50 protein-coding genes (1 of these 50 only partly in view) are annotated in these 57,141 nt (G+C 69.9%); 22 read left to right on the forward strand and 28 right to left on the reverse strand.

The features are described 5' to 3' along the window. Positions 1–75: 75 nt before the first annotated feature. From KV106_RS36410 to KV106_RS36430, 5 genes are read right to left on the reverse strand one after another with little or no spacing between them, the layout of a single operon-like run. The gene (locus KV106_RS36410; RefSeq protein ID WP_261216729.1) at positions 76–993 is read right to left on the reverse strand and encodes a LysR substrate-binding domain-containing protein; all 918 of its coding nucleotides are present in this window, start codon (positions 991–993) and stop codon (positions 76–78) included. Between the two features lie 46 nt (positions 994–1,039). Beyond that, complete coding sequence (locus tag KV106_RS36415) at positions 1,040–2,416, reverse strand: MmgE/PrpD family protein (protein WP_261216730.1); 1,377 nt, start codon at positions 2,414–2,416, stop codon at positions 1,040–1,042. A gap of 13 nt (positions 2,417–2,429) precedes the next feature. After that, positions 2,430–3,626 carry a CaiB/BaiF CoA transferase family protein gene (locus KV106_RS36420; RefSeq protein ID WP_261216732.1) on the reverse strand — a complete coding sequence of 399 codons (1,197 nt, stop codon included), beginning with the start codon at positions 3,624–3,626 and terminating at the stop codon, positions 2,430–2,432. A gap of 5 nt (positions 3,627–3,631) precedes the next feature. Then, complete coding sequence (locus KV106_RS36425; RefSeq protein ID WP_057590129.1) at positions 3,632–4,795, reverse strand: acyl-CoA dehydrogenase family protein; 1,164 nt, start codon at positions 4,793–4,795, stop codon at positions 3,632–3,634. A gap of 22 nt (positions 4,796–4,817) precedes the next feature. Then, complete coding sequence (locus tag KV106_RS36430) at positions 4,818–5,672, reverse strand: HTD2 family dehydratase (protein WP_261216735.1); 855 nt, start codon at positions 5,670–5,672, stop codon at positions 4,818–4,820. Positions 5,673–5,895: 223 nt separating this feature from the next. On the opposite strand from KV106_RS36430, the gene KV106_RS36435 reads away from it, so the two are divergent. After that, positions 5,896–9,408: a pyruvate carboxylase gene (locus KV106_RS36435; RefSeq protein ID WP_261216737.1), complete on the forward strand. Its 3,513-nt coding sequence runs from the start codon at positions 5,896–5,898 to the stop codon at positions 9,406–9,408. Positions 9,409–9,435: 27 nt separating this feature from the next. On the opposite strand, the gene KV106_RS36440 is transcribed toward KV106_RS36435, so the two are convergent. Continuing rightward, positions 9,436–10,614, reverse strand: coding sequence for an epoxide hydrolase family protein (locus tag KV106_RS36440; protein WP_261216738.1), 1,179 nt, complete (start codon positions 10,612–10,614; stop codon positions 9,436–9,438). 112 nt (positions 10,615–10,726) lie between these two features. Between KV106_RS36440 and KV106_RS36445 the strand changes: the two genes are divergently transcribed. Continuing rightward, positions 10,727–11,638: a LysR family transcriptional regulator gene (locus KV106_RS36445; RefSeq protein WP_261216820.1), complete on the forward strand. Its 912-nt coding sequence runs from the start codon at positions 10,727–10,729 to the stop codon at positions 11,636–11,638. A gap of 4 nt (positions 11,639–11,642) precedes the next feature. Here the strand turns inward: KV106_RS36445 and KV106_RS36450 are convergent, their stop codons facing one another. The 9 genes from KV106_RS36450 to KV106_RS36490 all read right to left on the reverse strand — a co-directional run bounded on the left by KV106_RS36450 (position 11,643) and on the right by KV106_RS36490 (position 20,892). Continuing rightward, positions 11,643–13,400, reverse strand: a complete 1,758-nt coding sequence (locus KV106_RS36450; RefSeq protein ID WP_261216741.1) for a sigma-54 interaction domain-containing protein — start codon at positions 13,398–13,400, stop codon at positions 11,643–11,645. A 124-nt stretch (positions 13,401–13,524) separates the two neighbouring features. Beyond that, on the reverse strand, positions 13,525–14,655 hold the full coding sequence (locus tag KV106_RS36455) for a branched-chain amino acid ABC transporter substrate-binding protein (protein ID WP_261216742.1): 1,131 nt from the start codon (positions 14,653–14,655) through the stop codon (positions 13,525–13,527). A gap of 42 nt (positions 14,656–14,697) precedes the next feature. Next, positions 14,698–15,384 (reverse strand): HAD family hydrolase, encoded by a 687-nt coding sequence (locus KV106_RS36460; protein WP_203207648.1) that lies wholly within the window; start codon positions 15,382–15,384, stop codon positions 14,698–14,700. A 14-nt stretch (positions 15,385–15,398) separates the two neighbouring features. Next, a complete protein-coding gene (locus KV106_RS36465; protein ID WP_261216744.1) occupies positions 15,399–16,157 on the reverse strand; it encodes an enoyl-CoA hydratase/isomerase family protein in 759 nt (252 codons plus the stop codon). Positions 16,158–16,207: 50 nt separating this feature from the next. Next, on the reverse strand, positions 16,208–17,530 hold the full coding sequence (locus KV106_RS36470) for a phenylacetate--CoA ligase family protein (RefSeq protein WP_261216746.1): 1,323 nt from the start codon (positions 17,528–17,530) through the stop codon (positions 16,208–16,210). Further along, a complete protein-coding gene (locus tag KV106_RS36475) occupies positions 17,527–18,012 on the reverse strand; it encodes a thioesterase family protein (RefSeq protein ID WP_261216747.1) in 486 nt (161 codons plus the stop codon). The genes KV106_RS36470 and KV106_RS36475 overlap by 4 nt, the downstream gene beginning before the upstream one ends. Before the next feature lie 199 nt (positions 18,013–18,211). Beyond that, positions 18,212–18,664: a PaaI family thioesterase gene (locus KV106_RS36480; protein WP_261216749.1), complete on the reverse strand. Its 453-nt coding sequence runs from the start codon at positions 18,662–18,664 to the stop codon at positions 18,212–18,214. Positions 18,665–18,779: 115 nt separating this feature from the next. After that, a complete protein-coding gene (locus KV106_RS36485) occupies positions 18,780–19,775 on the reverse strand; it encodes a LysR substrate-binding domain-containing protein (RefSeq protein ID WP_261216762.1) in 996 nt (331 codons plus the stop codon). A gap of 76 nt (positions 19,776–19,851) precedes the next feature. After that, positions 19,852–20,892: a VWA domain-containing protein gene (locus KV106_RS36490; RefSeq protein ID WP_261216763.1), complete on the reverse strand. Its 1,041-nt coding sequence runs from the start codon at positions 20,890–20,892 to the stop codon at positions 19,852–19,854. A 227-nt stretch (positions 20,893–21,119) separates the two neighbouring features. Here KV106_RS36490 and KV106_RS36495 point away from each other — a divergent pair, with 227 nt between their 5' ends. The 19 genes from KV106_RS36495 to KV106_RS36585 all read left to right on the forward strand — a co-directional run bounded on the left by KV106_RS36495 (position 21,120) and on the right by KV106_RS36585 (position 39,085). Continuing rightward, positions 21,120–21,629, forward strand: coding sequence for a DinB family protein (locus KV106_RS36495; protein WP_261216765.1), 510 nt, complete (start codon positions 21,120–21,122; stop codon positions 21,627–21,629). A 175-nt stretch (positions 21,630–21,804) separates the two neighbouring features. Beyond that, on the forward strand, positions 21,805–22,845 hold the full coding sequence (locus KV106_RS36500; protein ID WP_057590187.1) for an ABC transporter substrate-binding protein: 1,041 nt from the start codon (positions 21,805–21,807) through the stop codon (positions 22,843–22,845). A gap of 10 nt (positions 22,846–22,855) precedes the next feature. Further along, the gene (locus tag KV106_RS36505) at positions 22,856–23,947 is read left to right on the forward strand and encodes an ABC transporter ATP-binding protein (protein ID WP_261216768.1); all 1,092 of its coding nucleotides are present in this window, start codon (positions 22,856–22,858) and stop codon (positions 23,945–23,947) included. Then, positions 23,944–24,810, forward strand: coding sequence for an ABC transporter permease (locus KV106_RS36510; RefSeq protein WP_261216770.1), 867 nt, complete (start codon positions 23,944–23,946; stop codon positions 24,808–24,810). Before KV106_RS36505 ends, KV106_RS36510 begins: the two co-directional genes overlap by 4 nt. After that, complete coding sequence (locus KV106_RS36515) at positions 24,807–25,601, forward strand: ABC transporter permease (RefSeq protein WP_057590137.1); 795 nt, start codon at positions 24,807–24,809, stop codon at positions 25,599–25,601. The genes KV106_RS36510 and KV106_RS36515 overlap by 4 nt, the downstream gene beginning before the upstream one ends. Before the next feature lie 2 nt (positions 25,602–25,603). Beyond that, positions 25,604–26,530 (forward strand): polysaccharide deacetylase family protein, encoded by a 927-nt coding sequence (locus tag KV106_RS36520; RefSeq protein ID WP_261216773.1) that lies wholly within the window; start codon positions 25,604–25,606, stop codon positions 26,528–26,530. Next, a complete protein-coding gene (locus KV106_RS36525; protein WP_208508723.1) occupies positions 26,527–27,246 on the forward strand; it encodes a GntR family transcriptional regulator in 720 nt (239 codons plus the stop codon). Before KV106_RS36520 ends, KV106_RS36525 begins: the two co-directional genes overlap by 4 nt. Continuing rightward, the gene (locus KV106_RS36530) at positions 27,243–27,896 is read left to right on the forward strand and encodes an aspartate/glutamate racemase family protein (RefSeq protein WP_261216776.1); all 654 of its coding nucleotides are present in this window, start codon (positions 27,243–27,245) and stop codon (positions 27,894–27,896) included. Before KV106_RS36525 ends, KV106_RS36530 begins: the two co-directional genes overlap by 4 nt. 167 nt (positions 27,897–28,063) lie before the next feature. After that, positions 28,064–28,789 (forward strand): DUF3348 domain-containing protein, encoded by a 726-nt coding sequence (locus tag KV106_RS36535; protein WP_261216778.1) that lies wholly within the window; start codon positions 28,064–28,066, stop codon positions 28,787–28,789. A gap of 10 nt (positions 28,790–28,799) precedes the next feature. Beyond that, complete coding sequence (locus tag KV106_RS36540; RefSeq protein WP_261216780.1) at positions 28,800–31,316, forward strand: DUF802 domain-containing protein; 2,517 nt, start codon at positions 28,800–28,802, stop codon at positions 31,314–31,316. Beyond that, positions 31,316–31,990 carry an OmpA family protein gene (locus KV106_RS36545; RefSeq protein WP_261216782.1) on the forward strand — a complete coding sequence of 225 codons (675 nt, stop codon included), beginning with the start codon at positions 31,316–31,318 and terminating at the stop codon, positions 31,988–31,990. Before KV106_RS36540 ends, KV106_RS36545 begins: the two co-directional genes overlap by 1 nt. Next, a complete protein-coding gene (locus KV106_RS36550; RefSeq protein ID WP_261216784.1) occupies positions 31,983–32,669 on the forward strand; it encodes a DUF2894 domain-containing protein in 687 nt (228 codons plus the stop codon). The genes KV106_RS36545 and KV106_RS36550 overlap by 8 nt, the downstream gene beginning before the upstream one ends. A 130-nt stretch (positions 32,670–32,799) precedes the next feature. Next, on the forward strand, positions 32,800–33,789 hold the full coding sequence (locus tag KV106_RS36555) for an SMP-30/gluconolactonase/LRE family protein (protein WP_261216786.1): 990 nt from the start codon (positions 32,800–32,802) through the stop codon (positions 33,787–33,789). After that, positions 33,786–34,481 carry a GntR family transcriptional regulator gene (locus KV106_RS36560; RefSeq protein ID WP_261216788.1) on the forward strand — a complete coding sequence of 232 codons (696 nt, stop codon included), beginning with the start codon at positions 33,786–33,788 and terminating at the stop codon, positions 34,479–34,481. Before KV106_RS36555 ends, KV106_RS36560 begins: the two co-directional genes overlap by 4 nt. Before the next feature lie 54 nt (positions 34,482–34,535). Next, positions 34,536–35,519 (forward strand): Bug family tripartite tricarboxylate transporter substrate binding protein, encoded by a 984-nt coding sequence (locus KV106_RS36565; RefSeq protein ID WP_261216790.1) that lies wholly within the window; start codon positions 34,536–34,538, stop codon positions 35,517–35,519. A gap of 8 nt (positions 35,520–35,527) precedes the next feature. Then, positions 35,528–36,595, forward strand: a complete 1,068-nt coding sequence (locus KV106_RS36570; RefSeq protein ID WP_261216791.1) for a hypothetical protein — start codon at positions 35,528–35,530, stop codon at positions 36,593–36,595. Next, positions 36,592–37,698: an isocitrate/isopropylmalate dehydrogenase family protein gene (locus KV106_RS36575; RefSeq protein WP_261216793.1), complete on the forward strand. Its 1,107-nt coding sequence runs from the start codon at positions 36,592–36,594 to the stop codon at positions 37,696–37,698. Before KV106_RS36570 ends, KV106_RS36575 begins: the two co-directional genes overlap by 4 nt. Continuing rightward, on the forward strand, positions 37,691–38,779 hold the full coding sequence (locus tag KV106_RS36580) for a Gfo/Idh/MocA family protein (RefSeq protein ID WP_261216794.1): 1,089 nt from the start codon (positions 37,691–37,693) through the stop codon (positions 38,777–38,779). The genes KV106_RS36575 and KV106_RS36580 overlap by 8 nt, the downstream gene beginning before the upstream one ends. Positions 38,780–38,800: 21 nt before the next feature. Beyond that, entirely contained in the window at positions 38,801–39,085 is a 285-nt protein-coding gene (locus KV106_RS36585) for a putative quinol monooxygenase (RefSeq protein WP_261216795.1), read from the forward strand. 10 nt (positions 39,086–39,095) lie between these two features. Here the strand turns inward: KV106_RS36585 and KV106_RS36590 are convergent, their stop codons facing one another. After that, a complete protein-coding gene (locus KV106_RS36590; RefSeq protein ID WP_093345369.1) occupies positions 39,096–39,416 on the reverse strand; it encodes an ArsR/SmtB family transcription factor in 321 nt (106 codons plus the stop codon). 100 nt (positions 39,417–39,516) lie between these two features. On the opposite strand from KV106_RS36590, the gene KV106_RS36595 reads away from it, so the two are divergent. After that, positions 39,517–40,608, forward strand: coding sequence for an NADH:flavin oxidoreductase/NADH oxidase (locus KV106_RS36595; RefSeq protein ID WP_261216799.1), 1,092 nt, complete (start codon positions 39,517–39,519; stop codon positions 40,606–40,608). Positions 40,609–40,659: 51 nt separating this feature from the next. Here the strand turns inward: KV106_RS36595 and KV106_RS36600 are convergent, their stop codons facing one another. The 12 genes from KV106_RS36600 to KV106_RS36655 form a co-directional block, all read right to left on the reverse strand. Further along, on the reverse strand, positions 40,660–42,792 hold the full coding sequence (locus KV106_RS36600) for a tripartite tricarboxylate transporter substrate-binding protein (RefSeq protein WP_261216800.1): 2,133 nt from the start codon (positions 42,790–42,792) through the stop codon (positions 40,660–40,662). Between the two features lie 191 nt (positions 42,793–42,983). Then, positions 42,984–43,730, reverse strand: a complete 747-nt coding sequence (locus KV106_RS36605; RefSeq protein ID WP_261216804.1) for an ABC transporter permease — start codon at positions 43,728–43,730, stop codon at positions 42,984–42,986. A 1-nt stretch (position 43,731) separates the two neighbouring features. Further along, positions 43,732–44,988 carry an ABC transporter substrate-binding protein gene (locus KV106_RS36610; RefSeq protein ID WP_261216806.1) on the reverse strand — a complete coding sequence of 419 codons (1,257 nt, stop codon included), beginning with the start codon at positions 44,986–44,988 and terminating at the stop codon, positions 43,732–43,734. After that, positions 44,985–45,848: an ABC transporter ATP-binding protein gene (locus KV106_RS36615; RefSeq protein WP_261216808.1), complete on the reverse strand. Its 864-nt coding sequence runs from the start codon at positions 45,846–45,848 to the stop codon at positions 44,985–44,987. The genes KV106_RS36610 and KV106_RS36615 overlap by 4 nt, the downstream gene beginning before the upstream one ends. Further along, the gene (locus KV106_RS36620; RefSeq protein ID WP_261216809.1) at positions 45,845–46,921 is read right to left on the reverse strand and encodes an acyl-CoA dehydrogenase family protein; all 1,077 of its coding nucleotides are present in this window, start codon (positions 46,919–46,921) and stop codon (positions 45,845–45,847) included. Before KV106_RS36620 ends, KV106_RS36615 begins: the two co-directional genes overlap by 4 nt. Next, a complete protein-coding gene (locus KV106_RS36625) occupies positions 46,911–47,495 on the reverse strand; it encodes a carboxymuconolactone decarboxylase family protein (protein ID WP_093345342.1) in 585 nt (194 codons plus the stop codon). Before KV106_RS36625 ends, KV106_RS36620 begins: the two co-directional genes overlap by 11 nt. 61 nt (positions 47,496–47,556) lie before the next feature. Then, entirely contained in the window at positions 47,557–48,573 is a 1,017-nt protein-coding gene (locus tag KV106_RS36630) for an AraC family transcriptional regulator (protein ID WP_261216811.1), read from the reverse strand. Between the two features lie 57 nt (positions 48,574–48,630). Further along, a complete protein-coding gene (locus tag KV106_RS36635; RefSeq protein WP_261216813.1) occupies positions 48,631–50,346 on the reverse strand; it encodes a response regulator in 1,716 nt (571 codons plus the stop codon). Positions 50,347–50,356: 10 nt separating this feature from the next. Continuing rightward, positions 50,357–51,847 (reverse strand): ATPase domain-containing protein, encoded by a 1,491-nt coding sequence (locus tag KV106_RS36640; protein ID WP_261216814.1) that lies wholly within the window; start codon positions 51,845–51,847, stop codon positions 50,357–50,359. Between the two features lie 165 nt (positions 51,848–52,012). Then, positions 52,013–52,792, reverse strand: a complete 780-nt coding sequence (locus KV106_RS36645) for a sulfite exporter TauE/SafE family protein (RefSeq protein WP_082321650.1) — start codon at positions 52,790–52,792, stop codon at positions 52,013–52,015. 291 nt (positions 52,793–53,083) lie between these two features. Further along, a complete protein-coding gene (locus tag KV106_RS36650) occupies positions 53,084–53,413 on the reverse strand; it encodes a hypothetical protein (RefSeq protein WP_261216816.1) in 330 nt (109 codons plus the stop codon). Positions 53,414–53,435: 22 nt separating this feature from the next. Beyond that, positions 53,436–57,141, reverse strand: partial view of a LysM peptidoglycan-binding domain-containing protein gene (locus KV106_RS36655; protein ID WP_261216818.1) — the end only. Its footprint extends 4,658 nt past the window's final position; the window shows 3,706 of its 8,364 coding nt (coding positions 4,659–8,364); its start codon lies off the right edge, out of view; it ends in the stop codon at positions 53,436–53,438.

Here is a 57,141-nt window from a genome sequence, read left to right on the forward strand (position 1 = left end):
GCCGATCTTCTCGGTGGCCGACTACGGCCTCGTGGCCGACCTGTTCACGGCTGTGCCGGAACTCGCGAACGAAATCTAGGAGTCCGACGCGCGCCTGGCCGACAGCGCGTCGGCCTTCAGCAGCTCGACCAGATCGCGCGCGAAGCCCGGCAAGGCTTCGAGGCTGCGAAAGCAGATCTGCAGGTTGCGCAGGGCCCAGTCGTCCTCGAGCTGGACGACCTGGACGGCCATGTACTGCCGGTAACGCTCGGCCGAGGTGCCCGGCATGATGCTGATGCCGACGTTCGATTCGGTCATCTTGCAGCAGGCCTCGAAGTTGCCGACCTGGATGCGCGGCTTGAGCACGCGGTTCATGTCGCGGGCGATCTGGTTCAGGAACGAATGGATCGCCGTGCCCTCGTTGAGCACGACGTGCTCGTATTCGAGGGTCTCGGCGAAGGGCACCGCCGGGCGGGCCGCCAGCGCATGGCCGTCGGGCACCACCAGCACCAGCCGGTCCTCGCGATAGGGCACGACCTCGAGCCCCTCGGTGCGCACGCGCCCCGAGACGATGCCGATGTCGGTGTGGCCGTCGGACACCGCGCGCACGATGTCGCCGCTGCCGCGCTCGCGCAGGTCGACGTTCACGTCGGGATGGGTGATGAGGTAGCGGCTCATCACGGCCGGCAGGAAGTCGGTGATGGCCGTCGTGCTCGCGAACACGCGCAGATGGCCCTTGATGCCGCTCGCGTACTCCTGCAGGTCGTTGCGCAGGTGCTCGAGCTGGCCGACCACCAGGCGCGCGTGATAGGCCAGCGCCTGGCCCGGCGGCGAGAGGGTCACGCCCTGGCTGCTGCGGTACAGCAGCTTGGTGCCCACGCTCTCCTCGAGGTTCTTGACGCGGATGCTCGCCGCCGAGACCGACATGAACGTGGCCTCGGCGCCTCGCGTGAGGCTGTTGGCCTCGGCGATGGCCAGGAACAGCCGCAGGTCTACCAGATCGAAGTGGATCATCTTGCTTTCCGACTTTGCCGCTCGCCCGCCGCCCCGGCCCGCGAGCTCATCGGGAAGCGACCGGCTCCAGCAGGATGCCGACGCGCGCCACCGACATCAGCGACCAGGCCCAGCCGATGACGCTCTGCATCTCGGCGGCCGTGGCGCCGTCGCGGTAGAGGGCCAGGCGCGTCGCCTTCTCTTCCAGTTCATGGCGCTCGAGGGTGTTGCCGGGATCGCCCTTGGGTTCGTCGACGCGGCCCTCGAGGCGACGGCCGTCGATGGTATCAACATGCACCTTGCCGATCCATCGCGCCGGATAGGCCCGGTCCACCTCGGCATCGAGGACCATGCTCACCTTGTCGTGGAAGGCCGAGACCGCGGCGTCCTTGAAGTGCCCGTCGAATTCCGACAGGCCCGCGCGGCCATGCACAGCCACCAGGCCGAGCACGGTGCCCATCGAGAACTTCGACTGGTGCACGGTCTGCGGATCGGTGACCGGGCCGAGGACATCGATGGCCGCCTGGTGCACCTGCGCCGTCACCGCCTTCACGTCGCCGGCCGCGAGCTGGTGGCGCTGCAGGATCTGCTGCAGCGCATCGGCCGCGGGATGCGTGTGGCGACACGAAGCGTGGAACTTGAACGAGGTCTCGGCCAGCGCCCAGCGCGTGCCGAGGCCGTCCGTGAGCCGGGCCGGATCGGCATCGCTCGACATGCCCGCGGCCATGCCCTGCGCGCCGGTCAGGATGCGCCGCGCGCCCGTGAAGTCGTCCTTGGCCAGGTAGGCCGCCGTGAGGCCGGCGCCGGCCGCATGCGCCGTGTGCAGCTGCTTCGAATCGGCGGCGTCGCGCAGGAACTCCCACAGGCCCGAGGCCTGGGTGCCCGCGGAACCGATCGCATGCAGCATCTGGTCGGGCGTGAGCGCCAGCAGGTGGCCGGCCGTCACCGCGGCGGCCACGGCACCCGCGGTGCCGGTGGTGTGGAAGATCTTGTAGTGCGAGCGGCCCAGGAACTCGCCGACGCGGATGCCGACCTCGTAGCCGGCAACCGCCGCGGTCAGCAACTGCGCGCCGCTGAGGCCATGCGCCTGGGAGATCGCGAGCGCCACCGGGAACACCACGGCGGCCGGATGGAACACGGAGCCGTTGTGCACGTCGTCCTGCTCGGCGAAATGCGAGGCCGCAGCATTCGCCATCGCGGCCATCAGGGGGCTGGAACGCGTGCGGTGGATCAGGATCTCGCTGCGGCCGTCGCCCGCGCCCATGGCGGACGCGAAGCGCGTGATGCTCTCGACCGGGCGCGCGCCCTTGCCGGCCAGCGCCGAGCCGACCCAGTCGAGGAGCAGGTCCTCGGCGCGGCGCAGCACCGCCGGCGGAATGTCTTCGGCCTTCAGGTCGGCGGCAAAGCTCGCCAGGATGGACTCGGGGGTGCTCGAGGTGGTCATGTCGAATGTTCTTTCAGAGGATCTGGCTGTCGCGCAGGCGCGCGATGTCTTCGGGGCCGTAGCCCAGCGCTTGCAGGATGGCGTCGGTGTGCTCGCCCAGCGCGGGAACCGGGTCCATGCGCGGCGCGAAGCGGTCGTTGTCGGCCGGCGGCTTCAGCGCCGGGATCGGCCCGACGGGCGAACCCACCTCGAGCCAGCGCTCCCGGGCGCGCAGCTGGGGATGGGCCCACACGTCCGCGATGCCGTTGACGCTGGCGTTGCCGATGTTGGCGGCGTCGAGGCGCTCGATGCACTGGGCCGCCGTCAGCGGCTGCAGCAGCGACTCGATGAGTTGCTTGAGTTCCACCCGGTGGGCGCTGCGCTTGGCGTTGGCGTCGAAGCGTTCGTCGGTGGCCAGCTCCGGGTGCGCGAGCACCTGTTCGCAGAAGGCCTTCCACTCGCGCTCGTTCTGCAGTCCGAACAGCACGGTCTTGCCGTCGCCCGCCGTGAAGGGGCCGTAGGGATAGATGCTCGGATGGCTGGCGCCCGCGCGCGCGGCCTGCGCCTGGCCCTCGAAGCCGTAGTAGAGCGGGTTGCCCATCCATTCGGCGAGGCACTCGAGCATCGACACGTCGATGTGGCTGCCCTCGCCGGTGATGCCGCGCTGGATCAGCGCGGCCAGCACCGAGCTGTAGGCATACATGCCGGCGGCGATGTCGGCCACCGAGATGCCGGCGCGCGCCATCTCCTCGGGCGAGCCGGTCACCGACAGCAGGCCCGCCTCGGCCTGGATCAGCAGGTCGTAGGCCTTCTTGTCGCGGAACGGTCCCGCGCTGCCGTAGCCCGAGATGTCGCAGACGATCAGGCGCTTGTGCGTCGGACGCAGCGCTTCCTCTGACAGGCCGAGCCGCGCCGCGGCGCCGGGCGCCAGGTTCTGCACCAGCACGTCGGCCTGGCCCAGCAGCCTGGCGAGCACCTGCCGCGCCTCGGGATGCTTGACGTCGAGGGTGATGCTTTCCTTGGACCGGTTGATCCAGACGAAGTAGGAGGCCTCGCCCCGCACGCGCCGGTCGTAGGCGCGCGCGAAGTCGCCGGCGCCCGGGCGCTCGATCTTGATGACCCGCGCACCCATGTCCGCGAGCTGGCGCGTGGCGAAGGGCGCCGCCACCGCGTGCTCGAGCGTGACGACGGTGATGCCTTCGAGCGGGCGCCTGCTGGAGCTGCGTGCCATGGCGCTCAGAAGGAACGCGGCAGGCCGAGCAGATGCTCCGCCACGTACGCGTAGATCAGGTTGGTGGAGATCGGCGCGACCTGGTAGAGGCGCGTCTCGCGGAACTTGCGCTCGATGTCGTATTCGTTCGCGAAGCCGAAGCCGCCATGGAACTGCAGGCAGGTGTTGGCCGCTTCCCAGCTCGCCTTGGCCGCCAGGTACTTCGCCATGTTGGCCTGCGCGCCGCAGGGCTGGTGCGCATCGAACAGCTCGCAGGCCTTGAAGCGCATGAGGTTGGCGGCCTCGACCTCGATGTAGGCGTCGGCGATCGGGAACTGCACGCCCTGGTTCTGGCCGATCGGGCGGCCGAACACCACGCGCTCGTTGACGTACTTCGTCACGCGGTCGATGAACCAGTAGCCGTCGCCGATGCACTCGGCCGCGATCAGCGTGCGCTCGGCATTCAGGCCGTCGAGGATGTACTTGAAGCCCTGGCCTTCCTCGCCGATCAGGTTCTCGGCCGGGATCTCGAGGTTCTCGAAGAACAGCTCGTTGGTCTCGTGGTTCACCATGTTCGGGATCGGCCGCACCGTCATCCCGCTCTTCTCGGCCGCGCGCAGGTCGACCAGGAAGATCGACATGCCCTCGGACTTCTTCTTGACCTCGGCCAGCGGCGTGGTGCGCGCGAGCAGGATCATCCAGTCCGAATGCTGCACGCGCGAAATCCAGACCTTCTGGCCGTTGACGACGTAGCGATCGCCCTTCTTCACGGCCGTGGTCTTGATCTTGGTGGTGTCGGTGCCGGTCGTGGGCTCGGTCACGCCCATGGACTGCAGGCGCCATTCGCCCGAGGCGATCTTGGGCAGGTAGAGCTGCTTCTGCTGCTCGGAGCCGTGGCGCAGCAGCGTGCCCATGTTGTACATCTGGCCGTGGCAGGCGCCGGAGTTGCCGCCCGAGCGGTTGATCTCCTCCATGATCACCGAGGCCTCGGTCAGGCCCAGGCCCGAGCCGCCGTACTCGGCGGGGATCAGCGCCGCGAGCCAGCCCGCCTTGGTCAGCGCATCGACGAAGGCCTCGGGATAGGCACGCTGCTCGTCGATCTTGCGGTGGTATTCGTCGGGAAACTCGGCGCAGAGTGCGCGCACGGCATCGCGGATGTCTTGGTACTTGTCGACGGCGTTCTTCGTCATTGGATCGCTGCTTGCTTGCTGGTTAGAAAAAACTGGCGCGGGCTTCCATCGCCAGCGCGCCGTCATGGTTGCGTGCCCACAGTTTCTGCGAACCGTCGGCCTCGGCCTTGCCGCACAGCTCGAAGGCGGCGGTGTCGAACAGGGGATGCACGGCGCGGAAGGCGAAGCCGCGCACGCGGCGCCGCGGCAGCTGGCGGCTCGCGAGCCCCAGCAGCAGCGTGGCCACCATCGGGCCATGGACCACCAGGCCCGGATAGCCCTCCACCTCGGTGGCGTAGGGCCGGTCGTAGTGGATGCGGTGGCCATTGAAGGTCAGCGCGGAATAGCGGAACAGCAGCACCGGATCGGGCACGACGGTCTCGCGGTAGTCCTCATCCGTGGCCGCCTGCTTTCCCGCCGGGGCAGGCGCGCCCGCGGCCGGCATGTCGCGGTAGACGATGTCCTGCTCCTCGGTGATGGCCAGGCCCCTGGCATTCGAGATCTCGTGGCGGACCTTGACGAAGACCAGCGGCCCGCTCTTGCCCTGCTTGGCATCCACGTCGAGGATGCGAGACTGGCGCGTGATCTCGTCGCCCACCTGCAGCGGATGGTGGAACTGCAGCTCGCCGCCGGCCCACATGCGGCGCGGCAGCGCGATCGGCGGCAGGAAGCCGCCGCGCAGCGGGTGGCCGTCGGCGCCGATCTGGTCCTGGCGCGCCAGCGGGATGAAATGCAGCCAGTGCCACAGCGGGGGCACGTCGCTGCCCAGGTTGAAGGCGAGGTCGTCCCGGTTGAACGTGGCGGCCAGCGCCGACAGGGGCGCGGCGCCCACGTCGTCGCCCCTGCGCTCGGTGCGGCCGATCCAGGCCCGGAGGTCGACGGAGGTCTCGGTAGTCATGCCCGCAGCATGCCGGATCCCCGAAAACACGCAATTTGGTATTCGCAAAGTGCGCCTTGTTGAGCATTCAACGCGCACCTCGGGAGGCGTCGGCACAATCCGCCCCCAGCTCGGCCCCGGCCCTGCCTGCGCCCTCTTCAAGGCCTGCCGCCGCTCGAAGAATTCGTGAACCTGTCCTGGTGGCGTGCCACGGCGCGCGCCGGGCTTCCCTCGGTGATTCCGCATGTCCGCCCCTCCCCACGCTTCCCTGCCCCCGATCCGATCGATCCTCGTCGCCAACCGCTCGGAGATCGCCATCCGGATCCTGCGCGCCGCTTCCGAGATGAACATGCGCACGGTGGCGATCTACTCGCGCGAGGACCGCCTCGCGCTGCACCGCTTCAAGGCCGACGAGAGCTACCTCGTCGGCGAGGGCAGGAAGCCGCTGGCGGCCTACCTCGACATCGACGACATCCTGCGCGTGGCGCGCGCCGCCAGGGTGGACGCGATCCATCCGGGCTACGGCTTCCTGTCGGAGAACCCGGATTTCGCGCAGGCCGTGATCGACGCGGGCATCCGCTGGATCGGGCCCGATCCGGCGATCATGCGCACGCTCGGCAACAAGGTGGCGGCGCGCCATGCCGCGGTGTCGGCCGGCGTTCCGGTGATGCCCGCGACAGCGCCGCTGCCGCCCGAGCTGGCCGAATGCCAGCGCCTGGCCCACGAGGTCGGCTACCCGGTGATGCTCAAGGCCAGCTGGGGCGGCGGCGGCCGCGGCATGCGCGCCATCCACCACGAGAGCGAACTCGAGGGCGCGCTGGCCGCGGCACGGCGCGAGGCGCTCTCGGCCTTCGGCAACGACGAGGTGTACCTCGAGAAGCTGGTGCAGCGCGCGCGCCATGTCGAGGTGCAGATCCTCGGCGACCTGCACGGCCAGATCGTCCACCTGTTCGAGCGCGACTGCACCGTGCAGCGCCGCAACCAGAAGGTGGTGGAGCGCGCGCCCGCGCCCTACCTCGACGACGCCACGCGCCAGGCCCTGTGCGACAGCGCGCTGAAGCTGATGCGCGCGGTCGGCTACACGCATGCCGGCACGGTCGAGTTCCTGATGGACGCGGACACCGGGGCCTTCTACTTCATCGAGGTGAACCCGCGCATCCAGGTCGAGCACACGGTGACCGAGCTGGTGACCGGCATCGACATCGTCAAGGCGCAGGTGCGCATCAGCGAGGGCGGACGCATCGGTCTGCGCGGCGAGGCGGACCGGGACGACGAACGCGCGACCGGCGTGCCCCCGCAGGACGAGATCCGCCTCAACGGCCATGCGCTGCAGTGCCGTATCACCACCGAAGACCCCGAGAGCGGCTTCCTGCCCGACTACGGCCGGCTCTCGGCCTACCGCAACGCGGCCGGGCTGGGCATCCGCCTCGACGAGGGCACGGCCTACAGCGGCGCGGTGATCACGCCCTACTACGACTCGCTGCTGGTCAAGGTCACGGCCTGGGCGCCCACGGCGCGCGAGTCCATCCGGCGCATGGACCGCGCCCTGCGCGAATTCCGCATCCGCGGCGTGGCGTCGAACCTGCAGTTCCTCGAGAACGTGATCAACCACGCCAGCTTCGCCGCGGGCACGGTGACGACGCGCTTCATCGAATCCACGCCTGAGCTGCTGACCTTCACCAAGCGGCGCGACCGCGCCACCCGGCTGCTGGGCTTCATCGCCGGCGTGACGGTGAACGGGCATCCCGAGATGGCGGGCCGCAAGGCGCCCGAGCTTCCCTTCGTCAAGCCGGTGCTGCCGCGCGCCGACCTGGCCCGGCCGATCCCGCCGGGCACGCGCGACCGCCTGCGCGAACTGGGCCCGGCGCGCTTCGCGCAATGGATGCTCGACAGCAAGCCGCTGTTGATGACCGACACCACCCTGCGCGACGCGCACCAGTCGCTGTTCGCGACCCGCATGCGCACCGCCGACATGCTGCCGATCGCGCCGTTCTACGCACGCGAGCTGCCGCAGCTGTTCTCGCTCGAATGCTGGGGCGGCGCCACCTTCGACGTGGCGATGCGCTTCCTGCAGGAAGACCCGTGGCAGCGCCTCGCGCAGCTGCGCGAGCAGGTGCCCAACATCCTGTTCCAGATGCTGCTGCGCGGCGCCAACGGCGTGGGCTACACCAGCTATGCCGACAACGTGGTGCGCTTCTTCGTGCGCCAGGCAGCGGCCGCGGGCGTGGACCTGTTCCGCGTGTTCGACGCGCTGAACTGGGTCGAGAACATGCGCGTGTCGATCGACGCGGTGCTGGAGTCCGGCGCGCTGTGCGAAGGCGCCATCTGCTACAGCGGCGACCTGTTCGATGCGTCGCGGCCGACGTACGACCTGCGCTACTACACTAAGATCGCGCGCCAGCTCCAGCAGGCCGGCGTGCACATCCTCGCGATCAAGGACATGGCGGGCATCTGCCGCCCGCAAGCGGCGGCCGCGCTGGTGAAGGCCCTGAAGGAGGAGACCGGCCTGCCGATCCACTTCCACACGCACGACACCAGCGGCACCGCGGCCGCCTCGGTGCTCGCGGCGGTCGAGGCCGGCTGCGACGCGGTCGACGGCGCGCTCGACGCGATGAGCGGCCTGACCTCGCAGCCCAATCTCTCGAGCATGGCCGCAGCGCTCGCGCACGGCGAACGCGCGCCGGGCCTGTCGCAGCGCGCGCTGCATGCGGCGTCGACCTACTTCGAGGGCGTGCGGCGCTTCTACGCGCCCTTCGAGAGCGACATCCGCGCCGGCACCGCCGACGTCTACGCGCACGAGATGCCGGGCGGCCAGTACACCAACCTGCGCGAGCAGGCCCGTGCCCTCGGCCTCGAGCACCGCTGGACGGAGGTGTCGAAGGCCTACGCGGACGCCAACCGCGTGTTCGGCGACATCGTGAAGGTGACGCCCACCTCCAAGGTGGTGGGCGACATGGCGCTGATGATGGTCGCCAACGACCTGCGGGCCGAGGACGTGGCCGATCCCGCGAAGGAGGTCGCGTTCCCGGAATCGGTGGTCTCGCTGTTCAAGGGCGACCTGGGTTTCCCGCCCGACGGCTTTCCGCCGGCGCTCTCGCGCAAGGTGCTCAAGCTGGCCGACGGCGTGGCGCCGCCCACCGCCTACCGGCCCGGCGACCACCTGCCGCCCACCGACCTCGAGGCCGCGCGCGCGCAGGCGGAACAGGACACCGGCACGGCCTTCGACGACCGCCAGCTCGCGAGCGCCCTCATGTACCCGAAGGTGGCGCGCGAGTTCCATCGCCATCAACAGAAACACGGCGACACCTCGGTGCTGCCCACGCCCACCTTCTTCTACGGCATGCGGATGCACGACGAGGTAGCGCTGGAGATCGACCCCGGCAAGACACTGCTGGTGAGCCTGCAGGGCATCCACGACGAGCCCGCCACCGGCGCGGTCAAGGTGCTGTTCGAGCTCAATGGCCAGTCGCGCACCGTGACCGTGATGCGCGATGGCGCCGGTGCCACCGAGCTGCAGCGCGAGCTGGCCGAGCCGGGCAATCCGCTGCACGTGGGCGCCCCGATGCCGGGGGCCGTGGTCACCGTGCCCGTGGCCGCGGGCCAGAGCGTGAAGGCCGGCGCCACGCTGCTGTCGCTCGAGGCGATGAAGATGGAGACGCACATCGTGGCCGAGCACGACGGCGTCATCGAGCGCGTGCTGGTCAAGCCGGGCGACCGGGTCCAGGCGAAGGAACTGATGATCGCCTGGAGAGGCTGAGGCACCGATGGCCGACCTGGCGCAGCCTCAACCGGGCGCGCGCAACGTCCTGAAGCCGTCGCGCATCTCCTGCGCGAACAGCGCCGGCTGCTCCCAGGCGGCGAAATGACCGCCGCGCGGCAGCTCGTTCCAGTGGATCAGTTGCGGGTAGCTGCGCTGCGCCCAGCGCTTCGGCGCGCGGAAGATGTCGTCGGGAAACACCGAGGCCGCGACCGGCAGCGCCAGCGGGGCATTGCCGCCGCCACCGCGGTTCTCCCAGTAGATGCGGGCCGAGGACGCGGCCGTGCCCGTGAGCCAGTAGAGCGTGATGTTGTCGAGGATTGCATCGCGTCCCAGCAGGCTTTCTGCATCGCCATCGGGTCGGGTCCACGCCATCAGCTTCTCGTAGATCCATGCCGCCTGCCCGGCCGGCGAATCGGCCAGGCCATAGGCCAGGGTCTGGGGCCGGGTGGCCTGCTGCTGGAAGTAGCCGTAGCCCTCGGCGCGGAAGGCCTGCAGCGCATCGACCGCGCGCTGCTCCTCGGCCGACAGTTGCGCGGGCATCGGATCGGGGAAGACCAGGTGCCAGCTCAGGTGGATGCCCCCCAACCCCGGCGGCTGCAGCCGGCCCAGCGCGGTGGTCACGGCCGCGCCCCAGTCGCCGCCCTGCGCCACCCAGCGCGCATAGCCCAGGCGCCGCATCAGCGTGGCCCAGGCTGCGGCCGTCCTCGGCACGTTCCAGCCGGCGGCATCGGGCACGTCCGAGAAGCCGAAGCCCGGCAGCGAGGGAATGACGAGGTGGAACGCATCCTCGGCCTTGCCGCCATGGCGGGTCGGATCGGTCAGCGGGCCGATGACGTTGCGGAACTCGAGCACCGACCCCGGCCAACCGTGCGTGAGCAGCAGCGGCATCGCATCGGCGTGCTTCGAACGGATGTGCAGGAAGTGGATGCCCAGGCCGTCGATGCGCGTGCGGTACTGGCCCCACGCGTTGAGCTGGCGCTCGATGCGGCGCCAGTCGTAGGCCTCGCGCCAGTGGTCCGTCAAGGCCTGCATGCGCGCGAGCGGCGCACCCTGGCTCGCATCCGCGACGGTCTCGCGCGCGGGCCAGCGCGTGGCGGCAAGGCGCCGTTGCAGGTCGGCCAGCGCCTGCGCGGGAACATCGAGGCTGAAGGGCGTGATCTCCTCCGGGTTCGAGGGCGTGCGGCCGTGCGGCTCGTGTTGCATGAAAGTCCTGTCTGATGAAGTGTGCGGGCCGCGAAAGATAGGTGCTTCGAGCCTCGCGATAAATGCGCGCCCGGCCATTTCATAATTTCAAAGCTGGAACAATCGAATGCCCATGGACCAAACCGCCGCCCTCCGTGTCTTCATGCGCATCGCGGAGAGCGGCAGCTTCACCAGGGCGGCCCATCTCTCGAACGTGCCCAAGGCGACGGTGACGCGCCACATCCAGGAGCTGGAGGCGCACCTCGGCGTGAAGCTGCTGCAGCGCACCACACGCCGCGTGACCCTGACCGCGGAAGGCGCGGCCTACTACGAGCGCGCCGTGCACCTGATCGCCGACCTCGACGACATGGACGAGCAGGCGGCCAATGCGCGCGCCAGGCCCCAGGGCCGGCTGCGCGTCGAGGTCGGCTCGTCGCTCGCGAACTTCGTGCTGATTCCCGCCTTGCGCGGATTCCGCCAGCGCTATCCCGACGTGCAGATCGACCTGGGCGTCAGCGACCGCCCCTCGGACCTCGTGAAGGACGGCGTGGACTGCGTCATCCGCGGCGGCGCGCTGCCCGATTCCTCGCTGGTGGCGAGGCGCGTCGCGCAGGTGGGCTTCGTCACCTGCGCGAGCCCCGCCTACGTCAGGCAGTACGGGCAGCCCGCGCATCCCGACGACATCGAGCGCCGCCACGTGCCGGTCCACTACCTGTCGTCGGTGAGCGGGCGGCCGTTCCCGATGCGCTTCCATCGCGGCGGCGAGGCGATCGAGGTGACGGCCGCGGTGGGCGTCTCGGTCAACGAGAGCACCGCCCACCTCAGCGCCCTGCGCGCGGGCCTGGGCCTCGGCCAGACCTTCGAGTACATGGTCGCGCCCCACATCGCCACCGGCGAGCTGGTGCCGCTGCTCACCGACTGGACCCGGCCGAAGTATCCGATCAGCGTGCTGTATCCGTCGACGCGCTACCTCAGCGCGAAGCTGCGGCTCTTCGTCGACTGGACCGCCGAGGTCTTCGGCGAGCTCGCGGCGCCCGCGGACTGAGGGGTCAGAGCTCGGCCGGCCCCGCCTCCTCGGCATCGAAGGCGCCACGCCCGCCGCGCTGCAGCCGCAGCCCATAGCCGCGGATCTTGGCGTAGAGCGTGGGCTTCGCGATGCCGAGCCGGCGCGCGGTCTCGGTCACGTTGAAGCCGCAGGCACGCAGCGCATTCACGATCGCCTCCTTCTCGACCTCCTCGAGCGTGCGCACCTCGGAGGCCGGGCGCACCGGCGGCGGCGGCACGGCGTCGGGTTTCTGGCCGCCGGAGAACCACGCGGGCAAGTCGTCGACGCAGGCGGTCTCGGCATCGGTCATGTTCACCAGCCGTTCGACGGTGTTCTCGAGCTCGCGCACGTTGCCGGGCCACGGATGCGCGACCAGCCGCTGCATCAGGGCCGGCGAGACGCGGAAGACGTTCTTGCGCAGCAGCTGCGCGTACTTGCGCAGGAAGTGGTGCACCAGCACGGGCACGTCCTCGGGCCGCTCGCGCAGCGAGGGCAGCTCGATGCCGATCACGTGGCAGCGGTAGTAGAGGTCTTCGCGGAACTCGCGCCGCTCGATCATGGCCTGCAGGTCGCGGTTGCTGGCCGAGATCACGCGCACGTCGATCGGGATGCTGCGCGTGTCGCCCACGCGCACCACCTCGCGCTCCTGCAGCACGCGCAGCAGCTTGGCCTGCACGTCGATCGGCAGCTCGGAGATCTCGTCGAGGAAGATGGTGCCGCTGCTGGCCGCCTCGAACTTGCCGGGCCGGCCCTCGCGCGTGGCGCCGGTGAAGCTGCCGGGCGCATAGCCGAACAGCTCGCTCTCGATCAGGTCGCGCGGCAGCGCGGCGCAGTTGATCGCGATGAAAGGTCCCGCGGCGCGCGCGCTGGCGTTGTGGATGGCCTGGGCGAAGACCTCCTTGCCGACGCCGCTCTGGCCGATCAGCAGCACGTTGGCGAAACCGCGCGCGGCCTTGCGCGCGGCCTCGACGGCCGCCACCAGCGGTGGCGCGGTGCCCACCACGTCGTCGAAGCTGTAGCGCGCATGGTTGCCCGCGATGCGGTCGGCCATGCGGCGGGCGCGCTGGATCTCGCGAAAGGAATTCACGATCGACACCACCTGGCCCGCCGCGTTCTTGATCGGCACCGCGGTGTCGACCAGGTGCAGGTGCCGCTGCGGCGAGTCGATGATCAGCTCGCGGTCGATGTAGCCCTCGCCGGTTTCCAGCAGCGGCTGGATGATCGGCGCGAAATCGAGCAGCGAGCCGAAGGGCTTGCCGATGCTCTCGCGCGGATGCAGGCTGAGGATGCGGCCGGCCGCGGCATTCATGTGCTTGACCATCAGGTCGCGGTCGACCACCAGCAGGCCGTCGGTGATGTGCTCGACGATCGCCGACTGCTCCTGCAGCAGCGCGCCCTGCTGCTCGGCCACCAGCTCGGCCGAATGCGCGGCGGCCCACAGCCGGGCCAGCAGGCGCAGCTCGTCGCCGAGGTCGGCGCTGTCCGGCCGCGCGAGCAGCGCCACGAACAGCGCTTCGCCGGTCTTCGAGTCGGCGGCGCGCAGGTGCAGGCACTCGAAGCCACGCGGCTGCACCACCGGCAGGCAGGGCGCGCCCGCGACGCCATCGGCCGGCAGCGCGGCCATCAGGGCCTCGGCCTCGATGCCGGGCGCGGTCCAGGCGCGCCGCGGCACGCGACCCGCGCCGAACAGCAGCGCGCCGTGGCCCTGGGCGATCGCCCGCTCGACCAGCACGTCCCAGACCTCGTCGAGCATCGGCGTCATCGCGTTCCTTGTCCTCGTCAGCCCGGCGCGCGCGGCGAGGACGCCGCGGCCGACCGGTCGCGCCGATTCTGCCAAGGAAGCGCGGGCGGCGGAACGCTGGCGCCATCCCTCGGCACGCGCGCGCTCACGGCTTGCGCTCGACCGGCACCAGCTTGCCGCCGGCGATCTGGTAGGCCGTGACCGGCGCCTTGAGCCACTCGCCGGTGGCGTCGAACTGCACCGGGCCGAGCATCGAATCCATCTTCAGCGTCTTCAGCGCGGCCGTGACCTTCTTCGGCTCGTCGCTGCCGGCCTGCTGCATCGCGCGCGCGACCACCAGCGTCGCCACGTAGAAGGCCGGCGCATAGGCGTCGATCGGCGCGTCGAAGGTTTTGGTGAAGCGCTCGCGGAAGGCCGGGCCACCCGGCAGGCTGTCGAGCGGGCGCCCGCTCTGCGCGCAGAAGTAGCGGCCCTCGAGCAGCTTGCCGCCCAGCGGCACCACCTCGGCCGTGCAGATGCCGTCGCCGCCGAGCAGCAGCGCATTGATGTCGAGCTGGCGCATCTGGCGCGCGACGCCCGCGCCCTGCGCGTAGTAGCCGCCGAGGAACACCGCCTCGGGCGCCAGCCCCTTGAACTTGGTCAGGATGGCGGTGAAGTCGGTGGCCTTGTCGTTGGTGAACTCGCGTCCCACCACCTCGAGGCCCAGGCCCTTGGCGGTCTGCACGAAGATGTCGGCCACGCCGGTGCCGTAGGCGGTGCGGTCGTCGATCACCGCCACCTTGCGCAGGCCGCGCGCGGCGGCGAACTCGGCCATGGCCGCGCCCATCACGTTGTCGTTGGCAGCGAGCCGGAAGATGCTCGCGAAGCCCTGGCGCGTGAGCTGCGGGTTCGAGGACGCGCCGGTGATCATCGGGATGTCCTCCTGGCTGTAGATGCGCGAGGCGGGAATCGAGACGCCCGAGTTGTAGTGCCCGATGACCGCGCGCACGCCGGTGTCGACCATCTTCTGCGCCACCTGGGTGCCGGTGCGCGGATCGCCCTGGTCGTCCTCCGAGACCAGCTCGAAGCGCGCGCGCTTGCCGCCGATGCGGAAGTCCTGCGCGTTGAGATCGGCGATGGCGAGCTTCACGCCGCGTTCGTTGTCGCGGCCCGCGTTGGCCTGCGGACCGCTGAGCGGGCCGGCATGGCCGATCTTGACGACCAGGTCCTGCGCGCTGGCGGGCAGGAGGGAGGCCCACAGGCCCAGGGAAGCAGCAAGAAGCAGGAAACGGCGCATGTTCTGTACCTCGAAGTGAATGGAAGAAACCGGACTAGCGGACTAGTCCAGGAGGGCGAGCACGCCCTCGAGGGTGGGGAACTCGTGGTCGGGCCGCGGCTGCCAGACGCTCAGCCGCTCGGCGCCGCGGTTGATCCAGGCCACCTGCATGCCCAGCGGCTTGGCGCCGTCGATGTCGGCCCAGCTCGCCAGCGAGCAATGCAGCACCGACTCCGCCGGCACCGCGAGGCGGTCGAGCGCGAGCCTGAAGATCGATTCCGAAGGCTTGTAGGCCCGCGCCATCTCGGCCGTGGTGACCTGGTCGAAGAAGCGCACGAGCTGGCTGCGCTGCCACAGGTCGCTGTCCATGTTGGTGATGGGCATCAGCGGAAAGCGCTCGGCCAGCCGTTGCAGGATGGCCTCGACCTCGGGATGCGGCGGCGCCGACTCGACCAGGTGGCCGAGGTAGAGCTCGTTGAGCAGGTCGATGTCGAGCCGCGCCGTGACGCCGGGCTCGATGGCCTCGAGCGTCTCGCGCAGCGCCTCGCGCGCCACCTGGCGATAGGGGCGCCAGCGCCCGCCGCGGTAGCGCTGCACGTTGCGGATGTCCCAGTCGAGGTAGAGCTCGAACAGCGGCCGCTCGGTGCGCAGGCCGGCTTCGGCCAGCACGGCCTCGATGCCGGCCATGCCGCCGCGGTCGACGTCGACCAGGGTTCCGAAGTAGTCGAAGGTGATGGCCCGGACGTTCATCGCGGTCTCCCCGTTCAGGCGCGACGCCCGAACTTGAGCACGCGCTCGGCGGCGTCGGGCGTGGCGAAGGCGGCCACGGTGGCCTCCTGCTCGAGCTCGAGCGCCACCGCGAGGTTCGACTGCGCCTGCATCGTCACCACGCGCTTGAGCCGCGACACCGAGCCCTGCGACTTCGAAGCCACCACCGCCGCCACCTCGAAGGCGCGCGCCAGCACGCGCTCGGGCGGCACCACCCAGTTCGCGAGCCCCAGGCGCTGCAGGTCGGCGGACGACTGGCGCTCGCCCAGCAGCCAGAGCTCCATCGCGCGCTGGTGGCCCACGGCCTGCGGCAGCAGCCAGGTCACGCCGCCGGTCACGAACTGGCCCCAGTCCATTTCCGGGAAGAAGCACACCAGGTCCTCGGAGGCCACCACCAGGTCGCAGTTCAGCAGCCATTCGAAGCCACCGCCGACCGCGAAGCCGTGGATCGCGCCGATCACCGGCTTGCCGCCGAACATCAGGTCGCGCGTGATGGTCTGGATGCGCTCGATGTGATGGCGGATCGAGGCCGGCGTGCGCGTCTGCTCGCCGAACTCCTTGAGGTCGTCGCCGGCGCAGAAGGCCCGGCCCGCGCCCGAGAACACGATCGCGCGCGCGTCGGCCGAGGACTGCGCCTCGCGCAGCGCCTCGTGCAGGTCGTCGAGCACCACGGCGCTGATGGCGTTGAGGCGCTCGGGCCGCTGCAGCCGCACGTGCGCGATGCCGTCGCTGGTTTCGAGGGTGACGTAGTCCATGGCGAAAAATCCTTTGCTCGTTCGTTCGTTCGTTGGTCCCGGGCGGGTCTTCAATGCTTCTCGACCCACTGAGTCTTGCCGTCGGTGCGTTCGTAGAACTCGAACGGCACCATCTCCACCAGCGCACTGGCGCCCGCGCGCTCGCGCACCGCGATCTCCAGCCGGCGCGCGGCCGCTTCCCAGTCGGCCGGCGCGAGCCCCGCGGCCGCTTCGGCCCGCAGCTCGACGCGGTCGTAGGGGCCGGGCCCGCGCAGCACGATGCGGAAGTGCCCCGAGCTCAGCGCGGGCAGCGATTCGATCGCCGCGCGCACCGCGCTCGGGAACACGTTGATGCCGCGCACGTTGAACATGTCGTCGGTGCGCCCGCTGACGCGGAAGCGCCAGGCGGTGCGGCCGTCGGGGCCGGGCTCGGTGCCGGTCACCGTCACCACGTCGCGCGTGCGGTAGCGCACCAGCGGCTGGCACTCCTTGCGCAGGTGGGTGCAGACCAGCTCGCCGACCGTGCCCTCGCGGATCGGCAGCCGCTGCAGGGTGGCAGGATCGAGGATCTCGGCGAACACCACGTCGCCGGCGTGGAACAGCAGGTCGGTGGTCCAGTCGGTCTGGCCGCCGAGGATGCTCATCACCTCCGACAGGCCGAAGTTCGCGTTGCGCACCTTGAAGCCCCAGCGCGCCTCCATCTGCGCGCGGAACTCGGCGTTGTCGAGCCCCGCCTCGCCGCCGAACAGGCCCAGCTTCAACCCCAGGTCGGCCGGCTGCAGCCCCGGATAGTGCTGGCGCAGCACGCTCTCGAGCAGCGCCGGATAGGACGGCGTGCACGAGATCGCCGTGATCTTCAGGTCGAGGATGGCATCGATCAGCTGCCGCGTGTTGCCCACGCCGAAGGGCAGCACGGTGGCGCCGGCGGCCTCGAGCGTGGTGTGGTCGGTGAAGCCACCGGTCCACATGCAGTAGTTGAGGCAATGCACCACGCGGTCGCTGGGCCGCAGGCCCGAGGCCCACATCGAGCGGCCGCCGACCTCGGCCACGATCTCGGCGTCGCGGCGCGAGTTGGCGAGGATCAGCGGCCGGCCCGTGGTGCCCGAGGTGCGGTGCAGCCGCACCACGCGCTTCTCGGCGCAGGCCACGTAGTCGCCGAACGGATAGTCGGCCTCCTGGCTCAGGCGCAGTTCGTCCTTCTCGGTCAGCGGCAATTCCTGCAGCTCGTCGAGCGTGAGCGCGCGGTCGAGCCAGCCCGACAGCTTGCGCCGGTAGAAGACCGAGCTGGTGCGCACGTAGCGCCACTGCTCGGTCCAGCGTGCCTCCTGCAGCGAACGCAGGGTGGCGGGCGAGAGCGTCTCGACCTCGGGATGCAGCATCGCGGCGGTGCTCATCGCGCGGCCTCCTCGGCGCCGTTCGCGCGGCGCAGTGCCGTGGCCTCGACCGCGGCGGCCGGCACGATCGCGCGCGAATGCTCGCCCGTGGCCACGACGCCCGCGTCGTCGCGCGCCTCGACCTCGAACACGTAGAGGCGTTTCTCGCGGCGCAGCAAGGTCGCCTTCGCGCGGACCATCTGGCCGGGCGCTGTGGGCGCGCCATGCACGAGCTGGACCCGGTGGCCGACCGACATCTCGCCGGCGCGCAGGGCGGGCACGAGGATCGCCGCGCAGGCGCGCTCGAGCAGGCCGACCAGGGCCGGCGTGGCGAGCACCCGCGGATAGGCTTCGCCGCTTTCTTCGGCGAAGGCGCTGGCCAGATGCTTCGGTGCGACGACGAGCGTGGCGCTGCCGGTCGTGCCCTCGCGAAGCGCGGGCCGGCCGTCGGGATCGGCGCCATGCGCGCCGGGTGTTTCGGGGGTGGCTGTGGTGGAGGTCATGCACACGACATGGCAAGCGCCGTGCCAACGCAATACCTCGTGCTTTGCGCGCCGAAAGCGGTGGTTTCGAGGCTTTTCAGGGCGTTTTGTCGCCCTTCAGGCCATCCGCGCTCGGCCACCGAACAACTCCTGAACGTTCAGCTTCTGAACGGTCGGCAGCATTCGACCCACCCGCCACGGCGGTGGTCGCGGCGGCCCGTCAGTGCCGGATGTCCTCGCGCCCCACCACCGCCATCAGCGTGGCCGTCATGGTCGCGATCAGCGACTCCTTCCCCTCGCGCAGCGCATAGGCCCGGCCGTCGCTCACGCTGATCGTGCGGCCCGCCTTGGTCACGCCGGCGCGGAACACGAAGCGCTCGCCGGCGGCCGGGGCCAGCAGGTTGATCTTGAACTCGATCGTGAGCACGGCCGCCTCGGGCGGCATCAGCGAGAAGGCCGCGTAGCCGCAGGCGCTGTCGAGCGCGGTGGCGACGATGCCGGCATGCAGGAAGCCGTGCTGCTGGGTCAGCCGCTCGGAGGCCGGCATCGCCAGTTCGACCTCGCCGGGCCGCACCTCGACCAGTTCGATGCCGAGCTCGCGCATCGCGTTCTGCCGCTCGAAGCTGGCCCTCACCCGTTGCGCATCGGCGGGGTCGATCGTCTCTCGCACCATGGAATCGCTCCGTTCATCACGTGGAAACCAGGATGTGTACCCGTTGTCGCAACGCCGGGCAATGGCTGCGCATGCGCGCGAAAGCCGACCACCTCGCCCACCGCTCACGCGGCGCTCATGCGGCGCTCTGGCGCCGTGCCACCGGCGCCTCGTCGTCGACCGCATCGCCGATCGCCGCGCGCGTGAGCACCGCCTGCTGCAGCAGCCATGTGCCGAAGGCCTGGAGCTCGGGCCGGCCTTCGTTGCGCGGGCCGCTCACGAGCCAGTAGGCCATCGGCGAATCCATGCGCTGGCGCGGCAGCACCTCGACCAGGTCGCCGTTGGCCAGGCTCTCGGCGATCAGCGGGCTGCGCGCGAGCACCACGCCCTGGCCGGTCAGCGCGGCCTGCGCCATCTGGTAGTCGTAGTTGAAGTAGAGCCAGCGGCGCGGCTGGATGCGGGCCAGGCCGTTCGATTCGAACCAGCGGCGCCAGACCAGCCACTCGACATAGCTCGGATGCGCATCGCCGACCTCGATCAGCGTGAAGCGCGCGAGGTCCTCGGGCTTCTCGATCGGCGGGCTGCTCTTGATGAGCCAGGGGCTGGCCACCGGCATCAGGTGCTCGCCGAACAGCCGCACCGCGCCCTCGGGCATGTGCTCGGCGCGGCCGTAGCGCAGCGCGAGGTCGATGTCGCTGACCTCGAGGTCGATCACCGCGTCGGAGGCATCGATGCGGATGTCGATGTCGGGATGGTCGCGCTGGAAGGCCTCCAGGCGCGGGATCAGCCACATCGAGGCGAACGAGGCGAAGGTGGTCAGCGCCACGCTGCGACGCGATGCGCTCTGGCGGATCTGCCGGATGGTGCTGTCGATGCGCGGCAGCGCCTGCTGCACCGCGAGCAGCAATTGGGCGCCGGCGCTCGTGAGCTCGACCGCGCGCGTGTGGCGCAGGAACAGGCGCACGCCGACCTCCTCCTCGAGCGCCTGGATCTGGCGGCTCACGGCCGGCTGCGTGAGCGCCATCTCCTCGGCCGCGGCGCGGAAGTTCAGGTGCCGCGCGACGACCTCGAAGGCGCGCAGGTGGCCGGCGCCGATGGGGCGCGTGCGCAAGGGGGATGGGGAGTGCTGCATGAAGGGAGTCGGCCGGCAGGCCACCGGGTCCGGCCGCGATTGTGGCGCCGCCGCGTGACGGGCGGCAAACCGCGGCTCAGACGATGCGCCCGAACCACAGCACCGACAGCGCCGCGCCCGTGATCGCGAGCAGCGCCGACAGCAGCGCCAGCAGGCCCGAGAGCTCGTTCTCGCGCGGCTGCACCTGCACGCGCGAGCCGAGCTTCTCGTAGACGCCGTGCAGCGCCTCGGCGGTGCCGGCGTGGTGGTACTCGCCGCCGGTCATGCGCGCCACTTCGCGCAGGGTGGGCTCGTCGAGCTTCATGTAGATCGCCATGCCGTCGGGCGCGGCGATGTCGCCGTCGAGCGTGCCCATGCCGATCACGTAGACGCGCACGCCGCGGTCGGCCGCCATCTTCGCGGCCTCGAGCGTGTCGATGCCGGTGGTGCGGCGGCCGTCGCTCAGCAGGATGATCGCGGCGGCATCGTAGGAGCCGGGCGCCACCGGCGTGATCTGGCGCGGCGGCGGCTTCGCCTTGTCGTCGAGGCTGCGACCGCGCGGCGCGTTGCCGCCGAAGGTCATCTCGCCGAGGCTGATGTTGTCCTGCGGGAACAGTTCGGCCAGGCACAGCACGATCGCATCGCCGACCGCGGTGCCCATCTGCATCTGGAAGGCGTCGATGCTGGCCGCGAGCGCATCGCGGTCGAGCGTGGCGCGCTGCGCGACCTGGCTGCTGCCGGCGAAGGTGACGAGGCCGACCTCGATGCGCCGCGGCAGCTCGCGCAGGAAGGACTTGGCCGCCGCCTGCGCGGCCTCGAGCCGGGTTGGCTTGACGTCGTTCACGCGCATGCTCAGCGAGACGTCCATCGCCAGCATGATCGAGGTGCGCGCCCACGGCAGCGGCACCCGCGCCACCGGCCGCGCCGCGGCGAACAGCAGGCCGGCGCAGGCCAGCAGGAACAGCGCGGGCGGCAGGTGCCGGCGCCAGCCGCGCCGCAGCGTCGCGGCGCCCTCGGTCTGCAACCGACCATAGCGCTGGGCCAGCCGGCCGCGGCGCCGCAGCAGCCAGGCATAGGCCAGCGGCAGCGGCGCGAGCGCCAGCAGGAACCAGAGGTAACCGGGCCACAGGAAGGACATCGGCGCTGCCTTGGAGGTGGAGGACGCGGATCGGCCGTACGCCGGCGCATCCGCAAGCATCGTGCCCATGAAGCCGCGCCCGCGCAATCGGCCGCCCGGCCAGGCCCTGCATTGATGCGGGGCTCTTATCAGTGGGCCGGTTGCATTTCATTGGACCGCGCCAGGGGCGCCGGGGATCATCGTGCCCCGAAGCGCGCCGCGCCGCGGCGCCTCGCCAGGAGACCCCGATGAGCGCACGCACGCTGCTGACCTCGATGTTCCGCTACAAGGCCTGGGCCGACGAGGGCCTGTTCGCCGGCCTGCTGGCCGCGCGGGGCCGGCTGCCCGACGACGACCTCGAGGCGGCCTGGGCCACCCTCGACCACGCCCATGCGGTCGACGGCATCTTCAGGGCCCACCTCGAGGGCCGGCCCCATGGCTACGGCGGCACCCACTCGCCCGAGCGGCTCGCGCCCGGACTCCTGCTGCAGGCGGTGCGCGACAACGACCGCTGGTTCCTGGCGCATGTGCAGGCGATCGGCGACGACGAGCTGGGAGCCAGCCTCGATTTCGATTTCACCGACGGCTCGGCCGGCCGCATGTCGCGCGAGGAGATGTTGGGCCACGTGATCGCCCATGGCGGCTACCACCGCGGCGAGGTCGGGCGGATCCTCACACGCCACACGGGCTCGTCGCCGCGCGACACCTTCACGGCCTACCTGCACGAGGCCGAACCGGCGCGCCGGTTGCGCGCGTAGCGCCCTCCCCCGCTTTCTCTTTGCGACACCCCGCGCCTGCGGGTTGGCACGGATTTGGCTTCCTACATGGATTGTGCACAATTTATTTTGAAGAGCGCACAATTGTTGGGCTGACTGGCGGCTGCCACGGCCTTCCATCCACCCATTTGGGGCATCGCCCCCCAAGGACATGCAGATGAATCGCTCAGCACCCGGCCTCTCGCGCCGCGCCTTCGGGCAGGGACTCCTCGCCGCTTCCACGCTGGCCGCGCCGGCCTGGGTGCGCGCCCAGGGCAAGGGCCGCGAACTCGTGGTCGGCGGCGCGGGCAGCCACAAGGCCTTCCTCGATCCGCTGATCCCGGTGTTCGAGAAGCAGACCGGCTGCAAGGTGATCTTCGAGGGCACGCGCTCGCTCGTGAACCTCGAGAAGATGGTCAACAACAAGGGCCGCCAGTACATGTCGGTGGTGCTGATGGACGACCCGGTGATGATCCCGGCCGTCAAGGAAGGCGTGCTGGAGCCACTCACCGCCAAGGACATCCCCAGCCTCGCGAAGCTCAAGCCCGGCACGGTCCACATGGACGGCATGTGGGCCAACTACATGCAGTCGACCACCGGCGTGGCGGTCAACACGGGCAAGCTCAAGCAACTGCCCTCGTATGCGGCGCTGTGGGAGCCGGCCAACAAGGGCAAGGTCGTGATCCCCTCGCTGCAGAACACCGAGGGCCTGTCGATGTTCCTGGTGGCGGCCGCGCTCGAGACCGGCAAGCCGATGAAGGATGCGCAGTACCAGCCCGAGGCGGCGTTCCGCAAGCTCAAGGCGCTCAAGCCCAACCTGCTGACCGTCTACACCCAGCTGCCGCAGGCGCTGAACCTGCTCGAGCAGGGCGAGGCCACGGCCATCGCGGGCATGATCGGATTCAACGCCTTCGACCGCAAGGCCAAGGGCGCGCCGATCGACTTCGTGCTGCCGAAGGAAGGCGGCATGGCCATGCCGACCGGCATCGCCAAGGTCAGGGGCGGGCCGCAGGCCGACCTCGCCAATGCCTTCGTCGAGGCGATGCTCGGTGCCTGGCAGCAGCAGATCGCCGAGATCTCGCTCGCGATGCCCACCAACACCGGCGTGGCCGCGCCGGCCGGCCTGCCCAAGGGCGAGGTGTTCATTCCCGACTGGGCCTACATCGCCGAGAACCGCAAGGCCTGGGTGGAGCGCTGGGACCGCGAGATGGCGCTGTGAGGCGCGTCGCATGAGCACCCTCGAACTGAGCGGGATCGTCAAGCGCTACGGCGCGCAGACGGTCGTGGACGGGCTGGACCTGCAGGTGGGTTCCGGCGAATTCGTGTCGCTGCTCGGCCCCTCGGGCTGCGGCAAGACCACGCTGCTGCGCATCGTCGCCGGGCTCGCATCGTGCGACGCCGGCACGGTGCGCGTGGGCGGCAGCGACGTGACCGCGCTGCCCGCGCACCAGCGCAACATCGGCGTGGTGTTCCAGAGCTATGCGCTGTTCCCGCACCTCACGGTCAGCGAGAACATCGCCTTCGGCCTGAAGGCCCGTGGCACGCCGCGCGCCGAGCTCGCGCCGGCGGTGGACGCGGCGCTGCGCTCGGTGCGGCTCGCGGCGCTCGCGGACCGGCCGATCTCGGCGCTGTCGGGCGGCCAGCAGCAGCGCGTGGCGGTGGCGCGCGCGATCGCCACGCGACCGCGGCTGATCCTGCTCGACGAGCCGCTGTCGGCGCTCGATCGCAAGCTGCGCGAGACCATGCAGGTCGAGCTGCGCCAGATCCTGCGCGACGCGGGCATGACGGCGATCTTCGTCACGCACGACCAGGAAGAGGCGCTGGTGATGTCCGACCGCATCGCGGTGATGAACCGCGGCGCGATCGAACAGCTCGACGTGCCCGAGCACATCTACGGCCAGCCGCGCACCGAGTTCGCGCTCAACTTCGTGGGCCTCTCTTCGCAATGGCGCGGCACGCTCGACGGCGCGCGCGTGCGCACCGCCTGCGGCGAGATCGAGGTGCCGGCCGAGCGCGCGCGCGACGTCGGCGCGGGCGGCCTGCGCCACGAGGTGCTGGTGGGCGTGCGCCCCGAGCGGCTGCGCGCCTCGCGCGATCCGCAGCCCGCGGCCGAGGGCATGAACCGGCTGTCGCTGGTGGTGAGCCAGACCGTCTACCGCGGCGCCAACCGGCTGGTCTACTTCAGCGCGCCCGGCGGCGGCGCGACGCTGCTCGCGGAATTCCCGGCGCACGACGACCTGGCGCCGCGCCCCGGCGAGACGCTGTCGGTGCAATGGCCGGTGGCCGACACGCTGCTGTTCGCGGCCGAGGCGGCGCCATGAGCGGCGCCATGCGCCGCGCCGAAGGATCGCCGGGCTGGCTCGCCGTGCCGGGCACGGGCTACCTCGTGCTGCTGTTCGTGCTGCCGCTGGCCGCGCTGCTGGCCACCAGCTTCCAGGGCGAACAAGGCGGCTTCTCGCTCGCGGGCTATGCGCGCTTCGCGACCGATCCCTTCAGCGCGGTCGTGGTCTGGAACACGCTGAAGATCGCGCTGCTCGTCACGCTGCTGTGCCTCTTGATCGGCTACCCGGTGGGCTTCGCGATGGCGCGCGCCTCGCTGCCGGTGCAGGGGCTGATGTTCCTCGCGCTGATCCTGCCGCTGTCGGTGGGCGTGGTGGTCAAGAGCTTCGCCTGGACCATCCTGCTGCGCAGCAACGGCCTGGTCAACCAGGTGCTGCTGGGCCTGGGGCTGGTCGACGAGCCGGCACGGCTGCTGTTCAACGAGCGCGGGCTGGTGATCGCCGCGGTGCACGTGTTCCTGCCCTTCATGGTGCTGCCGGTGTTCACGGTGGCGCGCCAGATCGACTCGCGCCTGGCCGAGGCCGCCGCCACGCTCGGCGCGAAGCCGCTGCATGCCTTCGTGCGCGTGACCTGGCCGCTGTCGCTGCCGGGCGTGGTCGCGGGCTCGGCCTTCGTGTTCTCGATGGCGGTGTCGATATACGTGATCCCCGCGCTGCTGGTGGGCGACCGCTACCAGACGCTGCCCGCGCTGCTGGCGCGCGCCTACCTGTTCATGCGCGACCGGCAGTCGGGTTCGACGCTGGCGGTGATCCTGCTGGCCATCGCGGTCGCGGTGGTGGTGGGCAGCACGCTGCTCACGCGCCGGCTGCAGGCGCGCGCGCAGCAGCAAGGAGCCACGGCATGAGCGCGCGCTGGAACCGCATCGCGGGCGGGCTGCTGATGGCAGCGACCGCGGTCTTCATGCTCGCGCCGCTGGTGGTGGTGGTGCTGGTCTCGTTCAGTCCCTCGCCGGTGTTCAATCTGCCCGAGGGCCAGTGGTCGCTGCGCTGGTACCGCGCGATGCTGGCCAAGGACGGCCTGGCCGACACCGTGCTGCTGTCGGCCGCGGTGGCCGCGGGCGCGACGCTGGCGGCGCTGGTGCTCGGCACGCTGTGCGCGATCGCGATCGAGCAGGGGCGCTTCCGCGGCCGCGAGGCGCTGCTGGCCTTCCTGGTCTCGCCGCTGATGATGCCGGGGCTGGTGATCGGCGTGGCACTGCTGCAGGCCTTCCGCGCGGTCGGGCTCGCCAACGTGTTCTGGAGCCTGCTGATCGGGCACGTGGTGATCACCCTGCCCTACGTCACGCGCACGGTGCATGCGAGCCTGGCGCTGTTCGACACCCGGCTGCTCGAGGCGGCGCAGACCCTGGGGCTGTCGCGCCCGCGCGCGCTGCTGCAGGTGATGGTGCCGGCGCTGGCGCCGGCCTTCCTGACCTCGGGGCTGTTCGCCTTCCTGGCCTCGATGGACAACTACCCGATCTCGATCTTCCTGACCGACGCGCGCAGCAAGACGCTGCCGATCGAGATCCTGCACTACCTGGAGGAGTCGCCCGACCCCACCATCGCCGCCATCTCGGCCTGCCTGATCCTGCTGGCCGCCGTGGTGCTCTTCATCGCCGAAAGGCTGGTCGGCCTGCGCCGGCTGGCCCAGTTCTGACCATGGCCGATTCATCCCCTGCTTCCACTCCACCCTCCACGCGCGACTTCATCGGCTACGGCCGCGACCTGCCCGCCGTGCGCTGGCCCGAGGCGGCGCGCGTGGCCGTCTCCTTCGTCGTCAACTTCGAGGAGGGCGCGGAGTTCTCCATGACCGACGGCGACAGCCGCAACGAGGCCATCTACGAGGTGATCGACGGCCAGCCGGTGCCCGACCGCTGCATCGACAGCCACTTCGAATACGGCACGCGCGTGGCCTACTGGCGCATCGCCGACCTGTTCGAGCAGCATGGCGGGCACTTCACGCTCAGCGCCTGCGGCCGCGCGGTGGAGCGCTCGCCGTGGCTGGCGCGGCATGCGTCGCAGGCCGGCCACGAGGTCTCGGCGCATGGCTGGCGCTGGGAGCGCGGCATCGACCTCACGCTCGACGAGGAGCGGCTGGCCATCGACCGCTGCTGCACCGCGATCGAGGCCGCCACCGGGCGCCGCCCCGTGGGCTGGCACACGCGCTCCAACCCGAGCCCGCACACGCGCCGCCTGCTGGTGGAACGCGGCTTCCTCTACGACAGCGACGCCTACAACGACGACACGCCCTACCGCGTGGCGGTCGATGGCCGGCCGCACCTCGTGCTGCCCTATGCTTTCGACACCAACGACATGCAGTTCCAGAACACCCAGCGCTTCGATACCGGCGACGCCTTCGCCGACTACGTGTGTGCCGCCTACGACTGGCTGTGGCGCGAGGGCGGCGACGCGCCGCGCATGCTGTCGGTGGGCCTGCACCTGCGCATGATCGGCCGACCGGGGCGCATCGGCGCGCTCGAGCGCATCCTGCGCCACCTCCACGACAAGGGCGGCGCCTGGGTGACCAGCCGCGAACGCATCGCCCGCCACTGGCTGGCGCACACCGGCGAGGGCAGCACCGCATGAAGGAACGCGAGGACGCGGTCTACGACACGCTCTCGCGCGCGCTGCTGGCCGGCGCGCTGGCGCCCGGCGCACCGCTGCGCGAGACCGCGCTGGCCGAGGTCTTCGGCGTGAGCCGCGAGCGCATCCGCAAGATATTGCTGCGGCTGGGCACCAACCGACTGATCGAGATGATCCCGAACCGCGGCGCCTTCGTGGCCGCGCCCTCGCTCGAGCAGGCGCGCTCGATCTACGACGCGCGCCGCATCCTCGAGGGCGGCATCGTCGCCCACCTGGCGCAGAACGCGGGCGCCGAGGCGCTGCGCCGCCTCGACGAGCACATGGAGCGCGAGCAGGCCGCGCTGGCCGAGGGCGACCGCGCCACCTCGGTGCGGCTGTCGGCCGACTTCCACATGATCCTGGCCGAGGCCACGGGCAACACCTTCATCCTGCAGCAGATGCAGGAGCTGGTGAGCCGGACCTCGATGCTGGTGGCGATGTACGAGGCGCCGCATTCGGCGCAATGCGCCTGCGACGAGCACCGCGACATCTTCACCTCGCTGCTCAAGGGCGACGGCGGCGGTGCCGCGCGCGCGATGCGCTCGCACCTGTCGCTGGTCGAGACCCGGCTGCGACCCGGCGCGGCCGCGCCCTCGCAGGACGTGGTGGGCGTGCTGCTGCGCATGTGGGCCGGCCAGCGCGCCGCCCATGCGGCCCCCTCCGCGGACGAGGGGCGATGAGCGACGCCACGCTGCTGGTGCTCAACCCGAACACCAGCCAGGCGATGACCGAGGCCGTGGTCTCGGCCGCCCGCGCGCTGCTGCCGCCGGGCCTGCGGGCCATCGGCTGGACCGCCTCCGCCGGGCCGCCGGTGATCAAGGACCGGCCCAGCTACGACGCGGCAGCGGCCGCGATGCCCGCGCTGCTGGCCGAGGCGCCGCGCGCCGACGCCATCCTGCTGGCCTGCTTCGGCGACCCCGGGCTCGCGGTGCTGCGCGAGCGCGCCGGCGTGCCCGTGACCGGCCTGGCGGAGGCCGCCATCCTGGCCGCGCGGCAACGCGGCGAGCGCTTTGCGATCCTCACGGCGGGCGCGGCCTGGGTGCCGATCCTCACGGACTGCGTGGCGGCCGGCGGCGCGTCGCACCTGCTGGCGGGCGTGTTCGCGCTCGATGGCGACGGCGCGGCGCTGCGCGCCGATCCCGAGCGCTTCCGTGCGCAGGTGCGCGCGCTGTCGGCCCGCGCGCGAGCGGCCGGCGCAAGGCGGCTGGTGCCCGGCGGGGCGGCTTTCGAAGGGCTGCGCTTCGACTGGGCCGAAGGCCTGGCGGTGGACCGGCCGGTCGAGGCGGCCGTGACCTTGCTCGCACACGCGCTGCCCAAGCCCCCGGCCTGAGCGCCGGGCCCGGCACGGGCAGGTTGGATTTCGATACAAATTCGCGCCCCGCTCGCTGGCCCGCGCCGCCCCTGGCGAAACGCCGTCCGCGCCACTGCCAGCGGGCCCGGCCCCGGGATTCCCCCGAGGGTCGGCGGTGTAGACTGCCGGGTTTTTCCGACTCTGGCATGGCGCACGTTCCACAGCGCACTGGTTTCAACGGTTCGGCGCTCGTCCGCTTGCTCTCCCGACTGACCGATGGCGACATCCGCGAATCCGAACAGGCTTCGGCGGACCGGCTGAGCCAATGGTTCGGCTGGACCGACGCGATCTCGCTGTCGGCCGCCCTCAACGGCACGCCGGCCAGCCTGCCGCCGGCCCCGCGGGGTTCGGTGCGCGCCGATGAAAGCGAATGCGCGCGCGTGCGCGCCGCGCTGGCCCAGGCGATCGCCGAGGACGGCAACTTCGCGCCCGCCAAGGCACGCGCGGCCACCGCCGACGCCGAGACGCCGCCCGACTTCGCGCCGATGCGCCAGCGCTACCTCGCGCGGCAGCAGGCGATGGAGACGGCCATCGGCCCGCTGCGCGGCCGGCTGCGCGCGCGGCTCGCGGCCGGTTCGCACGACATGGCGCGGCTCGCCGCCGTCGACGTGGTGATGGAACAGGTGCTGGGCGCGCGCGAACGCAGCCTGCTGGCGAGCGTGCCGGCGGCGCTCGAGAAGCGCTTCGCGCGGCTGCGCAAGGCCCGCCAGGACGAGGAAACGGGCGCGGAAGACAACGCCGCCGGCGGCCATGCCGACTGGCTCGCGGTCTTCCGCAAGGACATCCAGGACGTGCTGCAGGCCGAACTGGACTTTCGATTTCAACCGGTCGACGGGCTGCTCGAAGCCCTGCGCGCCGGTCACAAGGGCTGACTGGATACACATGACCCGATTTCTCCATCACGCCGTGTTCGTCGCGGGCCTGGCCGTCGTCGGCTGGGTCGGCGCCGGCTACATCGGCACGAACACGCTGGCGCTGGCCGTCACCGGGCTCGTGGCCGCGTTCTACCTGATGGGCGGGCTCGAACTGCACCGCTTCCAGCAGGCCACGGGCTCGCTGGTGCAGGCGACGAACGCGCTGTCCGAGCCCCCGGCCAGCCTCGGCGACTGGCTCGCCTCGCTGCATCCCTCGCTGCGCAACGCGGTGCGCCTGCGCGTCGAGGGCGAACGCGTGGGCCTGCCCGGGCCGGCGCTGGCGCCCTACCTCGCGGGCCTGCTGGTGCTGCTGGGCATGCTCGGCACCTTCCTCGGCATGGTGGTCACGCTCAACGGCACCGGCGCGGCGCTGCAGGGCGCGACCGACCTCGAGGCGATCCGCGAATCGCTCTCGGCCCCGGTGCGCGGCCTCGGCCTCGCCTTCGGCACCTCGGTGGCCGGCGTGGCCGCCTCGGCGGCGCTGGGCCTGGTGTCGGCGCTGTGCCGGCGCGAGCGGCTGCAGGCCTCGCAGGCGCTCGACGCGAAGATCGCGAGCACCCTGCGCGTGCACTCGCAGGCGCACCGGCGCGACGAATCCTTCAAGCTGCTGCAGCGCCAGGCCGACCTGGTGCCCGAGCTGGTCGGCCAGCTGCAGGCCATGATGGGCGCGATGGAGCGCCAGACCCAGGTGCTCAGCGAGCGCCTGATCGGCAACCAGGCCGAGTTCCACGGCAAGGCCGAAGCGGTCTACGCGGGCCTCGCGAGCTCGGTCGACCAGTCGCTCAAGCACAGCCTGATCGAGAGCGCGCGCGTCGCCGGCGCCGCGATCCAGCCGGTGGTCGAGGCCACCATGGCCGGCATCGCGCGCGAGACCGCCTCGCTGCACGGCAGCATCGCGCAGACGGTGCAGCAGCAGCTCGAGGGTCTGTCGTCGCGCTTCGAGGCCAGCACCGGCCGCGTGGCCGACACCTGGCAGGGCGCGCTCGCCGCGCACCAGCGCACCAGCGAGGCGCTGTCGAGCGACCTGCGCGGCTCGCTCGAAGGCTTCGCGCAGAGCTTCGAGCAGCGCTCGACCGCGCTGGTCGATGGCGTGTCGACGCAACTCGAGACCACGGTCGGCAAGGTGTCCGACACCTGGCAACAGGCGCTGGCGCGGCATCAGGAGACGAGCGACAGGCTCTCGGGCGACGCGCAGCAGGCGCTGTCGGCCGCCGCCACGGCCTTCGAGGCGCATGCGGCCTCGCTGCTGCGCACCGTGGGCGACGCGCAGGGCGAGCTGCAGGCTGCACTGGCCGCGCGCGACGAGCAAAGGCTCGCGGCCTGGACCGAATCGCTGACCTCGATGGGCGCGGCCCTGCAGAAGGAATGGCAGCAGGCCGGCGCGCAGGCACTGATCCACCAGCAGAAGCTGCTCGACACCCAGGCCGATCTCTCGTCGCGCGACGAGGAACGGCTGTCGGCCTGGACCCGCTCGCTCGCGGCGATGGCCGCGTCGCTGCAGCAGGAATGGCAACAGGCGGGCAGCCATGTGCTGGGCCATCAGCAGAAGCTGCTCGCAACGCAAGCCGACCTCGCCGCGCGCGACGAGGAGCGCCTCGCGGCCTTCACCGGCTCGCTCGAGGCCATGGCCGCGTCGCTGCGGCAGGAATGGCAACAGGCCGGCGCCCATGCGCTGAACCATCAACAGAAGCTGCTCGAGACGCAGGCCGACCTCTCGTCGCGCGACGAACAGCGCCTCGCCGCCTGGACCGGATCGCTCGAGTCCATGGCCGCCTCGCTGCAGCGTGAATGGCAGCAGGCCGGTGCGCACAGCGCCGACCAGCAGCGCCAGTTGCTCGATGCGCTGACGAAGACCGCCGGCGAGATGTCGTCGCAGAACGAGGCGCATGCCAAGCGCACCGTCACCGAGATCGCCCAACTGCTGCAAGCCGCCGCCGAAGCGCCGCGCGCCGCCGCCGAGGTGGTGTCGGAACTGCGCCAGAAGCTGTCGGACAGCATGGCGCGCGACAACGCGATGCTCGAGGAACGCAACCGCCTGCTCGAGACGCTGGGCACGCTGCTCGACGCGGTCAACCATGCCTCCACCGAGCAGCGCAGCGCGGTCGACGCGCTGGTGGCTGCCTCGGCCGAGGCCATGGAACGCGCGGGCAGCCGCTTCGCCGAACAGGTGGAGACGCAGACCGGCAAGATGGCCGAGGTGGCCGCGCAGGTCACGGGCAGCGCGGTCGAGGTCGCGAGCCTCGGCGAGACCTTCGGCTTCGCGGTGCAGCGCTTCGGCGAATCGAACGACAAGCTGGTGGCGCACCTGCAGCGCGTGGAAGGCGCGCTCGGCAAGTCGATGGCGCGCAGCGACGAACAGCTGGCCTACTACGTGGCGCAGGCGCGCGAGGTCATCGACCTCAGCATCATGTCGCAGAAGCAGATCGTCGAAGACCTGCAGCAGATCGCCAGCCGGCAGCCCGCCGCCGTGGCCAGCGAGGCGTGATGCGCCAGGACGCGGACATCGACGACGCCGGTCTCGACACCAGCGTGCCGGTCTGGGCCGTCTTCGGCGACCTGATGTCGGGCCTGCTCGGCGCCTTCGTGCTGATCCTGGTCTGCGCGATCGGCATGCAGCTCGACCTCGCGGCCAGGCTCGAATCCGAGGTCAAGCAGCGCCAGGCCGAGGCGCAGCGCCGCGAGGCGCTCGAGAAGGCGCTGGCCGGGCCGCTGGCCGCGGGCCGCGTCACGCTCAACAACGGGCGCATCGGCATCAGCGGCAGCGTGCTGTTCGCCTTCAACTCCGCCGACCTGCAGCCCGAGGGCCGGCAGGTGCTGCGCAGCCTCGCGGCGCCGCTGGCCACCTACTTGCGTTCGCGCGACGAGATCCTGATGGTGAGCGGCTTCACCGACAACCGCCAGATGCGCGAGGGCGCGCGCCTGTTCGCCGACAACTGGGAGCTCTCGGCCCAGCGCGCGCTGACCGTGACCCGCACGCTGATCGAGGAAGGCGTGCCCTCCTCCGCGGTGTTCGCCGCGGCCTTCGGCGCCGAACAGGCCGTGGCCTCGAATGCCGATGCCGATGGCCGCGCGAAGAACCGGCGCGTGGAGATGGCGCCGACGCCGCGGCCGTCCTATGCGGCGAGCACCACCGGCCCCGCAGCGAAGGCCCGTGAGTAACGACGCGCCCATCGACGCGAACGACGACCCGCTCGCGGTCGTCGCGGCCTGGCGCGCGCGCGGGGCCGAGCGCTTCGATCCCGTGCGGCTGCATTTCATCGAGACGCTCGCGAAGCGCACCGCGGTGCAGCGTGGCGAGGCCAGGCGGCTGCTCGACGAGCGGCTGCGGCAGTTGCTGAGCGCGTATGGCGAGGACTTCGAGAAGGCGGTGCCGGAGGCGGTGGCCGCAACGTCGCAGCCATTGCCGCGCAGCGCGCTCGCCGAGCTCGTCGAACACATCGCGCGCCAGTCGCCGCTGCCCGAGGAAGCACCGGCACCCAGCGGTAGTGCCGTGCCGGCTCACGCCACTTCAGCGAGCCCCGCACCGTCCGCCGCCGCCGCACCCGCCGAACTCAAGACCATGCGCTACTTCCGCGGCACCTGGTCGCGCCTGAGCGCCGATCGCCGGCTCACGCAGTCGCTCGCGAAGATGCCCGAGAACGCGGGTCCGCTCAATTCGCACCATCTCGTGCACCGTGCGCTGATCCTCATGCGCGACCTCTCGCCCGAGTACCTCAACCGCTTCATGACCTACGTCGACACCTTGCTGTGGGTGGAGCAGTTGCAGGCCAGCCAGGCTTCGGCACCCACGGCGCGGGCCGAGGGCGCCAGGAAATCCGGTCGCGGCAAGACGCCCTGAGCGGGCACTCCCCTCGAGCCCACGCGGCTCTCCAGCCTCATCGACCCGCTTCGTGACTTCGGACGCATGCGCGTGCCCCGGGTTTACCCCAGATAGTGACGCGTGCATCAATGCATACATTAATAAATGCATGAGCACCCCACCCCCTGACATCCCGCGCCTCTCCCCCGCCGGCGCCGCCTGGACCGGCACCGGCCTGCACCGCCCCGAATGCGTGCTGGCCACGCGCGCCGGCGATCTCTACTGCGCCGACTGGCGCGGCGGCGTGACGCGCATCCATCCCGACGGCACCCAGACCGCCTACCTCGGCCACGAGATCGACGGCGAGGTCCTCAAGCCCAACGGCATCGCGCTGCGCGCCGACGGCAGCTTCCTGATCGCCCACCTGGGCGCGCAGACCGGCGGCGTGTTCGCGCTCGAGCGCGACGGCCGGGTGCAACCGCTGCTGCGCACGGTCGACGGCCTCGACCTGCCGCCGACCAACTTCGTGCTGCCCGATGCACAGGGCCGGCTCTGGATCACGGTCAGCACGCGGCAGACGCCGCGCGCGCTCGGCTATCGCCACGATGTGGCGGATGGCTTCGTGGTGCTGGTCGACGCGCGCGGCGCGCGCATCGTGGCCGACGGCCTGGGCTACACCAACGAGTGCCTGGTCGACCGCGACGGCGCCTTCCTCTACGTCAACGAGACCTTCGGCCGCCGGCTCTCCCGCTTCGCGATCCGGCCCGATGGTTCGCTGGGCACTCGCGAGACCGTGGCCCGCTTCGGCGCCGGCACCTTTCCCGACGGCCTGGCGCAGGACGTCGATGGCGACTTCTGGATCACGAGCATCGTGAGCAACCGCCTGATCCGCGTCGGCCGCGACGGCGCGCAGTCGGTGCTGCTCGAAGACGCCGACCCGGCGCGCCTCGACGCGGTGGAAGACGCCTTCCAGCAGCACCGCATGGGCCGCGAGCATCTCGACACCGTGCACGGCCACACGCTGCGCAACATCTCCAGCCTCGCCTTCGGCGGGCCCGACCTGCGCACCGGCTACCTGGGCTGCCTGCTCGGCGACACGCTGGCCACCGTGCGCATGCCGGTCGCCGGCCTGCCGCCCCTTCACTGGAACCACGCATGAACACCAAGCCCACCACCACCGCCGCGGGCGCCGACACCACCACGCTCGTCGATGGCGCCTACCAGGCGATCCGCCGCCGCATCCTCGACAACGTCTGGGCGCCCGGCTACCAGGCGATGGAGCAGGAGATCGCGCTGCAGCTCGGCATGAGCCGCACGCCGGTGCACGAAGCGCTGATGCGGCTGCATGGCGAAGGCCTGATCGAGGTGATCCCGCGCCGCGGCATGCGCGTGCTGCCGGTGTCGCCGACGGCCATGCGCGAGATCTACGAGATCCTCGGCGCGCTCGAGAGCGCCGCCGCCGAGAGCCTGGCGCGCAGGAAGCCCGACGCGGCCGAGCTGCAGCCGCTGGTCGAGGCCACCGAGACCATGGCCGCCGCGCTGCAGGCCAACGACCTCGACGCCTGGGCGCGGGCCGACGAGTCCTTCCATGCGCAGCTCGTGACCATGGCCGGCAACAAGCTGCTGGCCGACGCGGTCTTCAACCACTGGGATCGCGCGCACCGCGCGCGCATGGTCTCGCTGCGGCTGCGGCCCGTGCCCCACAACTCGACGCAGGAACACATGGAACTGGTCGAGCGCATCCGCGAGGGCGACGCCGAAGGCGCCGCCCGCGTGAACCTCGAGCACCGCCGGCGCGCGAGCCGCGAGCTGCTGGCCATCTTCGAGCACTACCGCTTCCAGCATCTCTGATGCACCCCGGGGGCGCCATGCAGGGCCCCATCCAAAAATCGACAGGAGACAGACTTGAAACGCAGGACTTTCATCCGTGCGGGCGCCGCCGCGCCCCTGGCCGCGACACTGGGGCCGCGGGCCTTCGCGCAGAACGACTATCCCTCGCGCCCGGTGCGCATCGTCGTGGGCTTCTCGGCCGGCGGCGGCGTCGACCTGGTGGCGCGCCCGCTCGCGCAGCGGCTCGGCGAGGCGCTGGGCCAGGCCACGATCGTGGAGAACAAGGCCGGTGCCAACGGCAACCTGGCCGCGATGTACGTCGCCACCGGCGTGCCCGCCGACGGCTACACGCTGCTGCAGATGAACTCGGCAATGGCGACCAACAACCCCTTCCTCTACAAGTCGGGCGTGCCCAACTACCTCGAGGAGTTCACGCCGATCACCGGCATCACCGAGACGCCGCAGGCGGTCATCGTGCCGGCCTCGCTGGGAGTGAAGACGCTCAAGGAATTCGTGGCGCTGGCGCGCGCGCCCAAGACCGAGATGAACTTCGCCTCGGGCGGCGTCGGCACGCTGGCCCACATCGTGTTCGAGCTCTTCAAGAAGGAAGAGTCGCTGCAGATGGTGCACGTGCCCTACAAGGGCACCGGCCCGGCGATCCAGGACATGCTCGCGGGCCGCATGCACCTGATGATCGACAACGTGAGCCAGGTCAAGGGCCAGGTCGAGAGCGGCAAGCTGCGCGTGCTGGCCGTCACGGGACCGCAGCGCGTGTCCTACCTGCCCGACGTGCCGACCACCGCCGAGGCCGGCTTCCCCAAGCTGCTGGCCATCGGCTGGCAGGCGCTGCTGGCACCGGCCAGGACGCCGCCGCAGGTGCTGCAGAAGCTGCGCACCGCCGCCAGGAGCGTGGTCGACAAGAAGGACTGGACCGACTTCATGGCCGAGCGCGGCGCTGTCGCCAAATGGGCTTCGCCCGAGACCGTCACGCAGCGCATCAAGGACGAGAGCGCCGTCTGGGGCGACGTCATCCGAACCGCGGGCATCACCGCAGACTGAAAGAGAGCATGAGCGACACCACCGTTTCGATCCAGGGCGACCAGATCCTCATCAATGGCCGGCCGACCTACGAAGGCCGGCACTGGAAGGACCAGAAGATCCAGGGCCTGCTGTTCAACAGCCGCATGGCCAACGCCATCGCCGACGACGAGAACCCGAGCACGCGCGGCGTCTGGGCCTACCGCGACGGTCCGTGGGACGCCGATCGCAACACGCGCGAGTTCTGCGAGGCACTGCCCGAGTACCGCGCGCACGGCCTGCTGGGCGTGTGCCTCAACCTGCAGGGCGGCAGCCCGCACGGCTACTCGCAGATCCAGCCCTGGACCATCAGCGCCTTCGAGGCCGACGGCACGCTCAAGGCCGCGTGGGCCGAGCGGCTGCGACGCGTGCTCGAGGCCACCGACCGGCTCGGCATGGTGGTGGTGCTCGGCCTGTTCTACGGCCCCGCCACGCGCCACCTGGCCGACGAACAGGCGGTGCGCCGCGCGGTCGACCAGAGCGTGGACTGGCTGGTGGCGCAAGGTGCGCGCAACGTGCTGCTGGAGATCGGCAACGAGATCGACCACACCGTCTACCACCACCGCATCATCGAGGCGCCGCGCTGCCACGAGCTGATCGAACAGGCACAGCGGCGCTCCGAAGGGCGGCTCGACACGCCGGCCGGCCGGCTGCTGGTGGGCGCGAGCCTGCTGAAGCCGCGCACCGACGCGCACAACATCATCGGCGCGAGCGACTTCCTGCTGCCGCACGGCAACCACGTCAACGGCCTCGCGGGACGCGAGCAGTCGAACCCCGACGGCATCCGGCTGCAGCTGCTGCGCCTGCGCAACTCGCCCGCCTACCGCGGCCAGCCGATCTTCTACAACGAGGACGACCACTTCGATTTCGAGCACGAGGACAACCACCTGCTCGCGGCCGTCGAGGGCTATGCGGGCTGGGGCTACTTCGACTACCGGCGCTCGCGCGAGAAGCTCGAGGACGGCTTCCAGTCGCTGCCGGTGGACTGGCGCATCGGCTCGGCGCGCAAGAAGGCCTTCTTCGGCAAGCTCAAGGAAATCACCGGGGGTGCGGCATGAAGGCCAGCCACCACATCGCCGTGCTGCCCGGCGACGGCATCGGCCGCGAAGTCATGGACGCGGCGGCCCAGATGCTGCATGCGGCGGGCGCCAGGGCCGGCATCGGCTTCGAGCTCGACACCCGCCCCGCGGGCGCCCAGCACTACCTCGACAGCGGCGTCGCGCTGCCCGACGAGACCCTGGCCGTGTGCGAGCGCGCCGACGCGATCCTGTTCGGCGCCATGGGCCTGCCGCACGTGCGCGGCAGCGACGGCACCGAGATCATTCCGCAGCTCGACCTGCGCTTCCACTTCGACCTCTACGCGGGCGTGCGGCCGATCCGTACCTTCCGCGGACTGCGCACGCCGCTGTCGGACCCGCGCGCGCAGCAGATCGACCTGGTGCTGGTGCGCGAGAACACCGAGGGCCTGTTCTATGCGCGCGGGCGCGGCGATGCGCGCCGCGATGCGCAGGGCCGCACCGTCGAGGTCTTCGACACCATGCGCATCACGCGCCACGGCACCGACCGCATCTGCGCGTTCGCCTTCGAGCTCGCGCAGCGGCGCGCCGAGCGGCTGGGCCGCGCGGGCCGGGTCACCAACGTCGACAAGGCCAATGTCTTCGAGTCGATGGCCTTCTTCCGCGAGGTGTTCGAGGACGTCGCGTCGCGGCACCCGGCGATCGGCGCCGACAGCGCCTATGTCGATGCGATGGCGCTGAACCTCGTGCTCAAGCCGTGGAGCTACGACGTGCTGGTGACCGAGAACATGTTCGGCGACATCCTCTCGGACCTGATCGCCGCGCTGGTGGGCGGCATGGGCATGGCGCCCTCGGCCGACCTCGGCGAGCGGCATGGGTTGTTCCAGCCCGCGCACGGCACCGCGCCCGACATCGCGGGCCAGGGCAAGGCCAATCCCACGGCCATGATCCTGTCGGCCGCGATGATGCTCGACTGGCTGGCCGAACGGCATGGCGACGCGCGCCTGGGCGATGCGGCACGCGGCATCGAGCGGGCCGTCGAGGCCGTGTTCGCGGGCGGCGCCGTGCTGCCCTTCGAGTTCGGCGGCGGCGACGGCACGCGCGCGATCACCGAGGCGGTGCTGGAGCAGCTGCGCCATGCCTGAGGCGCGCGGCGGCACACGCCACCGGGTTGCAGTGGTCGGCGCCGGCTACTTCAGCCAGTTCCATCTGCGCGCATGGCAGGCGCTGCCCGGTGTCGAGCTCGTCGGGCTCTGCGATGCGCAGCCCGAGCGCGCGGCCGAGGCCGCCCGCGGCTTCGGCGTGCCGCGCGCCTTCTCGCGCCTCGACGAGATGCTCGACGCCACGGCGCCCACGCTGCTGGACATCGTGTCGCCGCCGGCCAGCCATGCGACGCTGCTGCCGCAGGCGCTCTCGCATGGCATCGCGACCATCTGCCAGAAACCCTTCTGCACCGACTACGCGCAGGCACGCGAGCAGAGCGAACGCTTCGCGCGAGCCGGCGTGCCCTTGGTCGTGCACGAGAACTTCCGCTTCATGCCCTGGTTCCGCGAGGCCCGGCGGCTGATCGACACGGGACGGCTGGGCCGCCTGCACGGCGCGAGCTTCCGGCTTCGGCCCGGTGACGGACAGGGGCCACGCGCCTACCTCGACCGGCAGCCCTACTTCCAGCAGATGCCGCGGCTGCTCGTGGCCGAGACCGCCATCCACCTGATCGACAGCTTCCGCTTCCTGCTCGGCGAGGCGGCCGATGTCTCGGCGCGGCTGCGGCGCCTCAACCCCGCGATCCAGGGCGAGGATGCCGCCACGATCGAACTGGGCTTCGCCGGCGATGCCATCGGCCTCATCGACGGCAATCGCCTCAACGAACACCCGGCCGCGAACCAGCGCCGCACCATGGGCGAGATGTGGCTCGAGGGCGAAGGCGGCGTGCTGCGGCTCGATGGCGATGCGCGCCTGTGGCTCAAGCCGCATGGCGAGCCCGAGGCCGAACTTGCCTACGACAGCGGGCCGTCCAGCGAATTCGGCGGCGGCGCGGTGGCCGCCCTGCAGGCCCATGTGCTCGACGCGTTGGAGCGCGGCATCGCGCCCGAGAACAACGCCTCGGACTATCTGCAGAATCTGCGCATCCAGGAAGCCGTCTACGAATCCCACCGCAGCGGCCGGCGCATCCGCATGAGCGACTTCGAGCCTGCGGCCGATGCGCATCTACGGCCGGTCTTCTGATCCATCGAGAATCCATTCGCCATGCACATCGTCACCGTCCACTTCCACATCGCCCCCGAACACCGGGAAGACTTCCTCCGCGAGATCAAGGCCAACGCCTCGCGCTCGGTCGAGCACGAGCCCGGCTGCCGGCAGTTCGACGTCTGCGTGGCGCCCGAGGACGCGGACCATGTCTTCCTCTACGAGGTCTACGACGACCGCGCGGCCTTCGACGCGCATCTGGCGAGCGCGCACTTCCAGAGCTTCAACAGCCTGACGACGGACTGGGTGGTCTCGAAGCAGGTGCAGAGCTTCGAGCGGGTCTGAGGCAGCGCCCTCAGCCCTGCTTCGCGGCCGGCTCCTGGGCCGCGAGCACGGCCTTCAGCAGGCCGGGAAAGCGCTTGTCCACTTCCTTGCGGCGCAGCTCGTTCACATGCGCGGGGCCGTCGGTGCGGGTACGCACGATCCCCGCCTCTCGCAGCACCCTGAAGTGATGCGACATGCTCGACTTTGCCCTGCCCCCGCCCAGCGCGGCACAGCTGGCCTCGCCGCAGCCGGCGAGCTCGTGCACCACGCGCAGCCGCTCGGGATCGCTCAGGGCATAGAGGACCTGGGTCAGCGAGACATCGTCGAGGGCCGGATGGTTGAGGCTGCGCATCGCGCGACCATAGCACGGATCGGCTTTTGTCCTATTGTTCGATAGTTATCGAACTAATGTACGATCAATCCTTGTTCTTCACACCTTCTCCAGGGATCCGATGCCAAGCCTCTTCTCGCCTTTCACTCTGAAAGATGTCACGCTGAAAAACCGCATGGTCGTCTCGCCGATGTGCCAGTACTCCGCCGTCGACGGCGTGGTCAACGACTGGCACCACGTCCATCTGTCGGGCCTCGCGCGCGGTGGCGCGGCCCTGGTCATCGCCGAAGCCACGGCCGTCTCGCCCGAGGGCCGCATCACGCCCGGATGCGCCGGGATCTGGACCGACGCGCAGGCCGACGAATGGCGCAAGATCGTCGCCTCGGTCAAGGCCGCCGGCGCCGTGCCCGGCATCCAGATCGCCCACGCCGGGCGCAAGGCGAGCGCCAACCGGCCCTGGGAAGGCGACGACCACATCGCCGCCGACGACGCGCGCGGCTGGCAGACCATCGCCCCCTCGGCCGTCGCGTTCGGCGGCGGCCTGCCGAAGGTGCCCGAGGCCATGACCCTGGCCGACATCCAGCGCGTCAAGGCCGACTTCGTGGCCGCGGCCCGGCGCGCGCTCGACGCGGGCTTCGAATGGCTCGAGCTGCATTTCGCGCACGGCTACCTCGCGCAGAGCTTCTTCTCGACCTGGTCCAACAAGCGGACCGACGCCTACGGCGGCGACTTCGAAGGCCGCGCGCGCTTCCTGATCGAGACGCTCGCCGCCGTGCGCGAGGTCTGGCCCGAACGGCTGCCGCTGGCGGCCCGTTTCGGCGTGACCGAATTCGCCGGCCAGGACGACCTCGAGGAAGGCATCGAGCTCGTGCGCAGGCTCAAGGCGGCCGGCCTCGACTTCATCGACGTCAGCATCGGCTTCTCGACGCCCACCGCGAAGATTCCGTGGGGCCCGGCGCTGATGGCGCCGATCGCGCAGCGCGTGCGCCGCGAAACGGGCCTGCCCGCCACCACGAGCTGGTTCATCAGCGAGCCCCGGCAGGCGGACGAGCTGGTCGCCGGCGGCACCGTCGACCTGGTCACGCTGGGCCGGCCGCTGCTCGCGAATCCGCACTGGCCGTACCGCGCCGCGCTCGAGCTCGGCGTGGACAAGGCGGCCTGGACCCTGCCCGCGCCTTACGCGCATTGGCTGGAGCGCTACCGGTCTTCGTGATTGCGGGGAGGATGGCCGCTGGCCGGGTTTGCGAGGGCATGTTCGCGGCCATCAACGCGCCGACGAAGAAAGCGCACGCACCCAGCGTTCGCGCTCTTCGTCCTCCAGCGCCAGCAAGCTCTCGGGCGAACCGCCTCCGCCGACCACCTGAAGGTCCTGCAGCTGCTTTCGCACCTCGGGCCTGGCGAGCACCTGGGCCACGGCTTCCTGCACGGTGCGATTGGACGCGGCATCCGAATTCGCCGGTGCCCAGAGGCTGAAATGGTCGTACGTTGCGTAGCCGCTCAAGGGCGCGCTCGAGGCCAGCGTCGGCCACGACACACCGTCGAAGCTCTGCGGGTGCGCCGGATCGGCGGTGGTGCCGAGCACGCGCAACTGGCCGCGCCGCGCCGCAACCGCCACGCCGTTCACGGGCGCGAACAGCAGGTCCACCGCATGCGCCTTCGTGATGACGTCCGAGTCGGGGTACATGCCCTTGAAGACCACGCGTTGCACGTCGACGCCGCTCAGCGCACGGAACTGGCCGAAGGCGAGATGACCGGTCCAGCCGTCCTCGCCCGTGCCGATGCGCAGGCTGCCGGGGTGGGCCCGCGCGTAGGCGAGCAGGTCATCGGTGCTGTGAATGCCCAGTGCGTCGGCCCTCGCGCTGTCGATGGCCAGCACCAGCGGCTGCGACGCCAGCAGCGTGACGGGGCGAAGGGACTGCATCAGCGCATCGATCGGCGGGCCCTGGTGCACGCCTTCGATCCCTCCGCGCGGCAGCCTCAGCGCCGCGAGCAGGACCTTCTCGTTGCCGCCCTCCGTCATCAGCCGGCGGTAGTCGGCCTCGGTGGCTTGCGGCACATGATCGACCTGCACGCCGCGTCCCAGCAGCCTGGGCAGGTGACTCGCCAGCATCCCGGCATAGTGGCTGCTGCGGCCACCGGGCGGAAACGGCACGGTCACGTGCAGCGTGGGCTGCGGCACGACGGCCAGCCATTGCCCCGCATCGTCGAGCAGGCCGTAGCGAATCTCCCATGCACCGGCGGTTGACGTATTGCGCATCAGGGCTTCGGCCACCCAGTGGCGACCCATGCGATGGAATTGCCGAATGATCGGCCGCTCGTCCTGCCACCCGGGCGGCCGCCAGTCCTGGGGGAACGCGCCCGCGACGACGGCGTAGCCATGGCGGAACGCTCGCGCCTCCTGGAACTGCGGCGCGATCGCCCATTGGCCCTGCGCGTTCCGGTAGCCCCATCGACCGGTGTCCACGTCCTTGGCCGGCCGCAGTGCGGCGTCGGTGTTGCTGCCATGCAGCCGTTGCCAGCGGCACGCGCGCGGCGTGCTGGCGTTGCGCTGGCGATCGAGTCCGACGGCGGTGCACAGCCGGATGCGTCGCTGGGCCGTCGCGTCGGGCAGCCCGCCGAAGATGAACGGGATCACCATCCTGCCTCGCGCGTCGATGAGGCCCGAGCCTGTGGAGCCGGGTGTCGGCATCTGCCGCTGATAGTCCATCCATTGCGCGGTGGCGATGTCGCGCGGCGGCGGCGGCGTGCGCCACTGCCCCGCGGCATCGCGCAGGCCGGGCTGTGCGTAGACCGTGTCCACCTGCAGGTCGGAAGCCGCTGGCCTGGATTCGTCGGGCATCGGGTAGGAAAGAGCGGTGGGAGAGTCGATGGATGTCGTGTCCTTGCCATCGCAACTCACTGGCGGCACGGCCCACTGCCCTTGCGCATCGATGCGCCCGATGCCTACTGTGGTCCGTTGTCCGCCGCCGGGCTTTTGCTCCACCAGCCACACCTTGAACGCGGGCTGGAGCGCGGTGCCGACGCCGATGATGCCGATGCTTTCCAGCCACGCCGTCTGCCAGCGGCCGTCGCAGAAGCTGCGCGCTGTCGGTGAAAGAAACAGCACGTGCCCGTCGAGGGCGTCGAACAGCGCGGGCGCGCGCTCGCTGTTCTTTCCCGGATTCAGGCTCAGCCAACGCACGCGTTCGATCCGGTCCGGGGCGATGCCGGTGGTGAACGCGAAGATGTCTTTCCAGGGCGGCGTTGATGCATCCACCGGCCGCAATTGCCAGGTCGGCTGCATCGGCACGGCGCCCGGATTGGCCTGCAGATCCTGGTAGCTCGGCGGCGCAGCGTTGGCCGAGCCGAGGGCGATGCAGAGCCACAGCAGGACTGCGAAGAGAGGCAGGCGCTTCATGAAGCTCACCTGGTCGTGGCAGACAGGGGGATCGGTCTTTCGCTCATGGCTTCCGGTTCTTTTACCGGTTGATTCTGCTCAAAAAACCAATGTATTCAACGCTTTATATGAAGTCCTTGCGTCATTCAGAAGGCTGGATTTTCCGGTTCGGTTTCCTGTTCGGTTGCCCCTGCCTGCCGCACGCGCTCCCCTCACCCATGCGTCCACCGCGCATGCAGCCACCGCGCCAACCCATCGAGCAGATAGCCCAACGCCCCGATCAGCACGATCACTGCCATCAGCTCCGAATAGGCGAGGCGGTCGCGCGTGTCGAGGATGAAGTACCCGAGCCCGGCCGACACACCGAGCATCTCGGCCGGCACCAGCACGATCCAGATGATGCCGATGGCCAGTCGCACGCCCGTGAGCAGGTGCGCGGTGATGCCCGGCAGGATCACGCGCAGCACGGTCTCGCGGCGCGTGGCCGACAGGCTGCGCGCGAGCGTGAGCCAGTGCGGGTCGAGTTGCGCCACGCCGGCCGCGGTGTTGAGCAGGATCGGCCACACGGCCGCGAAAGCCAGCAGGAAATACACCGGCAGGTCGCCCACGCCGAGCACCATCACGGCGATCGGCATCCACGACAGCGGCGAGACCATGCGCAGAAACTGGAACACCGGCGTGCTGGCCTGCGCGAAGCCGCGCCACAGCCCGGTGAGCACGCCCAGCGGCACGCCGAACACGATCGCCAGTGCGAGGCCGATGGCCACGCGCTGCAGGCTCAGCAGCGCGTGCTGCCAGATGTCGGGGCCGGCGACGAGGCGCGCGAGCGCCAGCGCCGACGGCCAGGGCGCGAAGGCCGCGGCGATAGGCGTGCGCTGCGCGAGCCAGGCGCTGCCGGCCCACCACAGCACGAGCGCCAGCGCGAGGCCGGCCAGCGGCAGTCCGAGGCGGCGGCCCACGTCAGACCGCGAGGGTCTCGCGCCGCTGGTAGTCCGGCGCCACGCCGAACACCTGCGGCCCACCCACGGCCTCGATAGCCTTGCGCACGAAGCGGTCGTCGACCAGGTCGCGCGCCACGAACTTCGGATCGAGCGCGCGCAGAAAGGCGTTCTCGCCCTCGACCCGGGTGCCCTGCACCGCGCGCACCAGCTGCTCGGTGTAGGAAGCGAAGGGATAGGGCTGGAAATCGATGCGCCGCTGGCTCCAGCCCTTGTGGCGCACCACGCCGCTGGCCTCGTAGCTCGCGTAGTCGGTGGCGGCCAGCACCTTGGCCAGAGTCTGCGGCGGATGCGGCGTGTAGCGCCGCTCGCCGGCATTCGACAGCAGCCGCGCCGCGTCGAGCCGGTTGTCGCGCGTCCACAGCTGCGCCTTGACGATCGCGTGGGTCACGCGCTGGGCCCACTCGGGCTTTTCGGCGATGTCGCGCTCGGCCAGGAAGGTGACGCAGCAGGCATGGTCCTTCCAGACATCGCCCGAGAAACGCAGCACCTTGCCCACGCCCGCGATCTCGGCCGCCGCGTTGAAGGGCTCGGCCACGATGAAGCCCGCGATCGAGCGCGCGGCCAGTGCCGAGACCATCTCGGCCGGCGCCAGCACCACGAGGTTGACTTCCTTGGGGCCCACGCCGCCGCCCGCGCCCTTGGTAACGGCGCTGAGGCCTTCGGCGCGCAGCATGTCTTGAAGCAGCACGTTGTGGATCGAATACCAGAACGGCACCGCCACGGTCTTGCCGCCGAGGTCGGAGAGCTTGCCGATCTCGGGCAGCACGGTGAGCGCCGAGCCGTTGATGTGGTTCCAGGCCACGATCCTGGCCGGGAACTTCGAGCCATAGCGCACCCACAGCGTGGCCGGCGTGAGCAGGTGGATCACGTTGACCTGGCCCGCGACGAAGGCCTCGACGATCTGCGCCCATGAACGGAACATGCGCGGCGCCTCGGCGCGCAACCCTTCCTTGTCGAACAGCCCGCGCGCATGCGCGATCAGGAGCGGCGTGGCGTCGGTGATCGGCAGATAGCCGATCTTCACGGGCTGGTCGTCGCCCTTGAAGCCTTGGGCCATCGCATCGCCGGCCGAGAGAAAGGGCGCCGCCACCGCCGCGCCGGCCAGGGCCGACAGCCGCAGCATGTCGCGCCGCGTGAGGCCGCAGTCGCAGGCGGACGAGGCGCAGACATGGGTGGCGCGCGGCGCGGCGCCGTGGGCGGGATTCGGGTCGGTCATTCGACGGGCTTTCTTTCTGGCATGCCGGGTGGCGATTCGATGGAGGAATGACGGCGCGTGGCCTGCAATGCGGCAAGGATGTCGAGCCGCAGTGCGGTGAAGGCGGCGTCATCGCTGCGCGGGCGCGGCATGTCGACGCGCCATTCGCGCACGATGCGGCCCGGCCGCTCGCCCATCAGCAGGATGCGGTCGCCGACGAGGATCGCCTCGTCGATGTCGTGCGTGACCAGCAGCGCGGCGGTGCGCCAGCGGTGCACCACATCGACCAGCAGTTCCTGCATCTCGGTGCGGGTGATGGCATCGAGCGCCGAGAAGGGTTCGTCGGCCAGCAGCAGCACCGGTTCGCGCGCGAGCGCCCGGGCCAGCGCCACGCGCTGTGCCATGCCGCCCGACAGTTGCGACGGATAGAGCCCGCCCTGCCCCGCGAGCCCCACGGCCGCGAGTGCGTCGCGCACGCGGCGTGCGCGCAGCTCGCGTTCGAGCTTTGGCTGGCGCGCGAAGTCGAGGCCGAAGCCCACGTTGCGCGCCGCATCGAGCCATGGCAGCAGGCCCGGCTGCTGGAACACCAGTGCCGCGCGCGGATGCGGTGTGCTCGAGGCCTCGCCGAGAAATCGGATCTCGCCCTGGGCATGGCCCACGCCGGGCACCTCGAGCCGCGCGAGCTGCCGCAGCAAGGTCGACTTGCCGCAGCCGCTGCCACCGAGCAGGCAGACAATCTCGCGCGGCGCGACCGCAAGCGACACGCCGCTGAAAACGGGTCGCGCCGCATCGAAGCCGAAGGCCAGATCGCGTGCCTCGAGCAACGGGTGCGGCGCGTTCGCGGCCTCGTCGAGGCCGATCTCGGCAGCCAGGGCGCTCACGATGCGGACTGCGCCGCGCGGCGCGCGAGTTCGCCACGCAGTTGCACCACGCTCGGCGTCACGATCGGCACGAACGCCACCTCGCGCCAGTGCCGCGCCAGGCTCAGCGGCTGGTCGCGGTGGTAGCCGCGGCCGCCGCTGGCCTGCAGCTCGAGCTGCACCGCGGCCTGCGCGATGTCGGCCAGCGCGAGCCGGGCGCGGAACAGCGCCTCGGGCTGGGTGCGGAAGCGGCCATCGGCGATGCCCGCATAGAGCCCGTCGACCGTGGCATCGAGCGCCTGCCGCTGTTCGACGAGCGATGCGTCGAGCACCGCGCGCCCGGCACCGCCGATCTGCGCCGCGGTCGCGAGCGCGGCGCGCGCAAGGCCGATCGACAGCCCGCACTGCAGGCCGAGGAACTCGGGCCGCGCCGTCGGCAGGAAGCGGTTGGCCTCGTCGTGGATCAGTTCGTCGGCCGCGAGTCGCGCGCCTTCGATGCGCAGCGAGGCGGTGTTGCTGCCGCGCAGCGCGATCAGGTCGAGGTCGGCGCTGCGCTCCACGCCCGCCTGCTCACTCTGCAGCGCGGCCACGAGCGGCGCGCCGCCATCGGCACGCCGCACCACCACCGCGGCCACGAAGCCCTGCGGTCGCAGGTTGGTGCACCACGGCACGCTGCCGTCGAGCCGCCAGCCGGGCGCGCCCTCCTGCCGCGTGGCCGTGATCTGCAGCGCCTCGATGCCGCCGAGGAACTTCATCGCGTTCGACAGCCCCGAGGCACCGGCCAGCGAGCCGTCGAGCAGCGCGGGCAGCCAGCGCTCGCGCAGCGCCTGGTTGGGCGACTGCAGCAGGTATTCGATGAAGACGCGCTGGCCCCAGAAGGTGAAGGCCGCCGCGAGCGAATGGCCGGCCACGGCGGCGATGGCCTCGATGGCATCGCGCGTGTCGCCGCCCTGCCCGCCGATCGCGCGCGGCACGCCCAGGCCGAACAGCTGCGCGCCCGCGAGCCGCGGCAGCACCGCGTGCGCCTGCGCGTTGTCGCTGTCGAGCGCCTCGGCCTGCGCATCGAGCCAGTGCCGGTCGGCCTCAGCCAGCATGGGCGGGCGCTGCATCGGCGCGCAGGTTCTCGGGCAGGTAGGGCTGCAGCTGCGGGTTGACCGCGCTGCCGGCCAGGCTGTTGGCGAAGTTGCACAGCGTGGCCAGGCTCACGCCGAGCACCACCTCGAGCACTTGGCGCTCGGAGAAGCCCGCGCCGCGGAAGGCGGCGAGCGCCTCGTCGCTCACCTTGCCGCGGCTCGCGATCACGGCCTCGGTGAAGGCGCGCACCGCATCGAGCCGGGCCTCGCCCGTGGCCTCGCCGCGCTGCAGCGCCACCACGGCCGATGCCGGCAGCTTCGCCTGCTTGAGCGCCGCGGCCGAATGGCCGGCCACGCAGAAGTCGCAGCCGTGGATGCGCGCGGCCGTGATCTGCAGCACCTCGCGCTCGGCCAGCGTGAGTTCGCCGCGCGCGGTGGTCTGGGCCACGCCGAGGTAGGTCTCGAGCGCCTGCGGCGAATTGGCGAGGATGCCGATCAGGTTCGGCAGGAAGCCGTTGTTGGCGGCGGCGCGCGCCACCAGCGCGCGGCTGGCTTCGGGCGCGGAGGTCTCGGTGTGCAGGGTCAGGCGTGTCATGTCGGTGCGGCTCAGGTTGTGCGGAAACTGGCACCGATTCTTCGCGGCGCGCCCGCGGGCATCAATGACCGGGCGTCTCGGATCTGTGCCGGTTCGTCTCGCCGGCGGCTTCACTGCGGTCGAGCCGGCGCGCACGCTGCCAGGCACCCGGCTGCTCGCCGATCACGCGCTTGAAGGTGCGCGAGAAGGCGGCATAGGAGTCGTAGCCCACGGCCTCGGCGGCCTGCGCGATAGACTCGCCCTGCGCCAGCTTGCGCGCCGCAATCTGCATGCGCAGCAGCTGCAGGAACTGCAGCGGCGACTGGCCGCAGGCCTCGCCGAACTGGCGGAAGAAGGCCGCGCGCGAGAGATGCACGCGCTGCGCCATGTCGGCCACGCTCCAGGGCCGCTCGGGCGACTGCAGCAGCGCCGCCAGCAAGGGCGCGAAGCCGCGCCGGCGCAGCAGCCCCCAGAAGCCGCGCGCGTTCGCGTCGCTGCGCGCCACGTGGCGCAGGCCGTAGAAGAACAGCAGGCCGGCCAGCCGGTCCATCAGCACCGAGGGCTCGGTGCCGGCGCGCAGCGCCTCGCCGCGCATCAGGTCGAACAGGGTCGCGGCCGAGGCCATCGCGAGGTCGTCGGCGCGCAGCACCAGGCAGTCGGGAAAGGACTGCGCGACCAGGTCGCGCAGCGGCCCGTCGAACGAGAAGAAGCCGCAGGCCAATGCCGTTTCGCCGAGCGCGGGGCTGGCCGACAGCGGCTGCATCGCGCGCGGCGCGCAGTCGATGCCGGGGTCGGCATAGGGCGAGAGGAAATGCGGCACGTCGCGCATCAGGAACACGCCGTCGCGCGGCGACAGCGCCACCGATTCGAGCCCCGGCCGGTGCAGCCAGCAACGGCCCTCGAGGATCAGATGGAAGCTCGCGCGCGCACGGCCCGCCGTCGAGGCGCGCCAGCGGCCGCAGTACTGGCCCACGTGGAACAGCGTGGCGTTCCATTCGAGGCTGCCGAGCAGCCAGTCGGCCACCCGGTCGGCCTGGGCGTCGAACCCGGCATCGGCCGACGGGCTGGCTGCGTCGGGAATGACGGTGAGGGAAGGCATGGGCCCGCCAGTGTGGCCGAGGCCGCGCGCGGCGCCAAAGAACGAATCGCTGTGAGCTTATGACCCGGAAACGATCCGTTCGCGCTCGTCCGCGGCCTGCGCCGTCATCCGCGCACGACCGAGCTCCGCGCTCACCGCGCCGCTGAGCGTCTCGAGGTCGAAGGGCTTGCGCAGCACGGAATGCGAACCCACCACCTTCTGCACCTCCGCCATGTCGGCATAACCGGTCGCGACCAGCACCGGCATCTGCGGATAGAGCCGGCGCGCGGCCGCCACGAGCTCGGCGCCGTTCATGCCGGGCATCAGGTAGTCGACCATCAGCAGGTCGGGCCGGCGGTGCTGCAGCTCCTGCAGGCCGCTGTGACCATCGCTGGCCTCGCGCACGGTGTACTGCAGCAGGCGCAGGCCTTCGGCGATGCCCTGGCGGACCTCGGCATCGTCCTCCACCACCAGCACCTCGCTGCGCGGATCGTCCCGCGCGGGCGCGGCGCCCTCGCGCCCGGCCGGCGATGCGGCATCCTCCACCGGCTCGGGCTGCGACAGAGGAAAGCGCAGGGTCACGGTCGCGCCCTGGCCCGGCGTGCTGCGGATCTCGGCCTGGCCGCCCGACTGGCTCGCGAAGCCGTAGACCTGGCTCAGCCCCAGCCCCGTGCCATGGCCATTGGCCTTGGTGGTGAAGAAGGGATCGAACACCTTCGAGAGCACCGCGCTCGGTATGCCGCTGCCGGTGTCCCGCACGCTCACCAGCACCTGCGGGGAACCGTCGGCCGCGCTCGCCAATGCCGTGCCGATGACCAGCTTCCCGCCCTCGGGCATCGCATCGCGCGAGTTCACCGACATGTTCAGCAGCGCCATCTCGAGTTGCGCGCCGTCGAGCATCACCCAGAGTTCGCCGGGCCAGAGCTCGAAGCTCACCCGCACCTTCGAGCCCACCGAGACCTCGATGAGCTCGCGCAGGTTGGTGACCAGCGCATTCACGCCATGCAGCCGCGGCACCAGGCTGCGCGTTCGCGCGAACGACAGCAGTTGCCCGGTCAGGCGCGAGCCGCGCGCCACCGATTCCTTCGCGCGACGCGCGTAGTCGGCCAGCTTGCCCTCGGGCGCCAGCCGCGAGATGAATTCCAGGTTGAGGTTGACCACGTGCAGCAGGTTGTTGAAGTCGTGCGCGATGCCGCCCGTGAGGCGGCCGATGGCCTCGAGCTTCTGGCCCTGCACCACGTTGGCCTGCAGCCGTTCGCGCTCGGCGATCTCGCGCATCAGCCAGTCGTTGGCGCCCGCGAGCTCGGCCGTGCGGGTCGCGATGCGCCCTTCGAGCTCGGCGTTGAGCCGCTCGACCGTGGCCTTGGCCGCCTCGATGTCGTTCAGGTGGCGGCGCGTCACGTACTGCCGCTGGCGCGCGCGCAAAGCGGAGCGCGCGGCGCTCGCGAGCGTCTCGGGATTGAGCGGCCGCTCGAGCAGCACCGAATTGCCCAGCTGCTGCAGCGAGGCCTGCGCGCTGGCCGAACGCCGCCCCGACTGGCGCATCGCCAGCACCACGAAAGGCAGGTCGGACCAGGCCGGTTGCCGCGCCAGGCAGGCGCCGAGCGCGCCGTCGAAGCCGCCCGAGAGCGACTCCTCGGTCACGATCGCCGCCGCGGCGGCAATTTCCAGTTCCGCCAGCAGCGATGCCGTGTCGGGGCAGACCAGGCAATCGATGCCCTGGCCCTCCAGCACGGCCCGGATCACCTGCGCATCCCGGCCGCGCGGCGCGAGGATCAGGATGCGGTCTTCCACGCCGCCCCTTTCATGCGGACGGCGTGGCGATATCGCTATCGCCCAGCAGCGGCTGCGTGCCGGTGTAGCGGGCCGCGCCCGACAGCACCCCCTGGAAGTCGCTCAGCGCCTTGCCGACCTCGACGCCGTGCGGCCCGAGGCGGAACTCGCGGATCGACTGCTCGTGCGCGTTGGTGCGGCTCTTGATCACCGAGATCGCCTTCAGCAGGTTGCCGCGCGCCTCGAAGTACCTGAAGTTCAGCATCGCGTCGCTCAGGTAGCTCAGGTCCACGTCGGCGCGCACCTCGCCCACGGTGCCGTGCAGCGACAGAATCAGCAGCGTGGTGAGCCCGCGCAGGTTCAGGTAGGCCAGCAGCTCGTGCATCTGCAGCACCAGGTACTTGCCGCCGGGCATGGCGTGCAGGTAGGCATTGAGGCTGTCGATCACCACCATCTGCACGCCGTCCTGCTCGACCGCCATGCGCACCGAGTGCGCGAACTGGCCCGGCGAGACCTCGGCCGGGTCCAGCGTGCGGATCGTGATGTGGCCCGAGCTCATGTAGGGCTCGACGTCGAGCCCCAGCGCCCGCGAGCGCTGCCGCAGCGTGCCCAGGCCCTCGTCGAACAGGTAATAGGCCACCTTCGCGCCGCGCCGCGCGGCCGCCACGGCGCAGCTGATCGCGGTGGTGGTCTTGCCCACGCCCGCAGGGCCCGCCAGCAGCAGGCTGCTGCCGGGTGTCAGCCCGCCGCCCAGCAGGGCGTCGAGCGCCGCGGTGCCGGTCGAGACCGAGCGCTCGTCGATCCGCTGCTCGTGTTCGCTGGCCACCAGCCGCGGAAACACCTGCAGCCCGCCGCGGTCGAGGTTGAAGTCGTGCTCGCCGCTGCGGAACTTCACGCCGCGCAGCTTCACCACGCGCAGCCGTCGCTTGTCGGCGCCATAGTCGTTGGTGTTCTGCTCCAGATGCAGCACGCCGTGCGCGATGCTGTGCAGGTGCTGGTCGCCATCGCCGCCCGAGCGGTCGTCGAGCATCAGCACGGTGCAGCCGCGCTGCGCGAAGAAGCGCTTGAGCGCGAGGATCTGGCGCCGGTAGCGCAGCGCGCTCTGGGCCAGCAGCCGCATCTCCGACAGGCTGTCGAAAACCACGCGCTGCGGCTTCTGCTCGTTGACCAGGCGCATCACGTCGCGCGTGGTCTCCCCGAGCTCGAACTCAGAGGGATGCAGCACCGTCTGCTCGGCCTCCTCGCTGAGTCCCTCGTCGCTCACCAGGTCGTAGACCTCGATGCCCTCGAGCGACCAGCCGTGCGAGGCAGCCACCTCGGCCAGTTCCTCGGAGGTTTCGGACAGCGTGACGTAGAGCCCGCGCTCGCCCGCGGCACGGCCGGCCTGCAGGAACTGCAGCGCGAGCGTGGTCTTGCCCGTGCCCGGCGTGCCCTCGACCAGGTAGAGGTGTTGCGCGGGCAGCCCGCCGCCGAGGATGTCGTCGAGGCCGGGGATGCCCGTGGAGGTGAGTGAGGATGGCATGACAGCGGGGGCGGTTTTTCTGGAAGCAAAGCCCTTTGGGGGCTCCTGCACGGATTTTCCCGTGCCGCCTGCGCCGCCAGAGGGGCGGTTCGGGCACTTCGCGTGTAAGCCGCCGCCTCGTGAAGGCGCCGCGCGGCGGCGCCGTGCCACCGCGATCGGTGGCGCTCAGCCGTGCGCGATCGCGGCCCAGGCCGCGGCGAACAGCGTCGAGCCCGCGGCAGCCAGCAGCCCGCCCACCAGCCATTTGAGCGTGCGTGGCTGCAGCCGGTTGGGCAGCCGGTGATGCAAGCGCGTGGCGGCATAGACCACCGGCATCGCGCAGGCCGCGAGCAGCGCCGCGTGCCACGAGAAGTGCCCGGTCGGCACCACGATCACGAGCCGCACCAGCGAGTTGAACGCGAACATCAGCAGCAGCGCGCGCCGCACCAGCTCGCGGTCCAGCGGCTGCCGGTACATGTGGAACACGATCGGCGGCCCCGAGCTCGAGAACAGCCCGCCGAGCACGCCCGACAGGCAGCCGACGATGGCGAAGCTCTTGCGCCCCGAGATCGCCGGCAGCGGCTTCGCCTGCAGCACCAGCAGCACCGCGCAGCCGAGGATCGACACCCCCAGCAGCGCGCGCAGCCAGTCGACCGCGCTGCCGCTGAGCCAGGTCAGCAGCATCAGCCCGACGATCACGCCCACCGTGCTGCCATTGAGCGCCGGCTTCATCAGTTGCCAGGGCACCGGGCCGGGCCGGGCGCGGAAGTAGGTCCAGGCATTGATCAGGCTCAGCACCGTGGCCGCGTTGGCCGCGTCGCTGACGCTCGCGATATGGAACACCGAGACCAGGCCGAGCAGGATCAGGCTGAAGGCGAAGCCGGTGAGGTTCTGGGCGTAGGTGGCGAGGGCGACGCAGGCCATGAAGGCCAGCACCGGGCCGGCGCTGGAGAGGAGGGCTTGCATGCGACTGCTTTCAGCGCGAGCCGTGCGCAACCGCAGTCATTGTCGAGCGGCAAAGCTGAAAGGGGAGATGGCGGTGCTTGGGCGGCGATCCAAAGGGATCTGGGATGGAAGAGGACACGAAGCGAAGCATGGGCAGCGGGAACTGCGCGATCAGAGGATGGAGGCGCGCGCCGTCAGAGCGATATCGCCGACGACACCAGCCTTTGATTATAGGTATGCCTCTCTTGCGGATCGATCACGCCGAATACACATAAGAATTACGCGCATCTTCAATCAAATTGCCAAATCAATTTAATCCTCATCAATGCGGTAGCTCACGTCTTTCATATCAAAATTCAGCAATCTCAAAAAAACCTCAATTGAACCAGTACATTTATCAACCGAATCAACCTCGATCGCAGAATAAACAGCGGTTTTTGTTTCCAAAAGAGTAGGCCGAGCCACCAAGATAAAAAAATCATCTTCATCGTTGCAAATCAAACTGACTTTTACCTCAGATATCTCATCCTTTTCATCTTCAAATCGAAGAGAATATTTTTCCTCCAGCTCCTGAAATCCAAGAGCCGTTTCAAGAAGAAATTGATTAAGATTGACACCCGCAGGTCGATCTTTTATTGACAATTGTCGATACATAAATTCAAAATCAATTTCTAATTACAGAGCGAATCACTACAATCGGCAAACCAACCATAGGCCTTCCGTCGGAATGAGTAAACTCCCTCATACCTTGTTGATAGCTCCAATTTACCTGTCCATTTAATTTGTTACTTTGCATTTTTAACGGATACGCCGTAACAAACTCCAACCCATCAACTCCGGGCGGCAAAAAGCCGCGCAGAGCGCTTGCCGATGGCACATCACCTTTATAATTTCCGCCGCCCCACAATTCATTTGTCTTGATAATATTTCTCAATTCATCCAGTGACTGGCTGCTTGATGCAACTCTACGGAATATTTTTTTAGGGTCAATGGGCCCAATGAAATTCTCGGATAACTCAGGATTTATTCTCGCCGCTTTAGGGTCAATTTCCACGCCATTATAGAAAGCTCGAACTTGCGGAGGTGATCGAAACGAATTACCAGTTGACAAGGCCTGGTCAGGCAGGAATGGATTGCCCCGAACTTCAAATCCATTCAGATAAGAGCGCGCCGCTTGCCCTAAATCTCCAGCTTTCGATATTGCTCTGTCAACCAGCCCTCGCGCAGCCTCGCCAGCACGCGTGATCGGAGCCATCCCAAGGGAGATCGCCAAGCTGGCCGCGGTGTCGCGTCGTGCTGCAAAATCGAACGCGTACATCTCCTGGCCCCCGGGAGCGACGACTTGCTCGTTCGCCATAGCCCGCAAGCTACCGATAACCCTATCAGGTTCTTCAAGCGAGAGCATTGCCATTACCCCTCCCATGGCGCCGCTGTTGGTTCGCAGTGACAAGGGGTTCACCAACGGTGCCATCACCGCGCCGAACGTCAATGCGTCTCCGTGGACCACCGAACCCGTCGCGATCTCAATTCTGCTTGGCGAATCTTTGCCGTCCGCCGGACCGGCAAGGGCTCGCCCCACCCAACCCAGCTCCCCATCCCGCATTCGCGCCACGTTTCGCAACTCGGCTGCGACATAGGTCGGGTCGTTGCTGATGTCGATCAGTAGGCTCCTTATGTCAATCAGCTTACCTTCCAGCAGCTCGACACGATTTGACCCTGTGGCGGTGACTGCCGTGGTCAGGAATCCCGTTATGGCAGCTTGTGCTTGCCCTCTAAACGAAAGACCCGGCGATCCGGCACCAAAGAGGCTTGCCGTCTCGCCACCACGAGCACCACGATTCCCTAACCACTGTTCTGTATCTTCTAAAGGCGTGCTCATGAAATCGACGAGCCGGTCGTAGACGCCATTGACACCATCGCCGCCGGCACCTGATGGTCCTCGCGCGAACATCGGAATCGCCCCGCTTTCGCCAAGTCCAAAGGTGCCCGAGCCTAGCTGTCCAAATGCGTAGCCGCGACTTGTACTGGCCGCCGCAATGGAGTCCCCCAATACATTGCCAACGGTCATGGCCGATGCGATCGCATCCCCGATGATCCCCGGCAGAGCGCGCCCGATGCCCTCTCCACGCACTGCCGCACTCACCAGTCCACCAGCCATACCTGCAGCCACTTTCTGTCCCACTACGCCCCAGTTCTCGCTCTTAGCCCAACCGCCAGTGGACGCCGACACATACCCGGCCGCTGCGCTGGCCGCCACACCGCGCCAGTCAAAGACCTTCTGCAATCCGGTGGCGATGCTCAATCCTTGAGTAGCGATATTGCCCACAGCCATACGTCCGGCAGTGGCCCAGTTCCCCGGTCCCGACATCAATCCTCCGGCTACATCGAGCAACGCGCCGGTACCTGCAGTCACGCCAGCACCCAGCGCCCCTTGCAACACGCCCTTCCAACTGAACGAGTCCTGTATACCCAATGCGATCCCAGCTGCCTGCCCCGCGATGGAGCCTGCCGCCCCACCCACAGCAGCGGCACCCAGGCTCGCCACAGTGAATCCTCCCGAGCCGCCGAGCACGGCCATGCCACCCGCAAAGCCTCCACTGCCGGCAAGGCCTGTGGCACCGAAATAGCTTCCGGCAGCCCCAGCCGTCCAGATCGTCGCCACGACGGCCACTACGATCGTGATGATCTGCCCAAACCCTCCGCACTTTTCCTTGTCCTTGCTAGGCGGCAGCAACGGAGCCGGCAACGTAGGACTCGTATCCCCCATCGCCTTGCCCGGGTCGTAAGGCCTGAAGGTGTCGCTCGTGTTGTGAACGTTCGTCACCCGGTTGGGAATGGTCAGCACCGTGTTGGCCACGAGCGCCGCCGAAGGCTGTGCGGCGAGCCCGTTGGCTTCGGCCAGCAGATACCAAAGCGTCGCATCGCCCCAGACCGCGCGCGCGACACTCTCCAGCGTATCGCCCACCTGTACCGTATAGCTGCCCGGCGCCGCCCCCGGATAACTCGCGTTGATCGGCTGGAAGTTCTCGTCGAAGTCCGCCGAATTCGTCGGCGTGAATTTCTTGTACTTGCTGTCCGGCCCCATCGATGAGCCTGGCTCGCGCGCCAACTGCTGGGCATAGTCCTCGCGCTCGGTGCCGTCATTGCCGACATTGCCGACGCGCTTGCCGTCGAAATAGAAGTACTGGTGCATGCGGTTCTTGCCGCCGCCGCTCAGACCCGACAGCAGGAAGTTGCCCCCCATGAACTCGTCGCGCTGCAGCACGCGGCCTTCGCCGTCATTCCAGTACTTGAAGGTGCGATTGCCTTGCGCATCGTTGGCCTCCTTGACGTGGCCATTGACGTCGTACACGAAGCGTGAGAAACCCGGAGCCCACAACGAACCCGCCGGCAGGCCCGAATCCCCGGCAACGACCTTGATCTCCTTCTGTTTGGCCGTGTCCCACCATTCGTAGTTGTATTGAACGATCTGGCGGCTGAACGTCGCGTTGACGGGATTCAAGGTCACGGTGTCGGTCGTCGACAGCGTGCCATCCTTCAGCCGTCCATAGACGGTGTAGCCTTGCGTGAGGTTGTCGTCCTCGCGCATGAGCATGTTGTCCTTGTCCCAGGTGCGCCGTTGGCTCTGGCGCAGGGTCTGGTTCTCGTTGAACTCCTCGTACAAGGTCACCCGCCCAGCCAGATCGTTGGTGCGCTTCGCGCGCAGCACACCGTTGATATGCATGGTCGTGAGATTACCCGAACCATCGTAGTCGTAGGTCTCGCGATGTCCGTCGTTTGCGTAAGTAGCGGCCTTGCGCTGACCCGCGTTGTCGTACTCGATGCTCACGCCGTCACCCGAGCCTCCACGCACGATCTGGCCATTGACCAGTTGACCCATGGTCACCGTGAAGCGGTTCATGCCGTCGTACAGGTACCAGTAGTCCTGCTCGGCGCGCTCGTTGCCGAGTCCGTCGGTGTACACGCTGTGTACCCTGCGCCGGTTCCCATTGGCGTCGTACTTGTACTCGATGGTGTAGCGGCCATCCTGGATCTTCGTCACACGATTCATTGCGTCGTAGTTCACCGTGGATTGCTGGAACACCATTGCTGCATCGCCCACGGTCGACTTGTAGCCCTCGAACGTGCGGTTGCCGTTGTTGTCGTACTCGAAGTAGCTCTCGCTGGACGTTCCGGCATCGATCACCTTGCGCAGGTAGCCATTCGCGTAATAGCTGTAGGTGATGTTCTGTCCAGAGGTGCCGATCTGCGTAGCGATCAGTCCTGACCAGTTGTAGCTGTAGGTGAACTGGTGGCCGCCCTGGTCCTGCTTCCACATCAGCCGTCCGAACACGTCGTTCTTCAACGTCTGCACCCGAATCTCGGTCGCC

Source organism: Variovorax endophyticus, from assembly GCF_025376855.1.
Lineage (GTDB): Bacteria > Pseudomonadota > Gammaproteobacteria > Burkholderiales > Burkholderiaceae_C > Variovorax.

Bases quoted from the DNA above. Each gene is read 5' to 3' on its own strand.
- KV106_RS36410 (WP_261216729.1), bottom strand. From the start codon at position 993: ATGATCCACTTCGATCTGGTAGACCTGCGGCTGTTCCTGGCCATCGCC.
- KV106_RS36415 (WP_261216730.1), bottom strand. From the start codon at position 2,416: ATGACCACCTCGAGCACCCCCGAGTCCATCCTGGCGAGCTTTGCCGCC.
- KV106_RS36420 (WP_261216732.1), bottom strand. From the start codon at position 3,626: ATGGCACGCAGCTCCAGCAGGCGCCCGCTCGAAGGCATCACCGTCGTC.
- KV106_RS36425 (WP_057590129.1), bottom strand. From the start codon at position 4,795: ATGACGAAGAACGCCGTCGACAAGTACCAAGACATCCGCGATGCCGTG.
- KV106_RS36430 (WP_261216735.1), bottom strand. From the start codon at position 5,672: ATGACTACCGAGACCTCCGTCGACCTCCGGGCCTGGATCGGCCGCACC.
- KV106_RS36435 (WP_261216737.1), top strand. From the start codon at position 5,896: ATGTCCGCCCCTCCCCACGCTTCCCTGCCCCCGATCCGATCGATCCTC.
- KV106_RS36440 (WP_261216738.1), bottom strand. From the start codon at position 10,614: ATGCAACACGAGCCGCACGGCCGCACGCCCTCGAACCCGGAGGAGATC.
- KV106_RS36445 (WP_261216820.1), top strand. From the start codon at position 10,727: ATGGACCAAACCGCCGCCCTCCGTGTCTTCATGCGCATCGCGGAGAGC.
- KV106_RS36450 (WP_261216741.1), bottom strand. From the start codon at position 13,400: ATGACGCCGATGCTCGACGAGGTCTGGGACGTGCTGGTCGAGCGGGCG.
- KV106_RS36455 (WP_261216742.1), bottom strand. From the start codon at position 14,655: ATGCGCCGTTTCCTGCTTCTTGCTGCTTCCCTGGGCCTGTGGGCCTCC.
- KV106_RS36460 (WP_203207648.1), bottom strand. From the start codon at position 15,384: ATGAACGTCCGGGCCATCACCTTCGACTACTTCGGAACCCTGGTCGAC.
- KV106_RS36465 (WP_261216744.1), bottom strand. From the start codon at position 16,157: ATGGACTACGTCACCCTCGAAACCAGCGACGGCATCGCGCACGTGCGG.
- KV106_RS36470 (WP_261216746.1), bottom strand. From the start codon at position 17,530: ATGAGCACCGCCGCGATGCTGCATCCCGAGGTCGAGACGCTCTCGCCC.
- KV106_RS36475 (WP_261216747.1), bottom strand. From the start codon at position 18,012: ATGACCTCCACCACAGCCACCCCCGAAACACCCGGCGCGCATGGCGCC.
- KV106_RS36480 (WP_261216749.1), bottom strand. From the start codon at position 18,664: ATGGTGCGAGAGACGATCGACCCCGCCGATGCGCAACGGGTGAGGGCC.
- KV106_RS36485 (WP_261216762.1), bottom strand. From the start codon at position 19,775: ATGCAGCACTCCCCATCCCCCTTGCGCACGCGCCCCATCGGCGCCGGC.
- KV106_RS36490 (WP_261216763.1), bottom strand. From the start codon at position 20,892: ATGTCCTTCCTGTGGCCCGGTTACCTCTGGTTCCTGCTGGCGCTCGCG.
- KV106_RS36495 (WP_261216765.1), top strand. From the start codon at position 21,120: ATGAGCGCACGCACGCTGCTGACCTCGATGTTCCGCTACAAGGCCTGG.
- KV106_RS36500 (WP_057590187.1), top strand. From the start codon at position 21,805: ATGAATCGCTCAGCACCCGGCCTCTCGCGCCGCGCCTTCGGGCAGGGA.
- KV106_RS36505 (WP_261216768.1), top strand. From the start codon at position 22,856: ATGAGCACCCTCGAACTGAGCGGGATCGTCAAGCGCTACGGCGCGCAG.
- KV106_RS36510 (WP_261216770.1), top strand. From the start codon at position 23,944: ATGAGCGGCGCCATGCGCCGCGCCGAAGGATCGCCGGGCTGGCTCGCC.
- KV106_RS36515 (WP_057590137.1), top strand. From the start codon at position 24,807: ATGAGCGCGCGCTGGAACCGCATCGCGGGCGGGCTGCTGATGGCAGCG.
- KV106_RS36520 (WP_261216773.1), top strand. From the start codon at position 25,604: ATGGCCGATTCATCCCCTGCTTCCACTCCACCCTCCACGCGCGACTTC.
- KV106_RS36525 (WP_208508723.1), top strand. From the start codon at position 26,527: ATGAAGGAACGCGAGGACGCGGTCTACGACACGCTCTCGCGCGCGCTG.
- KV106_RS36530 (WP_261216776.1), top strand. From the start codon at position 27,243: ATGAGCGACGCCACGCTGCTGGTGCTCAACCCGAACACCAGCCAGGCG.
- KV106_RS36535 (WP_261216778.1), top strand. From the start codon at position 28,064: ATGGCGCACGTTCCACAGCGCACTGGTTTCAACGGTTCGGCGCTCGTC.
- KV106_RS36540 (WP_261216780.1), top strand. From the start codon at position 28,800: ATGACCCGATTTCTCCATCACGCCGTGTTCGTCGCGGGCCTGGCCGTC.
- KV106_RS36545 (WP_261216782.1), top strand. From the start codon at position 31,316: ATGCGCCAGGACGCGGACATCGACGACGCCGGTCTCGACACCAGCGTG.
- KV106_RS36555 (WP_261216786.1), top strand. From the start codon at position 32,800: ATGAGCACCCCACCCCCTGACATCCCGCGCCTCTCCCCCGCCGGCGCC.
- KV106_RS36560 (WP_261216788.1), top strand. From the start codon at position 33,786: ATGAACACCAAGCCCACCACCACCGCCGCGGGCGCCGACACCACCACG.
- KV106_RS36570 (WP_261216791.1), top strand. From the start codon at position 35,528: ATGAGCGACACCACCGTTTCGATCCAGGGCGACCAGATCCTCATCAAT.
- KV106_RS36575 (WP_261216793.1), top strand. From the start codon at position 36,592: ATGAAGGCCAGCCACCACATCGCCGTGCTGCCCGGCGACGGCATCGGC.
- KV106_RS36580 (WP_261216794.1), top strand. From the start codon at position 37,691: ATGCCTGAGGCGCGCGGCGGCACACGCCACCGGGTTGCAGTGGTCGGC.
- KV106_RS36585 (WP_261216795.1), top strand. From the start codon at position 38,801: ATGCACATCGTCACCGTCCACTTCCACATCGCCCCCGAACACCGGGAA.
- KV106_RS36590 (WP_093345369.1), bottom strand. From the start codon at position 39,416: ATGCGCAGCCTCAACCATCCGGCCCTCGACGATGTCTCGCTGACCCAG.
- KV106_RS36595 (WP_261216799.1), top strand. From the start codon at position 39,517: ATGCCAAGCCTCTTCTCGCCTTTCACTCTGAAAGATGTCACGCTGAAA.
- KV106_RS36600 (WP_261216800.1), bottom strand. From the start codon at position 42,792: ATGAAGCGCCTGCCTCTCTTCGCAGTCCTGCTGTGGCTCTGCATCGCC.
- KV106_RS36610 (WP_261216806.1), bottom strand. From the start codon at position 44,988: ATGACCGACCCGAATCCCGCCCACGGCGCCGCGCCGCGCGCCACCCAT.
- KV106_RS36620 (WP_261216809.1), bottom strand. From the start codon at position 46,921: ATGCTGGCTGAGGCCGACCGGCACTGGCTCGATGCGCAGGCCGAGGCG.
- KV106_RS36625 (WP_093345342.1), bottom strand. From the start codon at position 47,495: ATGACACGCCTGACCCTGCACACCGAGACCTCCGCGCCCGAAGCCAGC.
- KV106_RS36630 (WP_261216811.1), bottom strand. From the start codon at position 48,573: ATGCCTTCCCTCACCGTCATTCCCGACGCAGCCAGCCCGTCGGCCGAT.
- KV106_RS36640 (WP_261216814.1), bottom strand. From the start codon at position 51,847: ATGCCATCCTCACTCACCTCCACGGGCATCCCCGGCCTCGACGACATC.
- KV106_RS36645 (WP_082321650.1), bottom strand. From the start codon at position 52,792: ATGCAAGCCCTCCTCTCCAGCGCCGGCCCGGTGCTGGCCTTCATGGCC.